Genomic DNA, 56721 nt, shown 5'->3' on the forward strand with positions numbered 1-56721 from the left:
ATAAGGATCTGGCAGCCTGAGTTCCCGGACTTAACTCTCTCCCACAAAACCGGTACGGTTCAGAGCAGAGCTAAGCAGGGATACCATACAAATGGAATTTGAGAAGCTGCATATTCACAAGGTGCGCCGGGGAGAGCGTTTTATTAAAGCGAAACTGTACCACTCTCCTGGCAAAGAAGGCACGTTTAAACCTGTAAGTGGATATCTTGTCAAGACTACACACCTTTTCAGAGGAGCGTCTTCCCCTGAAGACAGCGGGCTTCTGTCTTTCCTGTGAAGGAGGGGCAGTCCATGAGGGCCCTTAAGGGCAGCTTGATTTAGAAAAAGGAAATGCTGTATGTCTGACAAAAACCATTATACGACATGGGAAGAATTGCTTGAGGAGTACTTCTTCGCCCGAAACCTGCGCGCTGCAACAGAATGGAGCTACGCAAAGGTTGTAAAGGGGTTCCTGAAATTTACGGGGGCTGACATAACCCCATCAATGGTTACTCATCATGAAGTTCTAAGATGGCGGCGATATGTACTCAGAGAAAAACAACAATCGGCGCAGACCTGGAACAATAAAATTGCACATCTCAGGGCCCTCTATAACTATGCTATGGAAAGTGGTTTATTGCCTGCGGGCAAAAACCCTTTTAACAACTGCACTGTACAGCGGGACAGAAAGAAAAAACGGACTTTAAACCGCTCTCAGCTAACCCGGCTTTATCTGATAATGCAGCAGGCTGAAATTGAATCCAACCGGAAAATTTTCGCACGTGGCGGGCGGAGTGCGCTTTACCCGGCATGGTTCTGGATAACCGTCCTGGATACGCTCAGATATACGGGAATGAGGCAAAATCAACTGCTGCATATTCAGCTCAGGGACGTCAATCTGACAGAAGGCTATATAGATCTGCGCCTTGAGGGGAGTAAAACGCACAGGGAATGGCGCGTTCCCGTTGTTAAGCAGCTGCGTTTGCGGCTACAGCTTCTTCTTACACGGGCAGCGGAGGCTGGAGCCGGGCCAAAAGATAACCTCTTCGATGTCAGTTTTTACATTGCCGGGAAAAAAGCAAAATTTGACAGAAATGATGTGACCGTGATGCATCAAAAGATCCGCTCCTTTTTTCGCCGCCTATCAAAGGAATGTGGTTTTGCCGTTTCGCCGCACCGTTTCAGACATACCCTGGCTACAGAACTGATGAAAGCACCGGAAAGGAATCTTCAGCTGGTTAAAGATTTACTGGGTCATCGTAGCGTAAGCACAACAATGGAATATGTGGAACTCAATATGGACATTGTGGGAAAAACACTGGAAGAAGAATTGTCCCTGCACACAGATCTCTGTGTAGAAAGGGAATTACAACTATTGACACAAAACTGATTGACTGGGATTATTGCCAGTGATCGAGAGAAGGGAGCCTGCGCGAACAGGCTCCCTCACTTGAGGGACTGATTCAGAAATGTTAACCAGTGCAGATACGCCTACACCGGAGGACATTCCGTAATGACCGGCCCCTGTATTAACCGCCCGTTAAGGTTCTCATCTCTTAACCAGCGTGCTTTGATGCAAAATTAGTGGTGCCCGGACTCGGAATCGAACCAAGGACACGGGGATTTTCAATCCCCTGCTCTACCGACTGAGCTATCCGGGCAACGGGGCGCATTAAACCCTAATGGCTCACAGCCGTCAACGGGTTTCGTAAAAAAAGCGTAGCAATCGTGACTGATTGCCTGCTTTTCAGGCAGGGTGAACAAAAAGCCTACGCCAGCGCACCGTTTTGCCGGCACAGCGCGATGCTCAGCACATCTTCAGCCAGACGCCGCGCGGTAGCGACATCCTGCACGTTGCGCTTCACCAGCAGCTTACTCAGACAGCCTTCGAGGATCAGCTCCATCTGATCGGCCACCATGCTGGGGTTGTCCAGCGCCAGGTCGACGAGGATTTCATGGGTGAACTGCCAGGAACTGCGCTTCTGCTGTTCGGCGAGCTGGTGCACCGGCTGATCCGGCTGGGGATAGAAACTGCAGGCGGCAATAAACAGGCAGCCGGGAAAGCGGCCTTTACTGACGTGCTCTGCCAGCACGTCGTAACGCGCCAGCAGCTTTTGTGCCGCACTGAGGCGCTCATCCAGCTGCACCTGGCGGCGCCAGCTGTCGATCTGCTGGCCGTGAAAGCGCAGCGCGTCATACAGCAGGGCATCGCGATCGGGCCAGTAGCGCTCCAGCTGATCGCTGGCGAGGCCGCTTTCGCCAGCCAGCTGCTGCAGCGAGGTAGTCGCGGCCAGGCCGCTCTGTTCGAGCACATTCAGCGCATGCTCAAGGATCTGTTCGCGTTGCAAAAGACTCTCCTCCGGAATGCGGGCCCGAACGCGTGCGCCCGGGCAGTGTCGTGCAACCAGTTTCGTTTAACGCGGCAGATTGTGCAAATGGGCGCGGAAATCCGCGGCGTTAAGGAATCCGGTGACGCGTGAATCGGCAATCTCTTTGCCCTGCGCATCAAAGAACAGGATGGTCGGCAGGCCAAGCACCTGCAGATGCTGCAGCAGCGCGTTATCCTGCGCGTTGTTGGCTGTCACGTTAGCCTGCAGCAGCTGCACGTTGCTCAGGGCACTGCGTACGCCGTCATCGCTGAAGGTGTATTTTTCAAACTCTTTGCAGGCCACGCACCAGTCGGCATAGAGATCGACCATAGTGATACGGCCCTGCGCCTGCTGTAATGCGCTATCCAGCTGCTGGCTGCTGCTGATGCGCTGAAACGGCAGGTGGGCGACGCTTTGCGTACTGCTGCTGCCAAATGCCCAGTCCTGCAGCGGGCGCGCCACCACCAGCGCAGCCGCCAGCATCAGAATCGGCAGCACACGCGCTGTGCCGCGCGCGTTGAGACTCAGGCTGAACGCCCAGGCAAAAAACGCCACGCCGAGCAGACTCCACAGCCGCAGTCCCCAGATATCGCCCAGCACGCGCTCCAGCAGAAACACCGGCAGCGCCAGAATCACAAAGCCAAAACCCTCTTTCACGCTCTGCATCCACGGACCGCTTTTCGGCAGCAGCCGGTTGCCGAACATCGTTACAGCAATCAGCGGCAGTCCCATGCCGAAGGCGTACAGCCACAGCGTGCCGGCACCGGCCCACAGATTACCGCTCTGCGCGATATACAGCAGGATAGCGCTGAGCGGCGCGGTGGTGCAGGGTGAGCAGATCAGGCCTGCCAGTGCGCCCATCATAAACACGCCCGCCAGCGATCCGCCTTGCTGACGGTTGCTCCACAGCATCAGACGCGTCTGGAGGCTGGCAGGCAGCTGCAGCGTGAACAGGCCAAACATCGACAGCGCCAGCAGCACAAACAGCACGGAGAGGCCGATCAACACGTAAGGATGCTGCAGCGCAGCCTGGAAACGCAGCCCCGCCGCTGCCACCACCATACCGAGCAGGGTGTAAGTCAGCGCCATGCCCTGCACGTAAACCAGTGCGAGGGCGAACAGCCGGCCCAGCGAGTAGCGGCGCTGGCCACCAAGAATGATGCCGGAGATCAGCGGATACATCGGCAGCACGCACGGCGTAAAGGCCACGCCGATGCCAATCAGCAGCGCCCACAGCGGCGAAAACGGCAGCGGCGTGCGGTCAGCGGCCGGTGATGCCGCGATTGCCGGCGCGGCGCTATCGGCAGCCATCGCCGTCAGCGGCACCGAGCGGGTCTCCGGCGGATAGCAGAAGCCGGCCGCGGCGCAGCCCTGATAGGTCACGCTGAGCGTTGCACCGGCATCGGCCTGGCGCAGGGTGATCGGCAGCTGTACGTCCTGCGGATAGATTTCGCTCTTGCCGTAAAACTCATCTTCGTGCGGCTGGCCCGGCGGCAGCGTGACCGGCGCCAGCTGCGCGTGTTGCGCGCTGATGTGGAATTGCTGGCGATAGAGGTAATAGCCGTCCTTCACTTTCCAGCTCAGCGTCAGCTGATGACCCTGCTGGCTGAAATCAAAGCCAAAGGCCTGATCGACCGGCACAAAGCGGTTATTGGTAGTGGGCGAGAACAGGCTGGCCTGCGCCGACAGGCAAAACAGCAGTGCCAGGCACAGGCTTAGCAGGCGGGAAAATCGAGCAGCCATGACGAATTAATCAGCTCCGGTGGCGAATGAGCCGCGATAATAACACGGCTCATTCGCCACGAGGTTTTCAGGATGTAACCACGACGCTACAGAATCAGGCTGCCGAACAGGAAGCCAAACGCCACCGAGAAGGTGATTGCCAGTACGCCGGGAATGATAAACGAGTGGTTGAACACGTACTTACCAATGCGGGTCGAGCCGGTGTCGTCCATCTCCACCGCGGCCAGCAGCGTCGGGTAGGTGGGCAGCACGAACAGCGCGGACACCGCGGCGAAGGAGGCGACCGCCGCCAGCGGCGATACGCCGAGCATCAGTGCGGCCGGCATCAACGCCTTGGTGGTGGCCGCCTGCGAGTAGAGCAGCGTGGCAGCAAAGAACAGCACCAGCGCCAGCATCCACGGATAGCTCTGCAGCATGTCGCCGGCCAGCGTCTGGATGTCGCTCAGGTGCGCTTTGACAAAGGTATCGCCCAGCCAGGCGACGCCCATCACGCAGATACAGGCGCTCATGCCGGATTTAAACGTGCTGGCACTGAGGATTTCACCGGTTTCCACTTTGCAGGTCAGGCAAATCAGCGTAGCAACCGTCAGCATAAACACCACAATGGCTTCGTTACGCGGCAGTACCGGATTGCTGATCAGGCCCACGCTGTCGCTGATTGCCGTCGCGTACAGCACCACCGCCGCAATACCGATCAGGAACAGCAGCACCGCGCGTCTGGCTCCCGGCTTGATGTGATAAACCTGCTCACCGCGCAGCGTCACTTCACCTTTCGCCAGGCGCGCCTGATAGACGTCATCTTCTTTGAGTTCTTTGCCGAGGAAGTTGGTGATCACGGCGGCACAGAAAATGGCCAGCATGGTGGCAGGCAGCGCGACGCCGAGCAGCGCCAGATAACTGACGCCGCGCGGTTCAAGAATCGAGGCAAAAAATACCACCGCGGCTGAAAGCGGCGAGGCGGTGATGGCGATTTGCGACGCCACTACGGCTATCGACAGCGGGCGCGAAGGGCGTACGCCTTGCTCTTTGGCCACTTCCGCAATCACCGGCAGGGTAGAAAAAGCGGTGTGCCCGGTACCCGCCAGCAGCGTCATCACATAGGTCACCAGCGGCGCGAGGAATGTGACATAGCGCGGATGGCGGCGCAGCAGGCGTTCCGCCAGCCCGACCAGATAATCCATGCCGCCGGCCACCTGCATCGCAGCGATGGCCGCAATCACCGCCATAATGATCTCGATGACATCAAACGGGATCGCGCCGGGTTTCATGCCGCAAACCAGCGTCAGCACCAGCACGCCTAAACCGCCGGCAAAGCCAATGCCGATGCCGCCGAGGCGCGCACCCAGCCAGATCGCCAGCAGGACGATGAGCAATTCCACCACTACCATAGTTTCACTCCCTGAAGTGCCGCCACACGCAGCCACTTTAGTTATAGACGTCAAAATAAAAAAGCACGCCGTATTGTATACAGGCGTGCTTCAGACGACTTGATCCGGAACGGATTACTGTTCGTTTTCGTCGGTGTAGCGTTTGGCTTTGTATTCCGGGTGCATCAGGTTCTGGATGGAGAAAATATCGTCCAGCTCGGCTTCGGTCAGCAGACCGCGTTCCAGCACCACTTCGCGTACGCTCTTACCGGTTTCAGCACAGATTTTCCCGACGATATCGCCGTTGTGATGGCCGATGTACGGGTTGAGGTAAGTGACGATACCGATGGAGTTGAACACGTAGGCTTCACAGACCGCTTTGTTGGCGGTGATGCCGTTAACGCATTTTTCCAGCAGGTTGTAGCAGGCGTTGGTCAGGATGCTGATCGACTCAAACAGCGCCTGGCCAATCACCGGTTCCATCACGTTGAGCTGCAGCTGACCGGCTTCAGAAGCCATGGTCACCGTGGTGTCGTTGCCAATCACTTTGAAGCACACCTGATTGACCACTTCCGGTACCACCGGGTTAACTTTCGCAGGCATGATCGAAGAACCGGCCTGCAGTTCCGGCAGGTTGATTTCGTTCAGGCCGGCGCGCGGACCGGATGACAGCAGGCGCAGGTCGTTACAGATTTTCGACAGTTTCACGGCCAGGCGCTTCAGCGCTGAGTGCACCATGACGTAAGCGCCGCAGTCTGAGGTGGCTTCAATCAGATCTTCGGCGGGCACCACCGGCAGGTTGCTGACTTCCGCCAGGCGCTGTACCGCCAGCTGCTGGTAGCCGTCCGGCGTGTTGAGGCGGGTGCCGATCGCCGTGGCGCCGAGGTTAACCTCCAGCAGCAGTTCGGCGGTACGCAGAATGCTACGCGTCTCTTCGTTCAGCAGTACGTTGAACGCGTGGAACTCCTGACCGAGCGACATCGGCACCGCGTCCTGCAGCTGGGTGCGGCCCATCTTCAGGATGTTTTCAAACTCCACCGCTTTGCGCTGAAAACCTTCGCTCAGCTGGCCAATCGAGTCGAGCAGTTTGAGGATCGAGGCGTAAACCGCAATGCGGAAGCCGGTAGGATAAGCGTCGTTAGTGGACTGACACTTATTCACGTGATCGTTCGGGTTGAGGTACTGATATTCACCTTTCTGGTGACCCATCAGCTCCAGACCGATGTTAGCCAGCACCTCGTTGGTGTTCATGTTGACCGAGGTACCCGCGCCGCCCTGATAGACATCAACCGGGAACTGGTCCATGCACTTACCGTTGTTCAGCACTTCATCACAGGCCTGAATGATGGTGTTGGCGATGTGGCGGGGGATGGTTTGCAGCTCTTTGTTGGCGAGCGCGGCGGCTTTTTTCACCATCACCATGCCGCGAACAAACTCGGGGATGTCACTGATTTTACTGTTACTGATATAGAAGTTCTCAATCGCACGCAGAGTATGAACACCGTAATAGGCATCTGCCGGAACTTCACGCATGCCTAACAGGTCTTCTTCGATACGAATGTTGTTCGCCATGATTACCTTCTTATTATTGCTGCTGTGTTACTGCCGGGCATCCGGAATGGATGGGCGGCGAATAACGTGCAGGTGAAGCAATTATATTGTCGTGGAATACCAGTGCCGACATTTTATCCATCTTCGGGCTGGCGAGCACGATCATATTCTGTCACTGCAGAAATGCTTGTGCACAGATCACTTTACGGACATTTGCTGGCCCAGCGGTAATAACGATATGTGATGTACTTCGCAATTTTAAGTCAGTGGCATAAATTTAACAGCGGCGGTTGAATTTCTCCGGCCGCGTGCCCATCTCATACGTTATGGTCATGTTGACCCTTCAATTTTGCTGCCCCGCACGCTGCGTGGCGGCGCGACTCACAGGAGATATCGGTGCGCTGGTTACCGTTAGTGATTTTTTTTGTTCTGGCCTGGATTGAGATCTCGATTTTCATCCAGGTGGCGCACGCGCTCGGCGTGCTGCTGACCATGCTGCTGGTGATTTTTACTTCGTGCATTGGTGTGTCGCTGGTGAAAAATCAGGGCATGAAGAACTTTATGCTGATGCAGGAGAAGCTGGCGCGTAACGAGAGCCCGGCGGCGGAGATGATCAAAAGCGTGTCGCTGATCATCGCCGGTTTTCTGCTGCTGCTGCCTGGCTTCTTTACCGATTTCCTCGGCCTGCTGCTGTTGCTGCCGCCGGTACAGAAGCACCTGACGCTGAAGCTGATGCCGCACCTGCGCGTATGGCGCGGCCCGGGGCAGGGCCCGGACAGCGGCGTCACCATGGACGGCGAGTTTGAGCGCAAAGATCAGGATCGTATCGGTCACGATAAAGATCGCTGAATGTAAGCGGGGCGGCGTAAGCCGCCCTTTTTGCTGTCTTTTTCGTCATCTGTTACGCAAACGAAAATTTTTTATTTTTTTGCCCTTGAAAGCCCCTTTTCTGCCCCTATCTCTCTCTCCACGAGGCCGGAACCCTCAAGCCCGGCGTTCAACCCAAAAATGAATGATTGGACTTCTCAAAGGAGAGCTATCAAATGAAAATTCGTCCGTTGCACGATCGCGTTATCGTCAAGCGTAAAGAAGTTGAAGCCAAATCTGCTGGCGGTATCGTTCTGACCGGCTCTGCAGCAGGCAAATCAACCCGCGGTGAAGTACTGGCTGTTGGCAATGGCCGCATCCTGGAAAACGGCGACGTGAAGCCGCTGGACGTGAAAGTGGGTGATCTGGTGATTTTCAGCGAAGGCTACGGTGCCAAGACTGAGAAAATCGACAACGAAGAAGTTCTGATCATCTCTGAAAGCGACATTCTGGCGATTGTTGAAGCGTAATTTACGCGTAATTCACTGAACGAAACGAATTTAAGGGATATTTGAAATGGCAGCTAAAGACGTAAAATTCGGTAATGACGCACGCGTAAAAATGCTGCGTGGCGTGAACGTACTGGCAGATGCAGTAAAAGTTACCCTGGGCCCGAAAGGCCGTAACGTGGTTCTGGATAAATCTTTTGGTGCACCGACCATCACTAAAGATGGTGTTTCTGTGGCACGTGAAATCGAGCTGGAAGACAAGTTCGAGAACATGGGTGCGCAGATGGTGAAAGAAGTCGCTTCTAAAGCCAACGACGCAGCAGGCGACGGCACCACCACCGCTACCGTTCTGGCACAGGCTATCGTCAACGAAGGCCTGAAAGCCGTTGCGGCGGGCATGAACCCAATGGATCTGAAGCGCGGTATCGATAAAGCCGTTGCAGCAGCCGTTGAAGAGCTGAAAACCCTGTCTGTACCATGCCAGGATTCCCGCGCTATCGCGCAGGTAGGTACCATTTCTGCCAACTCCGATGAAAGCGTCGGTACCCTGATCGCTCAGGCGATGGACAAAGTGGGTAAAGAAGGCGTGATCACCGTTGAAGAAGGTACCGGCCTGCAGGACGAGCTGGACGTGGTTGAAGGTATGCAGTTCGACCGTGGCTACCTGTCTCCGTACTTCATCAACAAGCCAGAAACCGGCGCAGTGGAGCTGGAAAGCCCATTCATCCTGCTGGCTGACAAGAAAATCTCTAACATCCGCGAAATGCTGCCAGTGCTGGAAGCTGTGGCGAAAGCCGGCAAACCACTGCTGATCATCGCAGAAGACGTGGAAGGCGAAGCGCTGGCTACGCTGGTGGTGAACACCATGCGCGGTATCGTGAAAGTGGCTGCGGTGAAAGCACCGGGCTTCGGCGACCGTCGTAAAGCGATGCTGCAGGATATTGCTATCCTGACCGGCGGTACCGTGATCTCTGAAGAGATCGGTATGGAGCTGGAAAAAGCGACGCTGGAAGACCTGGGTCAGGCAAAACGCGTGGTGATCAACAAAGACACCACCACCATCATCGATGGTGTGGGCGATCAGGGCGCAATCTCTGGCCGCGTGACGCAGATCCGTCAGCAGATCGAAGAAGCGACGTCTGACTACGACAAAGAGAAACTGCAGGAGCGCGTTGCAAAACTGGCAGGCGGTGTAGCCGTACTGAAAGTAGGCGCAGCGACTGAAGTTGAAATGAAAGAGAAGAAAGCACGCGTTGAAGATGCCCTGCACGCTACCCGTGCTGCGGTTGAAGAAGGCGTGGTTGCCGGTGGTGGTGTTGCGCTGGTGCGTGTTGCGGCGAAAATCGCAGCATCTGGCCTGAAAGGTCAGAACGAAGACCAGAACGTCGGTATCAAGGTTGCTCTGCGTGCGATGGAAGCGCCACTGCGTCAGATCGTTTCTAACGCCGGTGAAGAACCATCTGTGGTTGCTAACAACGTGAAAGCGGGCGACGGTAACTACGGTTACAACGCGCAGACCGAAGAGTACGGCAACATGATCGACTTCGGTATCCTGGATCCAACCAAAGTGACCCGTTCTGCGCTGCAGTACGCATCTTCTGTGGCCGGTCTGATGATCACCACCGAAGCGATGGTCACCGACCTGCCGAAAGGCGACGCACCTGACTTAGGTGCTGGCGCTGGCGGCATGGGTGGCATGGGCGGTATGGGCGGCATGATGTAATTGCCCTGAACGTCTGAGCTGTTGAGAAACCCCCGATCGGAAACGGTCGGGGGTTTTTCTTTTGCCGGCGAACAAGGTATAAGTAAGGGCGCAATACTTCGGCTTTGCGGGTTTAGGGCAATGAATGTTCAGAAAAAATGTGCGCTTTTCTGCTACGCTGCCGCCCGACACTGATGATAATAAATGGGGATTATAATGCGGATTAACCTCTCGCTCGGACTGGCAGTCGGTACCTTACTGCTGGCGGGCTGTAGCACCTCCAACCAACTGAGTGCCGCCGGCGAACGTGTCACCTTTGTTGATCAACAGCCAGGCAGCCAATGTCAGCTGCTGGGCAATGTTACCGGCTCGCAGAGCAACTGGCTGACCGGCTCAGGCGGTGAAGGCAGTTCACTGCGCGGTGCGGCCAACGACCTGCGTAACCGCGCAGCGGAGATGGGCGGCAACGTAATTTATGGTGCCACCAGCCCGACGCAGAACCTGCTGTCTGCCTTTGCCCCGCTCGACAGCAAAATGTCGGGTCAGGTGTATAAGTGCCCGTAATGGCAGAGCAGCAATAAAAAAGCCGCGAGAGCGGCTTTTTTGTTTTTGAGTTCAGTCCCTGCGTGGTCGCCATCAATGGCTCCTGCGGTGATGGCGCCGACTGTAGGGTGCGCATTCATGCGCACCGGGCAGCTGGCAGGGAACGTCACTCCTGACGCAGCTGCAGATCCAGCGGCGTTTTGCTCGGCTCACCACCAATTTCCCGCGCCAGCTTCGGCACCATATAGCCCGATACCATGGTCAGCAGCTGCCGCACCAGCGCCCGTGCCTGCTCATCCGGCACAAAGAAGTGCGCCGCCCCCTGCACCTTATCCAGCACATGTAAATAGTAGGGCAGGATGCCGGCATCAAACAGCGCATTGCTGAGCTGTGCCAGAGTCTGCGCATCGTCATTAACGCCGCGCAGCAGCACGCTCTGGTTCAGCAGGGTGACGCCGGCGCGCTTCAGCCTCTGCATGCGTTCGCGCAGCGCCTCGTCAATCTCCTGCGCGTGGTTGATGTGGCTGACCAGCAGCACCTGCAGACGCGTATCCGCCAGCAGCTGGCATAGCCCTTCGGTAATGCGCGCCGGGATCACTACCGGCAGCCGGCTGTGAATGCGCAGGCGTTTCAGGTGCGGAATGTTTTCCAGCGCGCCAATCAGCCACGCCAGCTCCTGATCTTTCGCCATCAGCGGATCGCCGCCGGAGAAGATGATCTCGTCGAGCTCGGGATGGGCGGCAATGTAATCAATCGCCGCCTGCCAGTTGCGCTTGTTGCCCTGATTATCCTGATAGGGGAAATGCCGGCGGAAGCAGTAGCGACAGTTCACCGCGCAGCCGCCCTTGACCAGCAGCAGCGCGCGGTTTCTATACTTATGCAGTAAGCCCGGTACCACGCTGCTCTGCTCATCGAGCGGATCGGTACTGTAGCCCGGCGCATCGGTAAACTCCTGACGGCTGGTCAGCACCTGCAGCAGCAGCGGGTCCTGCGCATTGCCGCGCTGCATGCGCTGGATAAAGGCGCGCGGTACGCGCAGGGCGAACAGACGGCGCGCCTCGCTCCCGGCTGCCAGATCCGCGTGGTTTTCAAGGGCTAAAAGTTGCAGTAATTCAGCAGGATCGGTGACAACATCAGCAAGTTGCTGCAACCAATCTTCTCTGACGGGGGGATTTAGGGTTACAATGTGTGCCATTTTTTTGGCTATTACCAGTTAATATCTACAGAGGGCCTTTATGGCGACTTATCTTAGCAACGATTTTCGTGCCGGTCTTAAAATCATGTTTGAAGGCGAACCGTATGCCATCGAATCCAGTGAATTCGTTAAGCCGGGTAAAGGCCAGGCGTTTGCACGTGTTAAAATGCGTCGTCTGCTGACCGGTTCACGCGTTGAGAAAACCTTCAAGTCTACCGACTCCGCCGAAGGCGCAGACGTGCGTGACATGACGCTGCAGTACTCCTACAACGACGGTGACTTCTTCTACTTCATGCACCCGGAAACCTTCGAACAGTATCAGGTTGAAGCCAAGGTGCTGGACGACGTGACCAAATGGCTGCAGGACAACGCCGAGTGTATCGTAACCCTGTGGAACGATAAACCGATCGCCGTTCAGCCACCGAACTTCATCGAAGCTGAAATCACCGAAACTGACCCAGGTCTGAAAGGTGATACTGCCGGTACCGGCGGCAAGCCAGCGACGCTGTCTACCGGCGCCGTGATCAAAGTGCCACTGTTCGTACAGATTGGCGAAGTGGTAAAAGTAGACACCCGCTCTGGCGAATACGTTTCCCGCGTAAAATAATCGTCAAATCAGGCGCATCATCGATGCGCCTTTTTTTATTTCCGCGCTCATCCCCGCACCGCGTCTTTTTTCAGCAGCTTAACCGCCATCATGGCGTATCCGGTCTATGCTTTAAAAGCTGTACTTTTACTGCAACCAACAAGGATATGGCTATGTTAAAGAAAAGTATTGTCGCGATTTTCTCGGTACTGGTGCTTTCCTCGCTGCTTTCAGCCTGTAACACCACGCGTGGCGTAGGCGAAGATGTTGAAGCGGGCGGTCAGGCAATTCAGCGCAGCGCGCAGTAACTAAAACCGGTGCGAAACCTGCTTTCGTACCGGCTTTCTCTTCCTCCTGTTGTCCTGCCAGCACCTGTGATTTCTGAAACTGCCTGCCGCGACGGCGGTGCCGTTGTTTGCCGTCAGCAATACGGGTAGACTTCCTCCCCTTGTCTGTATAAGGAGTCATCACCATGAGCGAAACGGCAAGCTGGCAGCCGAGCGCACCCATTGCCAATTTGTTGAAACGCGCCGCCATCCTGGCGGAAATCCGGCGTTTCTTTGCCGATCGCGGCGTACTGGAAGTGGATACGCCTGCCATGAGCCAGGCGACGATCACCGACATCCACCTGGTGCCATTCCAGACGCGCTTTGTCGGACCTGGCGCGGCAGACGGGCGCGATCTGTGGCTGATGACCAGTCCGGAATATCACATGAAGCGCCTGCTGGCAGCGGGCAGCGGCCCGATTTATCAGATGGGGCGCTGCTTCCGTAATGAAGAGGCCGGGCGCCACCATAATCCGGAATTCACCATGCTGGAGTGGTATCGGCCGCACTACGACATGTATCGGCTGATGAACGAAGTCGACGACCTGCTGCAGCAGGTGCTGGAGTGCGACAGCGCCGAATCGCTATCGTATCAGCAGGCGTTTATCCGTCATCTGGAGATCGATCCGCTGTCGGCGGACAAGGCGCAGCTGCGCGAAGCGGCGGAAAAGCTGGGTGAGGGCGAGCTGGCGAATCGCGAAGACGATCGCGACACGCTGCTGCAGCTGCTGTTTATGCTGGGCGTGGAACCGAAAATTGGTCTCGATAAGCCGTGCTTCGTCTATCACTTCCCGGCCAGTCAGGCGGCGCTGGCGGAGATCAGTACCGAAGATCACCGCGTGGCAGAGCGTTTTGAGGTCTATTACAAAGGCGTGGAGCTGGCCAACGGTTTCCGCGAACTGACCGACAGTCGTGAACAGCGTCAGCGTTTTGAGCAGGATAATCGCCGTCGCGCTGCGCGCGGTTTGCCGCAGCATCCGATTGATACTTACCTGCTGGATGCGCTGGCGCACGGCATGCCGGCCTGTTCCGGCGTGGCGCTGGGCGTGGATCGCCTGATTATGCTGGCGCTGAAGGCCGATGCGCTCAGTGAGGTGATCGCTTTCCCGGTCGATCGCAGCTAGTTACGCCGCGGTTCTGCACACCCGGCCGCGGCTCAGCGATGGCGCTGTCCGCGGCCGGGTGCGTTTACGGCGAGGTATTATTGGCCGCTTCCGGAAACTCCTGGATGGTAACCGGCAGCGTCATCTTCTGCTCATTGCGCAGCACCTGCACATCAATCACCGATCCCGGGCGGATTTCCGCCACCTGGTCCATGGTCTCCTGCGCGGACAGCGCCGGCTTACCGTTTACCTGCAGCAGGACATCATTGGCCTGAATGCCGGCGCGATCCGCCGGACCGCCCGGCGTCACTTCGCTGACAATAATGCCCTGCACCCGATCGAGGTTGCTGCCCTGACCGTGCAGCGGCGGCAGTTCGCGCCCGGTAATACCGATATAACCGCGGATCACCCGGCCATCGCGAATCAGCTTATCCATAATTTTGGTCGCCAGCGCGGTCGGAATGGCAAAACCAATGCCTTCCGGAGTTTCGCCGTCGTTGCTTTTGTCGAAGGTCAGCGTGTTGATGCCCATCAGCTCGCCCAGCGAGTTAATCAGCGCGCCGCCGGAGTTCCCCTGGTTGATCGAGGCATCGGTTTGCAGGAAATTCTGCCGACCGGAGGAGCTCAGACCGATGCGGCCGGTGGCGCTGATGATGCCCTGGGTGACCGTCTGGCCGAGGTTGTACGGGTTGCCAATCGCCATCACCACATCACCAATATGCGCGACACGTTTGGCGTTAATCGGGATTACCGGCAGATTAGAGGCGCTGATTTTTAACACCGCCAGATCGGTCATGGCGTCGGAGCCCACCAGCGTCGCTTCAAAAAAGCGTCCGTCCTGCAGCGCAACGATAATCTGGTCAGCGTTATTGATGACATGTTTGTTGGTGAGGATGTAGCCTTTCGCGTTCATGATGACGCCGGAACCGAGCGTGGTAATGCCGCGATTATTGTTACCGTGCGCGCTGCGGTTATAGACGTTGACCACCGCCGGCACAGCACGGCGCACGCCCTGATTGAAACTGAAGGGCGCTTCATCGGCGCTGCTGTCGTGATCAAAGGTGACGTTGCTGCCCATTCGCAGCGCCGGGATCGCGACAAGCAGTAAACCTGCCACGATCAGGCCCATCACCACAGAACGTAAAAGTTTAAGAAACATGGTGTTATTTCAGGCAAGAGTTGATCGCAGGGCAGAATAGCACGAGAAGGGCGGACAAACACCTGCTTGTCCGCCCGTTGCGAGGATTATCGCAGAAGCAGGTAAATACTCTCGTCGCCGCGCACCACGTTCAGCGCCAGTACCGGCGGTTTGCCCTCCAGCACTTTGCGCATCTCGGCGAGGCTCTGCACCCGCGTACGGTTAACGCCGACAATCACATCGTCTTTCTGCAGGCCAACCTGTTCTGCCGGCGTGCCTTTTTCGATGGTATCGACTTTGACCCCTTTATCGCCGGCTTTGGTATTGCCGTCACTGAGCGTGGCGCCCTGCAGCGCTGGCGACATCAGCTGGGCGCTGGCGGTACTCTGCGCGCTCTGTTCCAGCGTTACGGTTACCGTCAGCGGTTTGCCATCGCGCAGCAGACCGATTTTCACCTGCTGGCCTGGCGGCGTGGTGCCGACTTTCACCCGCAGCTCGGCAAAGCTGGTAATTGGCTTATCGTTAATGGCGGTAATGATGTCGCCCGCTTTGATGCCCGCCTGTTCCGCCGCCGACTTCGGCAGCACTTCAGAGACAAATGCTCCGCGCTGCGCATCGACGTTAAACGCTTTCGCGATATCGGCGGTCATTTCTGTGCCTTTGATCCCGAGCTGACCGCGCTTCACTTCGCCGAACTGAATCAGCTGCTGCGCCAGGTTCATCGCCATGTTGCTGGGGATGGCAAAGCCAATACCAATGTTGCCGCCGCTCGACGCCAGAATGGCAGTGTTAATGCCGATCAGCTCGCCGTTGAGGTTCACCAGCGCGCCGCCAGAGTTACCACGGTTGATGGCGGCATCGGTCTGAATAAAGTTCTCCAGCCCTTCCAGATTCAGCCCGCTGCGGCCCAGCGCCGAGATAATGCCGGACGTCGCCGTCTGGCCGAGGCCGAATGGGTTGCCGATCGCCACGGCGAAATCACCCACTTTCAGCGCGTCAGAATCAGCAATTTTCACCTGCGTGAGGTTTTTTGCGCCTTCTACCTGAATCAGCGCGATGTCGGTTTGCTCGTCATGACCAATCAGCTTTGCGTCATATTCGTTGCCATCACTCAGCTGCACGCTGATTTTATCCGCACCGTTTACCACGTGATTGTTGGTCAGAATGTAGCCTTTAGCTGCGTCGATGATGACGCCGGAACCCAGTCCTTCAAACGGCTGTGGCTGAGACTGCCCGGGCGCCTGGCCAAAGAAGCGCTTCAGCGGCTCGGGAATATCCTGGCCCTGCTGACCGCTGTCGGTGCCCTCGACATGCACGCTGACCACCGCCGGCAGCACTTTTTCCAGCATCGGTGCCAGGCTTGGCAGTGCTTGTCCCTGAATCTGTGCCGGCAACGTGGCCATGGCACCCGGCGTCGCCGCCAGACTCATCCCAATGCTCAAGGCTAATGCGCTTAACAGTCGTGCTGGTTTTTTCATTGCTATGACGCTCTCGCTGCGAAAAGGGGGATAAAAGAAGTGTGACAGTTATTGGTAATAAGCGTTCGGAAAACAAAAAGGGCACAGCCATGCTGTGCCCCAAAAGGATTAACTGCGGGTGGTGCGTTCGCCGCTGCGCAGCAGGCCCGATGCGCCTTCAGAGTAGTCGCGCGGGATCTGCACCGGCGCCTGGTCGTTATCGGCCTCGGCTTCCGTCAGCTGGTAAGCAAACGGGTTTTTCTCGCCGGGCAGATTTGGCAGCAGGTCATTCGACCCTTTCGCCATATGCTGATACAGCTGGCGATAGTCGCGCGCCATGTTGTCCAGCAACTCTGCGCTGCGCGCAAAGTGGTTGGTGAGCTCTTCGCGGTAATCCGCCAGCTCCGCTTTGGATTTTTCCAGTTCGTACTGCATGCTGCGCTGCTCACGCAGCTTTTTGTTGCCAAAACGCATCGCTACCGCGCCGACAATAATGCCAATCACTAAACCAATCAGCCCGTATTCCCAGGTCATAATGACTCCCGTGTAATTTCCGTTGCTTCGTAGGGCATTGCTTCTGTTTCAACTTCAATAGTAGCCACTATACCCGTTAATCCATCGGAAGTGGAATCCTCGGGCTGTATCGCTTAGTGTAGAGCGGCCTAATTTTCGACAACCGACACGTGAATCGGACTTTTTCAGGGATTCTGAGAGAACCATGCAAACCTCATCTCCGCTTGCGCGCTATGAGCAGGCGCTGTCGCAGGGCGAGTTTCGTCCGGACGATGTACAACGTGACGCCATCACCCGTTTAGATCGCATTCAGCAAGGCCTGATTGCCCGCCAGCAGCAGCCGCAGCCGGCAGCGAAAGGGCTGTTTGGCCGCTTATCAAAGCTGATGAATAAAGCGCCGGAGAGCCATGAAGCGCCGGTGCGTGGCCTGTATATGTGGGGCGGCGTCGGACGCGGTAAAACCTGGGTAATGGATCTGTTTTTTCAGTCTATTCCTGGCGATCGCAAACTGCGTCTGCATTTCCATCGCTTCATGCTGCGCGTGCACGAAGAGTTAACGCAGCTGCAGGGCCACAGCGACCCGCTGCTGATTGTCGCTGACCGTTTCAAAGCGGAAACCGATATTCTCTGTTTCGACGAGTTTTTTGTCTCCGACATTACCGACGCAATGCTGCTTGGTACCCTGATGGAAGCGCTGTTTGCCCGCGGCATTACGCTGGTGGCGACCTCCAACATTCCGCCGGATGAGCTGTACCGCAACGGCCTGCAGCGGGCGCGTTTTCTGCCGGCTATCGAGCAGATTAAGCGCCACTGCGATGTGATGAATGTCGATGCCGGCATTGATTATCGCCTGCGCACCCTGACATCGGCCCATCTGTGGAATTTCCCGCTTAACGACGCAACGCACGCGGAGATGGAGCGCATGTTCAGCGCGCTGTCCGGTAAACCGCGCGACGACGCGCCGGTGCTGGAGATTAACCATCGCCAGTTGCCGACGCTCGGCGTTAACGAAGGCGTACTGGCCATCAACTTCCTCGCGTTGTGCGGTGAAGGGCGCAGCCAGCACGATTACATTGAGCTGTCGCGCCGCTTCCACAGCGTGCTGCTGTACGATGTGCCGGTGATGATTTACAAAACAGAAGACCAGGCGCGGCGGTTCCTCGCGCTGGTGGATGAGTTCTACGAGCGCCACGTCAAGCTGGTGGTGGCGGCAGAAACCTCGCTGTTTGAAATCTATCAGGGCACGCGGCTGAAATTCGAATATCAGCGCTGTCTGTCGCGCCTGCAGGAGATGCAGAGCGAGGAGTATCTTCGCCTGCCGCACCTGCCCTGAGGGGCAAACAGAAATCACCGCTTCGGGCGCAAAAAGAGTCGATCTTTAGATTCGACTTCTCTATAATCTTGCGACCCCACGTTACAGCACAGGCTTTCTTTTCCCGGAAAACTGTGTGATCCGGTAACTCTACCTGAGGGGGTGGGCTTGCTGGGCGAATTGGTCGTGTGAGCCTCAATCGTTAACTTAGCGTTTGGGATTTCACCAACGTGTAACTTTTATTTGGGTAAGCTTTTCAATGAAAACTTTTACAGCTAAACCAGAAACCGTACAGCGTGACTGGTATGTTGTTGACGCAACTGGCAAAACCCTGGGTCGCCTGGCGACTGAACTGGCGCGCCGTCTGCGTGGTAAGCACAAAGCGGAATACACTCCGCACGTTGATACCGGTGATTACATCATCGTTCTGAACGCTGACAAAGTTGCTGTAACCGGCAACAAGCGTAACGACAAGATTTACTATCACCACACTGGCCACATCGGTGGTATCAAGCAAGCGACCTTTGCAGAGATGATCGAACGCCGTCCTGAGCGTGTGATTGAAATCGCGGTTAAAGGCATGCTGCCAAAAGGCCCACTGGGTCGTGCTATGTACCGTAAACTGAAAGTTTACGCAGGTAACGAGCACAACCACGCGGCGCAGCAACCGCAAGTTCTTGACATTTAATCGGGATTATAGGCAATGGCTGAAACTCAAAACTACGGCACTGGTCGCCGCAAAAGCTCTGCCGCTCGCGTCTTTATCAAGCCGGGTAGCGGTAACATCGTAATTAACCAGCGCTCTCTGGAGCAGTACTTCGGTCGTGAGACTGCACGCATGGTCGTGCGTCAGCCGCTGGAGCTGGTTGATATGGTTGGTAAACTGGACCTGTACATCACCGTTAAAGGTGGTGGTATTTCTGGTCAGGCTGGTGCGATCCGTCACGGTATCACCCGCGCTCTGATGGAATACGACGAGTCTCTGCGTTCTGAACTGCGTAAAGCGGGCTTCGTTACCCGTGACGCGCGTCAGGTTGAACGTAAGAAAGTCGGTCTGCGTAAAGCACGCCGTCGTCCACAGTTCTCCAAGCGTTAATTGCTGGCTGCTTCGGCAGTTACAATTGGCTCAAAAAACCCGCTTCGGCGGGTTTTTTATTGCCTGAACTGCCGCTTTTTCAGCGTAAAAACGCGAGCTTTCCCCGCATTTTGCCCGCAAATGATTATCCCCGCCCCACAAGCTGCTTAAAATCTGGTAAACTGACTGACACTTTGCGCCCGCGAGTCGCGGCGTTGTGCATGCTGCGCCTGTCGGGACGACCGGACGATGCGCGTAACGCCCGGCTGTGTGCGAATCTGATGAGCAGGTGAGTCGCCGCGTGGCTGGCCATTCGCAGTATTTTTTTGTGAACAAACTTGGAGGTTTTCATGGCTGTCGCTGCCAACAAACGTTCGGTAATGACGCTGTTTTCTGGTCCGACTGACATTTTCAGCCATCAGGTACGTATCGTGCTGGCTGAGAAGGGCGTCAGCGTGGAGATCGAGCAGGTTGAAACGGATAATCTGCCGCAGGATCTGATTGACCTCAACCCGTATCGCACTGTGCCAACGCTGGTCGACCGTGAACTGACGCTGTATGAATCCCGCATCATCATGGAATACCTCGATGAGCGTTTCCCGCATCCGCCACTGATGCCGGTTTATCCGGTCGCGCGCGGTGAAAGCCGTCTGATGATGCACCGCATTGAGCAGGACTGGTACAGCCTGATGCGTACCATTGAAACCAGCAGCGGTGCCGAAGCCGATGCCGCGCGCAAGCAACTGCGCGAAGAGCTGCTGGCCATCGCGCCGCTGTTTTCACGTACGCCGTTCTTTATGAGCGAAGAGTTCAGCCTGGTTGACTGCTATCTGGCGCCGCTGTTGTGGCGTCTGCCGCAGCTGGGTGTGGATCTGGCTGGCGCAGGTTCGAAAGAGCTGAAAGGCTACATGACGCGCGTATTTGAACGTGACTCCTTCCTCGCTTCTTTGACGGAAGCCGAACGTGAAATGCGCCTGCAAGCCCGGGGCTAATCTATGGAAATGTCGCAACTTACTGCCCGCCGTCCCTATCTGCTGCGGGCCTTTTATGAATGGCTGCTCGACAACCAGCTGACGCCGCATCTGGTGGTGGATATCAATCTGCCTGGCGTACAGGTGCCGCTGGAGTACGCTCGTGACGGACAGATTGTCCTGAACATCGCACCGCGCGCGGTGGGTAACCTTGAGCTTGCCAACGATCAGGTACGCTTCAATGCGCGTTTCGGCGGCGTGCCGCGCCAGGTATCCGTGCCGATGGCTGCGGTGCTGGCGATTTACGCGCGCGAAAACGGCGCCGGCACCATGTTCGAACCGGAGCCCGCTTATGAGCTGTCCGGCGACGAGCAGGAAGGCGGCCAGGAAGAGACGTTAATGTCGGTGATTGATGGTGACCGTCCGGACGATGCGACGGATGACGACTCTTCACCGGATGATGAACCGCCGCCGCGCGGTGGACGTCCTTCACTGCGCGTAGTGAAGTAAATCGCGGAAAATAAAAAACGGGCTGATTAGCCCGTTTTTTTATGCCTGTGTCGCGGCGCGGCTTAGTGCGCAGCAGACCAAAGGGAGCGTAGCGCTCCCTTTGTACCGATCTTAATAAACGTCGCGCAGATAACGCTTATCTTTCTTCAGCTGATCGATATAGGCTGCGGCACGCTCGCTGGAAAGACCACCGAACTGACGCACCACTTCATACAGCGCGGCATCGACATCCTTCGCCATGCGTGAGGCATCGCCACAGACGTAGAAGTAGGCGCCTTCCTGCAGCCAGGCGTACAGCTCAGCGCCTTTCTCCAGCATGCGGTTCTGCACGTAAATCTTCTCTTCCTGATCGCGGGAGAAGGCCAGGTCGAGATGCGTCAGCAGACCGCTCTGCTGCCAGCCCGCCAGCTCATCCGCGTAAATGTAATCATGTTCCTGATGCTGGTCGCCGAAGAACAGCCAGTTTTTACCTTCAGCGCCGGTCGCCTGGCGCTCCTGCAGGAAGGCGCGGAACGGCGCGATGCCGGTACCCGGACCGACCATGATCAGCGGGGCGTTATTGTTCGCCGGCACGCGGAACGCTTTGTTCGGCGAAATAAAGATCGCCGGCTTCTCTCCGCGACGCACGCGTTCAGCCAGATAGGTCGAGCACACGCCTTTACGCTCGCGGCCACCGCTGTGATAGCGCACGGAAGCGATGGTCAGATGGACCTGGTTAGGGTGCGCCTTCGAGCTGGACGAAATGGAGTAAGCACGGTGCTGCAGCGGACGCAGCATCGCCACCAGCTCCGGCACCGACAGATTACGCTTCAGCTCGAGCTGCAGCAGATCCAGCGTATCTTTGCCCCACAGCCAGTTGGCCAGCGTATCTTTATCGTCGTGCTGCAGGACGTGCAGCAGCTCCTGGTTGGTGGTTTGCTGTCCGACCCACTCAATCAGCTTGCGCGACGGCTCAGAAATCTCGAACTGATAGGTCAGCAGATCGCCGAGGTTACGGTCAAAGCCCGGCACCGGGGTTTCGTAGTCGGCTTTCAGCTCGCTCAGCAGCAGGCTCACCAGCCCGGCATCGTTCACCGGGATCACGCCCAGCGCATCACCGGCTTCGTATTTCAGGCCGCTGTCGCTCAGGTCAAATTCGAAGTGACGGATATCTTTGGCGGACTGCTCGCCGGACAGACGCTTATTGGTCACCAGCGCCGCCGCGTACGGGTTTTGCTTGTTGCTGCCCGGGATCACCGGCGCTTCCGGCGCGCTCTCCAGCACCGTGCCGCTGCTGCCCGCGCTGGCGGCAAACTGTGGCATGGCGCTGCCAATCCACTCGCTGGAAGGCTCTTCGTAATCGATGTCGCAGTCGATGCGATCCACTACGCGTTTCGCCCCCAACTGCTCCAGGCGCATATCAATGAACTTACCGGCCTGGCAGAAACCGTCGTAGCCGGTATCGCCGATTGCCAGCACGGCAAAGTGCATCTGCTCCAGACGCGGCGCGGTGCTGGCTGAGATGGCCTGCCAGAACAGCTGTGCGTTGTCTGGCATTTCGCCTTCGCCGTAGGTGGAGGTGACGATCAGTACATGACGCATGGTGGCGAACACATCCAGATCCACTTCACCCAGCGCCTGCACTACCGGCACCAGGCCTTTAGCGCGCGCCGCTTTGGCTGCGGTCTGCGCCAGCGCTTCGGCGTTACCGGTCTGGGAGCCAAACAGAATATGCAGCTGGGTGGTGGCACTGGCGCCCGCTGCCGGTGCGGTCTGCTTGTCTTCTAATACCAGCAGGCGCGAGTGGAGACCGGCGAGAAACCCCGCCAGCCAGTATTTCTGTTCGCCGTTAAACGGCGCGTCTTCAGGAATGTAAGGAATCTTCATGGATATCAGTACTCAAACCGTTTTATCGTCATCAATCTTCTTTCGCAGCGCAATCAGGAGAGTTTCCCGACCGCGGCGGCAATCTCTGGCAGTGCGGCACGTGCAAACAGCTCTTCAAAATCAGGCAGATGGCCCAGCACCTCACGGTTGCAGGCGTCCTGATAAATGATCCAGCCATAGGTTGCCAGGCTGTCCATGGAGCGAATGTTGCGCTGCGTCAGCGCGGCTTTGTAATCCGACATACGCTTGGCGGCGATCAGGCTTGCCAGCTCATCATCGCTGTAGTTCTCAATGGCCGCACGGGCATGACGCTGCAGCTTGCTGACCAGCGCGAAATCTTCGGTCATCAGCAGGTTGCGAACCGCTTTCTCGACTGCCGCGTCTTCCACCGCTGTGCCTTTCGGCAGTTTGCCCAGCGCCAGCTGCTGCGCGAAGCTCAGAACGGTGTAGTTATTCAGCAGAACAAACATCTCCTGCGTATCGGTCGCGCCGTAGGCCGGTACCGCACCGTCGGCGATGGTTTTGCCCGCACGCCAGGCTGATTTGAACTTGGCAACCTGATGCGCGGCCAGCGACGTGGACAGCTCTTCCAGCAGATCCTTACGCGTTTTCGCTTTCAGAATTTCGCCGCCATCCTGATACAGCAGCAGCGAGCGCGGCATCACATAAACGAAGTGCTGACACTCGGTTTCCCAGTTCTCCAGCAGCCACGCCGCGCGCGGCGACTGGGTAGCTTCGAGGTGCCAGTGCAGCATGGTCAGCACTGCCTGCTTGTGCACCTGCGCCATTTCGTCTTCGTCAGCGATGGAGCCGAACAGCACCGAATCACCGGCGGCGTGCGCGGCCAGGGAACGATACGGATCGTACTGATAGGCGAAGCCGCCGCTCATGCCGTTACCGAAACCTTTACCAAAGGTGCCGAGGTTAAGAATCGCGCCGTTGGTCATGTATTCACAGCAGAAGTCGCCGACGCCTTCCACCACCGCGGTGGCGCCCGAGTTACGCACGGCGAAACGGTCACCGGCCTGGCCCTGAACAAACAGACGACCGCCGGTCGCGCCGAACAGCGCAAAGTTACCAATCAGCACATTGCCGTCGCTGTCCTGTGCGCCGCCGCCCGGTGACATCACCACCAGTTCGCCGCCACACTGACCTTTACCGACGCCATCGTTACAGGTGCCGTAATGCTTCATCTGCATGCCGTCGTTGCAGAACGCGCCAAATGACTGACCGGCTGACCCGCGGGTATCAATCTGCACTGTGCGCGGTGCCAGATATTTCCGGCCACGGTCATCCTGCAGTACCGCCGGCAGCGCGGCCAGCTGCTGCGCCGACAGCTCGTGGTTCAGCATGCGCTCAATATCGATCGCCAGCTGACCGCCAACGCTCTTGTTACGGTTGTTCAGCGTTACGCCGTTACCCAGCGTAATCTCGCGGCGGGCAGCATCAACCAGCTGCGCTTTCAGCTCTTCTACCCAGCCATCGTCCAGCTCGAAATCTTTTTCCAGATACACCGGCTGAGCGATCTTCTGCTCTGGCACCACGGTCAGCATGGCGCGCAGATCGAGTTTGCCCACTTCCAGCGGATGATCCATCAGGTGCAGCAGGTCAGAGCGGCCGCGCGCTTCACGCAGCGAACGCAGACCGAGGCGTGCGAGGAACTCACGCACTTCCTGCGCCACGTTGATAAAGTACTGCGCCAGCTGACGCGGATCGCCATCGAAGGCTTCAGCGTTAGTGGTGAGGCCAGCCGGGCATTTGACGTTACAGTTTTTCGCCATCACGCATTTCAGCATCATCAGCGCGGTGGTGCCAAACTCGAAGCTGTCGCCGCCGAGCAGGGCCGATTTGATCACGTCGCTGCCGGTCTGCTGTGCGCCGGAGCAGCGCAGCTGCACTTTGTCACGCAGCCCGTTCGCGCACAGCGCTTGGTGTACTTCGGCAATACCGATTTCCGCCACGCGCCCGGTGTATTTCAGGCTGGTGACCGACGCCGCGCCGGTGCCGCCGGTGTTACCGGCGACGTTGATGACGTCTGCGCCGGCTTTTGCCACGCCGACTGCGATAGTACCGATGCCTTCAGACGACACCAGTTTGACGATAACGCGCACGCGTGCCGCTTTACAGTCGTGGATCAGCTGCGCCAAATCCTCGATAGAATAAGTATCGTGATGCGGCGGCGGTGATACCAGCTCAACGCCCGGCGTACCGCCACGCGCGGCCGCAATCTCCACCGTCACTTTCGGTGCTGGCAGCTGACCGCCTTCGCCCGGTTTAGCGCCCTGGCCGATTTTGATCTCCAGCTCTTCCAGCATCGGGTCGGCCAGATAAGCCGCCCACACGCCGAAACGACCAGATGCCAGCTGTTTGATGCGCGATGCGCGAATGGTGCCGTGGCGTGAATAGTGTTCGCCACCTTCACCACAGTTACTCATTCCGCCCACCATATTGGTGCCGTGCGCCACCGCTTCGTGCGCCGGCGCGACCAGCGCGCCGTGGCTCATGGCGCCTGAGGCGAAGGTACGGGTGATTTCGTGCGCCGGCTGGACCTCTTCCAGCGGCAGCGAGGGCAGCGCGGTAAAGATTTTTGCCAGATAGTCTGCTGCCTGACCGTAAGCGGTAATGTGCAACACGCCTTCAGTGATGCTGATGCTTTCGATCTCATCGTTAAAGCGGGTTTTCAGCGCGCGTGACAGCGCGGCCAGACGCTCGCTCTCCGGCTTCAGGCCGGCAATAGCATCAATCAGACGCAGCTCAAACTGGTTGAGGCTGCCGTTCACCGCTTCGCAGCGCAGGCCGCGAATGGCGAAGCCGTTGTTGACCAGCGAGTAGCGGCCCAGCTTGCGGCCAAATTCGGCTTCGCTGTCCACGTGGGTCAGATCGCACGGCAGCGCGAGGATGTCGCGCAGCGCCGCCGGACGACGCTTACGCTCAGCGTGCATCAGGCTGGAGAACTGACGGTAATCCGGCGTGATAGCAAAGCTGTCGATCACCGCATTCGGGATGCGCTCGAAGCTGCTGTCTTTAAACGACTCGGCTTTGATGCTGAACGCGTTGTCCAGCCTGGCCAGCGTCATCAGACGGATAAAGTTGTCCTCTTCGCGCGCTTTGTCGGCGAAACGAATCGGCTGCTCTGTCATATCAATAAAGGTACGTACTGCGATGGTGCCATACGAGTGGCCCGCACCCTCAGAACGTTCTTTGAACAGACCCAGCAGTGGCACTTCGGCTTCGCCCTGAATTTTCAGTGCGCTCTGGTGCCAGTCCACCGCCATTTGCGCGATGGCCGGGAAGCCCGCGCCGCCCACCGGAGTTTTGATATTCGGGAAATATTTCTTCAGCACCGGATCTTCGGTATCGAGGAAGTTCGGCTCGAAGAACTCACCGCAGCTGTAGCTCTCAACGGTACACAGGCCCACTTTGCCCATGGTTTTCATCAGCGCTTTTTCTGCCGCTTTGGCATAGCGTTTGAACGCTTTGTTGCCTTCTTCACCTTCGCCAAACTTCTCTTCCGCGCGCATCTGTACGCCCAGCGGATACACGGCAGAGGCGCCGAAGCCGAGCGTGGCGGCGATATGGTGCGAGGAGATGCTCTGGCCGCTCTCGACCACCAGTGACACATCCAGACGCAGGCCTTCCTGCACCAGACGCTGGTTGATGGCCGACACCATCAGCAGCATCGGAATGGCAGCATGAGTTGAAGAGATATGGCGATCGGTGATCACCGCGATGCCGCCCTGCTGACGGGCAAAATCCACCACCTGCTGCGCCAGGTTATCGATAGCGTTTTCCAGCGCTTTGGCGTTGGCGGCGCGGCTGACGATGTCTTTACCGATGACCGGCTCATACAGCATCTCGAAGCGCGCATACGGCGCCACTTTCTGCTCGCGCAGACGCAGCATGTCCAGGTGGGTCAGGATCGGGCTTGGCACGATGATCTGCTGGCCTTTACTGCGGCCGAGGTGCGGTTTAGCGCCGAGCGCCACGCGCAGCGTCATGCCGTCCGCTTCACGGATGGAGTCGAGCGGCGGGTTAGTGACCTGTGCAAAGCGCTGCGAGAAGTAGTGCGCCATGCCGCCTTCATGATCGGACAGGCCATTGATGGCGTTGCCGTAACCCATCGCGGAGATCTTCTCAGCGCCGGTTTGCAGCATCGGGTCCATCATGAATTTGAAGCTTTCCTGGTTGTAGTAGTAAGCCACAAAGCGCTGATAGGTTTTCAGGTCGCCGCGATAGCGCAGCGGTGAGCCGAGTTTCTCTGCCGGCACTTCCGGCAGCTGCTGCAGTTCAACGCGTGCCGCCTGCACCAGGGAGAGATAATCTTTTTCCGCCGCCAGCTTTTCCAGCGCCTGCACGGTGGTGTAAGAGCGTTTCTCTTTGTGATCGTAATAGAGCATGCCGCCAGCTTCGATACGGCCACGGCGCAGCACGCTCTCCGGTGGGAAGGCGATCTGGCCGGCTTCTGACATCGCACCGATGTACTCAGCGGTTTCGACGGAGCGCAGCGGACGCAGGCCAAGACGGTCCAGCCGTGCGCCAATCACTTCGCCGTTACCGAAGATCAGCGCGGCGGGGCCGTCGTTCTTCTCTTCATACAGCGAGAAGTATTCGAGCATGGCGCGCACTTCAGCTGACAGCGAGGTGTCGTTTTCCCACGCCGGCGGCATCATTGAAACCACGGCGTTGATCAGATCGAGGTTATCTTCCATCAGACGGCTGTGGATGCTCTGATCGAGACGCGAACTGTCAGACTGGCCTTTTGGCCGCACGATCTTTTTGCCGCGCGCCAGCATCAGTGCCGCTTCCGCGATGCGGTTTTTACGGTCCGTGTTCAGCTCACCGTTGTGCGCCATCAGGCGGAACGGCTGCGCCATCGTGGTATGCGGATCGGTATTGGTGGAGAAGCGGGTATGGAAAAACAGTCCGCGCACCTGATGATCGGGATCGGTCAGATCTTTGAAGTAGGGAATCACTTCATTGGAGTTCAGGCGGGCTTTGAACACCTGAGTGCGCGACGACAGCGACAGCGGATAAAGGCCGCCGAATTCGCTTTCGGTAAAGGCGCGTGCTTCGATGTCCAGCAGCGCACGGTAAATGTGGCGCTCGAAGTCGCTCTGCTCAGTAACGTCCTGCGGTGCGGCAAACACCCACTGCACGATCGGCAGCTGGAACTGCTGTGCGGCCGGGCGCGTGACACTGTTGTCCAGCGGCATATCACGCTTCAGCAGCACCGGGAAGTTGTAAGCGGCCAGCGTCTCTTCAACCAGACGCTCTGCGTTCGCGCGCAGCGCCGCATCTTTTGGCACAAAGAAGTTGCCCACGCCAAAGCGGCCCGCTTCCAGCGCCTGACCGGTCAGCTTACGGAAGAAGTTCAGGGAGAGGTCAACGTTAACGCCTGCACCATCGCCCACACCCTCTGCAGACATCCCGCCACGGTGCGGTACCGTGCACAGGGCGCTATGCGCCATCTGCAGGATTTCATGGGTCTGCTCGCCGTCCTTGCGGGTAATGAAACCTACACCACAGCTGTCGCTTCCTGCTGATGGATCATACAAACCCCAGGGGTTAGGTTGTTGAGTGGACATTGAGGGTCTCCTTAAACTGCTTTAGACATTACCTGCATTATTTCAGGCACAGAGCGCTGCTGCGTGCTGTATCAATTTGTTTTCGCGCGCTTTTACGCGGACGTCGCAACACCGGACAACGACAATCAAGGCACTGATTCACGTCCTTGATTGGCTGTCCATAAAATCCGGTCTCTAAGGGAGATAACTTGCATCCAGAGGGAGTCTTCTTGCTGCATAGATATGCCGAGACACAGTCCCGACTGGAAAGCATCCAGCGGAATTCCAACTTATCGGGAAAGCGAACTCAGGTCAAATAGCCAGCTTTATTACGGTTAATCAGCCTTTTTGCGATTTAACTGTATGATTATTATGTTTTTATTACGTAAATATATGTCAATCTGACCTTTCTGATTCCCTTATGAAGTGTGAGCCGTCTCACTGTGTGATCGGCCTCATATTTCCAGACCATGCTGTTGAATGTGGGGATGCCAGCACAAAATTCTGTTTGGACCGTTTCGTGCACAGCATGTATCTGTTTTTCTTATGGCGGAACATTTGAATCAAAACGCGGTTGCCATTAGTAAAATTAATTAACCAGGGTGTGATTAAAACAGCACTTAAGCTGAATGGATATGCAATAACGGAAGGCAACCATCAGGAGGGATGGCTGCAGAAAGCGGATGCGCCGGGCACGCGGCACCGGGACCCGCAAAAGCGCGGCCCTCCAGATTATTCAGTTAGCAGAATTAGTCAAGCGCTTTAGGCATAAAGGCGGGAACGTCGGCGAAACGTCGCGCTGCTGCACCATAACAGGGCGTAAAGTCAGTCCGCACGGCGCGTGCGGCGGCGCAGCGCGCAGATAATTACGCTATGATGAGCCAGATTCGTTCAGGGAGCGCGTAATGAAACAGATTCGTCTTTTAGCACAGTACTACGTGGATTTAATGGTCAAGCTCGGGCTGGTGCGGTTTTCGCTGCTGCTGGCTTCGGCGCTGGTGGTGCTGGCAATGGTGGTGCAGATGGCGGTCACCATGGTGCTGCGTGGCCACGTTGAAAGTATCGACGTCGTGCGTTCGGTGTTTTTTGGCCTGCTGATTACCCCGTGGGCGGTCTACTTTCTCTCCGTGGTGGTCGATCAGCTGGAGGAGTCGCGCCAGCGGCTGTCGAAGCTGGTGGACAAGCTGGAGGAGATGCGCACGCGCGACCTTGAACTGAATCAGCAGATGAAAGAGACCATCAGCCAGCTGAACCAGGAAATCAGCGACCGTATTAAAGCAGAGCAGGCGCGCGAGCAGGTGATGGATAAGCTGCGCGAAGAGATGGCGCGGCGCGAGCAGGCGCAGATTGAGCTGGAGCAGCAATCTTCCTTCCTGCGCTCGTTCCTTGATGCCTCGCCCGATCTGGTGTTCTATCGCAACATCGACAAACAGTTCTCCGGCTGTAACCGCGCCATGGAACTGCTCACCGGCCTGAGCGAGAAGCAGCTGATTGGCCTGACGCCGCGCGACATTTATGACGAAGATGCCGCCACCAAAGTGCTGGAGACCGATGAGAAGGTGTTTCGCCACAATGTGTCGCTCACCTATGAGCAGTGGCTGCAGTATCCGGACGGGCGCAAAGCCTGCTTTGAAATCCGCAAAGTGCCGTATTACGACCGCGTCGGTAAGCGCAGCGGTCTGATGGGCTTCGGACGCGATATTACCGAGCGTAAGCGCTATCAGGACGCGCTGGAGAACGCCAGCCGTGAAAAGACCACCTTTATCTCTACCATCAGCCACGAGCTGCGTACGCCGCTTAACGGCATCGTCGGACTGAGCCGCATTCTGCTGGACACCGATCTCAACCAGGAACAGCTGAAGTACCTTAAAACCATTCACGTCTCGGCCATCACGCTCGGCAACATCTTTAATGACGTGATTGAAGTGGACAAAATTGAGCGGCGCAAAGTGCAGCTGGATAACCAGCCGCTGGATTTCACCGGCTTCCTCGCCGATCTGGAAAACCTCTCCGGCCTGCTGGCGCAACCGAAGGGGCTGAAGTTCGTCATGGCTCCGGAACTGCCGCTGCCGCACAAAATCTCCGCCGACGGCACGCGCCTGCGGCAGATTCTGTGGAACCTGATCGGCAATGCGGTGAAGTTTACCCGGCAGGGCGAAATCGTGGTGCGCGTCGCCTATCGCCAGGACGAAACGCTGCACTTTGAGGTGCAGGACTCCGGGATGGGCATTCCGCAGGAAGAACAGGACAAAATCTTCGCCATGTATTACCAGGTGAAAGATCAGCACGGCGGCAAACCGGCCACCGGCACCGGGATCGGCCTGGCGGTGTCACGCCGGCTGGCACAGGCGATGGGCGGCGATATCACCGTCAGCAGCGCACCGGGCAAGGGATCCTGCTTTACCGTTGAGATCCACGCGCCGCGCGTGGCGGATGAAGTGGAAGATGAGGATCAGGACGACAGCATGCCATTGCCGGCGCTGCATGTGCTGCTGGTGGAAGACATCGAGCTCAACGTGATTGTGGCGCGCTCGGTACTGGAGAAGCTGGGTTGCAGCGTGGAGGTGGCGATGACCGGCGGTGAGGCGCTGGCGATGTTCGATCCGCAGGAGTTCGACCTGGTGCTGCTGGATATCCAGCTGCCGGACATGACTGGCCTCGATGTGTCGCGCGCCATTCATCAGCAGCATGCCGGCGTGACGCTGCCGCCGCTGGTCGCGCTGACTGCCAACGTGCTGAAGGATAAAAAAGAGTATCTCGATGCCGGCATGGACGATGTGCTGAGCAAACCGCTGGCGGTGCCGGCGCTGACCGCGATGATCAAGAAATTCTGGGATTACCAGGCCGAAGCCGAAGCGGTGGTGAGTGACGCCGACGCGGAACAGTCACGCACGCTGCTGGATGTCGACATGCTGGAGCAGTATATCGAGCTGGTTGGTCCGGGACTGATCACCCAAAGCCTGACGATGTTCGAGCAGATGATGCCGGGTTATCTTGAGGTGCTGGACTCCAACATGATGGCGCGTGACCAGAAGGGCATCGCCGAAGAGGGGCACAAGATCAAAGGCGCGGCGGGCTCCGTCGGCCTGCTGCATCTGCAGAAGCTGGCGAAACAGATTCAGTCACCGGAATTGCCGGCCTGGTGGGATAACGTGCAGGAGTGGGTCGACGAGCTGAAGCACGAGTGGCGGCACGACGTTGAAGTATTGCGGAATTGGGTTGCGGAGCGGGAAAAATAGCGCGGGCCAGAAAAAAAATGACCCCAGTCGAAACCGGGGTGCGCGAATACTGCGCCAACACCAGGGAAATGGGCGCTGCTGCTATTATTAGAAATCGAATACAAAAGCAACAGCGTGGTATTGGTTAACGCTTCAAAATCACCTTAGCAAATTCGCCACAGCTTGTGACAAGATTCATTAAATTGTGTGATGTTGAGCAGCGTTTAAATACAGAAAACATTAATTTGCTGACACAGTCAAGCAAGGAATCAATTTCTTTGGCGTATTGCACTATTTTTGAGCAAATGTTCGGTTTTTTGCCTGGTTTTCCCACAGTCGCGGTCCGGAAAGCGCTGCGCAGCGAAGGCAAACGGCATAAAGCGCAGCGCAACGGCCGTTTTTATGCTCATGTTATTGATTCTAATAATGAATAACCAGATTTTGCCGCGGTTATCCAAAACGTTTTGGAAACCCCCGGCTGAAAGTTCCAGTTCGGGCATTGAACGGTTAGCGTAAACCGGATGGGCGGTAAAACGTTTTACAGGTTGCGCCCTGGTCTGAAGCGTAATTGTCGCTATTTGCGCCGTGTTTTTCAGAATGGTCTCGGTTGTCAATGAACATCTTCACTGACTACTAAAGATGATAGTTAAACATCGTGAAAGGTTTGACGTGAGCGGTATCACAATCGGTTAAGTATTTATGCCCGTGCGCGCTGCGCGTTTTTTCTGCATGGAACCGATTCCTTTTTTCCGGAAGTGCTTGATGCGACTGGCTCTAATAGAGGAACGATGGTTGCCCGCGCAATGAGTTTGGCTGGTGGTCGCGATGCCGCAGAGATAAAATTCCGGCTTGCATCACCGCTATTTGAAATCATGACCTGAGTAATTGATTAATCCAGGGAACCGGTAAGAGACGATTGCATGAGTAAGAGTAAAGGGAAGATGGTCCAGCGCCTGAAGCGGCTGGCTGGCAGGGTGCTTCTGGCATGGCTGGGTCTGTGGCTGGCCGGCATCGTGCTGTTCGCATTTTTGCCGGTGCCGTTTTCGGCGGTAATGGTGGAGCGGCAGCTTGGCGCGTGGTTCAGCGGACGCTTCGATTATGTCGCCCATTCAGACTGGGTGGGAATGGATGAGATTTCACCGTGGATGGCGCTGGCGGTGATCGCCTCGGAAGATCAGAAATTCCCCGAGCACTGGGGCTTTGACGTGCATGCCATTCAGCAGGTGCTGGACAATGACGGCAGTGAACGGATGCGCGGCGCATCAACGCTGTCTCAGCAGACGGCGAAGAACCTGTTCTTGTGGGATGGCCGCAGTTGGGTGCGCAAAGGGCTGGAGGCCGGGCTGACGGTGGGGCTGGAAACGGTATGGACCAAACGCCGCATTCTGACGGTCTACCTGAATATTGCGGAGTTCGGTAATGGAGTGTTTGGTGTGGAAGAGGCATCGCAGCGCTATTTCCACAAGCCTGCCAGTCGGCTGAGCATGGCGGAAGCCGCTTTGCTGGCTGCGGTGCTGCCGAATCCGATTCGCTTCCGCGCGGATGCGCCGTCCGGCTACATTCGTCAGCGCCAGCAGTGGATTATGCGCCAGATGCGCCAGCTGGGCGGCGAGGGTTTCCTCAACCGTTACCAGCTGCACTGACGCGGTTAGTCTTCGTCAAAACCGGCTTCAAACAGCTCAATGACCGCGGCCAGCGCCTGGGTTTCCTGCGGGCCGCTGGCCTCGATTTCGATATGACCGCCTTTAGCGGAGTCGAGCATCAGTAGCGCAATCACGCTGCTGGCTTCGGCTTCGGTGCCGGCCTCGTTACGCAGCAGCACTTCCGCATCAAAACTCTGCACCAGCTCAAACAGCTTCATCGCCGGGCGCGCATGCATACCCAGCTTATTTCGAATCTCAACGGTTTGCTTCACGGTCATGATTTGCGTTTTTCCAGGGTGCGATGACGGGACTGCACATTCTTACCGCGCGAACGGAAATAGTCTGCCAGCTGTTCGGCAATGTAGACCGAACGGTGCTTACCGCCGGTGCAGCCAATCGCCACCGTCAGATAGCTGCGGTTATTGGTTTCCAGCATCGGCAGCCACAGCTCGAGATAGCTGCGCGTCTGGTAGATAAAGTTGTGCACTTCGGTGTGACGATCGAGGAAGGCCGCCACCGGACGATCGAGCCCGGTCATCGGACGCAGCTTCGGATCCCAGTGTGGGTTGGGCAGGAAACGCACGTCAAACACGTAATCGGCATCGATCGGGATGCCATGCTTGAAGCCGAAGGATTCAAACACCATGGTGAGTTCGCGCTCACGCTTGCCCAGCAGGCGCGTGCGCAGCATTTCTGCCAGCTCATGCACCGACATCTCTGAGGTATCGATGATCAGATCGGCACGCGAGCGCAGCGGCTCCAGCAGATCGTTCTCCTCATCAATGGCGCTTTCCAGCGACAGATTTTTGCTGGAGAGCGGATGCAGGCGGCGCGTGTCGCTGTAGCGGCGGATCAGCGTGTTGCGATCGGCGTCCAGAAACAGCAGCTGCGGCGAGAACGCTTCCGGCAGATTGTTCAGTGCCTGCTCAAACACCTCCGGTGATTCCGGCATGTTGCGCACGTCAATGCTAACCGCCGCTGAGATATTGCGCTCGGTTAAGGTGTTCGCCAGCTCCGGCAGCAGCACCACCGGCAGGTTATCGACACAGTAGAAGCCCATATCCTCAAGGGCGCGCAGCGCGACTGATTTTCCTGAGCCTGACCGACCGCTAACGATCATCAGCACCATCACATTTCTCCCGTGTTAAACCGGCACGCAGGCCGGTAAAAGTGTCTGTCGCTTAAGCGTGATCTTCCTGAGCTTCTGTAATGATGGCGTAGAGCTCTTCATCGCTCTGTGCCGCGCGCAAACGGCGGCAGACGGTTTTATCCGCCAGGCGTTTCGCCACCAGCGACAGGGTGTGCAGATGGGTTTTGCACTGGTCTGCGGGCACCAGCAGGGCAAACAGCAGGTCAACCGGCTGGTTGTCGACGGCGTCAAAGGCGATAGGCTGGTCGAGGCTGATAAACACGCCAACGGCGCGCAGCGTATCCTCCTCCAGCTTGCCGTGCGGGATGGCGATGCCGTTGCCAATGCCGGTACTGCCCATGCGTTCACGGGTCAGGATGGCTTCAAAAAGCGTCTGGTGCGGCAGATTGAGCTGCTTAGCGGCCAGCTCGCTGATAATTTCCAGCGCGCGCTTTTTACTCTGGCAGTGTACGCCGCTGCGGGTGCAGTCCAGCGAAAGGACCGCGCTCAATTCCAGTGTCAGATCGTTGTTCATCATCGTTTCACTTGCGTGTTCACATAGCCGTAAGGCACGTACCGGGACACCGCGAACGGGCAGGGCAGGTGACTGCAGGCGCTTGCGCAGATGACAAAACGGGGCGGTGACCCGCCCCATTTCTCCTCTGAGTGCTGAACCCGTCAGCACTCTGCAAGCGTGAAGGTTAGTGTTTTTTCAGTTTGTCTTTGTGTTTGGTCAGCTGACGGGCCAGCTTGTCAATCAGCCCGTCGATGGCCGCGTACATGTCTTCCGCTTCCGATGTGGCGTGCAGCTCCCCGCCGTTGACGTGCAGGGTTGCTTCCGCAATCTGCGTCACCTTCTCCACTTTCAGAACAATATAAACCTGATTGATACGATCAAAATAGTGTTCCAGTTTGGCAAATTTGTTATTTACAAATTCGCGCAGTGGGTCGGTTATCTCAACATTCAGTCCGGTAAGGTTTAGCTGCATAGGTCTTCCTTCTTGTTTCGGTCAAACCAGCTGCTTGCGCTGGTTTGATGGCGGTATAGATAAAGACTCGCGATACTTAGCAACCGTACGTCGCGCCACCATGATGCCCTGTTCAGATAACATGGAGGTCAGTTTGCTGTCGCTCAAGGGTTTTGCGGGATTTTCCGCGGAGATTAATTTCTTCACCAGTGCACGGATCGCCGTCGACGAGGCTTCGCCACCGCCTTCGGTGCTGACGTGACTGGAGAAAAAATACTTCAGTTCAAAAATGCCACGCGGGCTGTGCAAATACTTTTGCGTGGTGACGCGGGAAATGGTGGATTCATGCATATCCACGGCCTGGGCGATATCCGCCAGCACCATCGGACGCATATACTCTTCACCCTGTTCAAAAAACGCCTGCTGCTGTTCGACAATACAGCGCGTCACTTTCAGCAGCGTGTCGTTGCGGCTCTCCAGGCTCTTAATCAGCCAGCGGGCTTCCTGTAAGTTGCTGCGAATAAACTGACTGTCACTGTCATTACGCGCAGAACCGCCCATCGCGGCGTAATGCTGATTAATCTTCAGGCGCGGCAGGCTGTCAGCGTTCAGCTCCACCGTCCAGCGCGTGCCAGTCTTGCGCACCAGCACATCGGGAATTACATACTCGGGCTCGCTGGTATTGATGGACTGCCCGGGGCGCGGATCGAGCGACTGGATCAGCAGCATCGCTTCCTTCAGCACCTCTTCCTTCAGCCGCGTCACGCGCATCAGGCTGCGGAAATCGTGGTTAGCCAGCAGGTCGAGGTGCTCGCTGACAATCAGCCGTGCTTCGTTCAGCATCGGCATATCAGCCGCATACTGCGACAGCTGCACCAGCAGGCAGTCACGCAGATCGCGTGCGCCGACGCCCACCGGATCGAAACGCTGTACGCGCTTCAGCACCGCTTCCACCTCTTCCAGCGTCAGCTCTTCGTCACCAATACTGTCACAAATGTCCTGTAAGCTGACGGTGAGATAACCGGTATCGTCGATGGCATCGACGATGGAGGTAGCGATGGCGCGGTCGGTGTCGGTGAACGGCGTCAGTTCTACCTGCCACATCAGATAGTCCTGCAGCGACTGCGTGGTTTCACCCTGATACACCGGCAGCTCGTCGTCCTGGTAATCGGTGCCGGTGCCGGAGGGCGTGCCGGCCGTGTAGATCTCGTCCCAGGTAGCATCGAGCGGCAGCTCTTCCGGCATCTCTTTCTGTTCGAGTGCCTCACGGGTATCTAACGCCTCGTTCTCCTGAAATTCGCGGGCGTCGACTTCATCGTGCAGATCGGTTTGTTCAAGCAGCGGATTGCTTTCCAGCGCCAGTTGCAGTTCCTGCTGGAGTTCAAGCGTAGAGAGTTGCAGCAAGCGGATTGCCTGCTGCAACTGGGGGGTCATCGCCAGCTGTTGGCTGAGCCTGAGTTGCAAACCTTGCTTCATAATCCGGCTAGAATTTCCTAAGCAAATGTCGGGTATGCCGACACCTTATCAGAGTCTGAACTCTTCGCCCAAATAAACCCGCTTAACCTGCTCATCTGCAAGAATTTCATCTGGCGTGCCGTGGGCAATCAGATGGCCCTGGCTGACGATATATGCGCGCTCACACACCGCGAGCGTTTCACGCACGTTGTGGTCGGTGATCAGCACGCCGAGGCCGCTGTCACGCAGGTGTTCGATGATCTTTTTGATATCGATAACGGAGATGGGGTCAACGCCGGCAAAAGGTTCATCCAGCAGGATAAACTTTGGATTGGCGGCCAGCGCACGGGCAATCTCGACGCGGCGACGTTCACCGCCCGACAGCGCCTGGCCCATGCTGTCGCGCAGATGGCCGATGTGGAACTCGTCCATCAGCTCATTGGCGCGATCCTGACGCTGCTCTTCCGTCAGGTCGTCACGCACCTGCAGTACCGCCATCAGGTTGTCGTAGACGCTCAGACGGCGAAAGATCGACGCTTCCTGCGGCAGATAACCGATGCCGCGCCGCGCGCGCGCATGCAGCGGCAGAATACTGATATCTTCTTCATCAATAATAATGCGGCCGGCATCGCGCGGCACGATGCCTACCACCATGTAGAAGGTGGTGGTTTTACCGGCCCCGTTGGGACCCAGCAGGCCGACAATCTCGCCGGATTTCACCTGCAGGCTGACATCTTCTACTACGCGACGGCCTTTGTAGGCTTTCGCCAGGTTTTCAGCGACTAATGTGGCCATAGCGATCAGTTACTCTTTTTGGGGCTCGCAGACGAACCGTTTTTATCCTGCAGCTGCGACGGTACCAGCACGGTGGTGACGCGCTTGCTCTGGCCCTGACTGTAGGCCTGCATTTTCTGCTCTTTCACCAGATAGGTGATGCGATCGCCTTTGATGTTGCTGTCCTGCTGCTCAATAAAGGCGTTGCCGGTCAGCTCGACGAAATCGTTGGCCAGCTCATAGTGCAGTTTGGCGGCGTGACCCTGCACCGGTTTGCCGTTGTCCTGCATCTGATAAAAGGTGGCCGGATTGCCGTAGGCATCGACGATGGTTTTGTTGCTGTCGCCGCCGGGACGCGTTACCACCACTTTATCGGCGGTAATTTTGATGGTGCCCTGGGTCACGATCACGTTGCCGGTAAAGGTGGCGACGTTACCCTGCAAATCGAGCGCCTGGTTCACCGAGTCGATGTTAACCGGCTTGTCCGAATCGCCCGTTAACGCCAGCGCCGGCAGGCTGGTTGCCAGCAGCGCACTCACCAGCAGCAACTTAAGGCTATTTTTGTTCATTTTGAATTTCATAGGAGGTTTTGACCTTTTCAAGCAGCTCGGCATTCTTTGTCCGTAGGTTGCCGCGCATCTTCATGCCAGTGGAGTTAAAACTGCGGCCAAATAGGGTGACCTGATCGTCAGACGTCACATCCTGGCTGACCAGATTAACCTGAGCATTATCCGTGATGATGCGCTCAAGCTGGGAATCCTGCGTCAATGTGTGTACTTCAACGTGGCCATAAAGATACAGCATACGATCTTTCGTCAGCTTTGCCTTGTCAGCACGAACCGACCACGTGGGCACTTTGTTTTCGTCGTAAGTGGTCATCACCGGATTATCGAACCAGCTCACTTCTTCGGCCGAAAAGTAGGTCACTTTATCCGAGACCAGCTTATAGGCCAGCGCACCCGTCGGGTTATACACCACGGTGCTGGAGTTGGCGCTGGTGTAGGTCGGCGCCTGATCGTTGGTCGCCACCGGCGTGGCGCTGTCGTCCTGGTTGGTAAGATTCCAGCCGATCAGCACCAGGGCGATCAGCGCCAGAATCAGCGTTATCCAACGCCTGCTTTTACTCATACTGATTGCCCTTTGGCATCCTCAAATTTGTTCTGCGCCAGCAAAATCAGGTCGCATAGCTCACGTACTGCACCGCGACCGCCAGCAATGCGCGTCACGTAATGCGCGCGCGGCAGTAACACCGGATGCGCATCGGCGACGGCCACGCTCAGACCCGCCTGTGCCATTACCGGCCAGTCGATCAGGTCGTCACCAATATACGCGACCTGGTCTGCCGATAGTGACAGTTTATCCAGGAGTTCGCGCCAGGCCAAAAGCTTATCCGACTGTCCCTGGTAAAGATGCGTAATGCCGAGCGTTTTACAGCGATCTTCCAGCAGTTTAGCGCGGCGGCCGGTAATAATAGCCACTTCAATGTCCGAGGTCAGCAGGCAGCGCACGCCGTAACCGTCGCGCACGTTAAAGGCCTTTAGCTCTTCACCGCTGTTGCCCATGTAAATCAGGCCGTCGGACATCACGCCGTCGACATCGCAAATCAGCAGGCGGATGTTGGCCGCCCGCGCCATCACGTCGGCGCTCACCGGGCCGTAGCAGGTGTTGACCATCGTGGTTTCAGCACTCATTGTTGTTTCCCGTTCAGACCACGCCAGCGCGCAGCATGTCATGCATATGTACCACACCGAGCAGGCGATCGTCATCGGCCACCAGCAGCGCAGTGATGTTTTTGTTTTGCATCAGATTAAGCGCGTCCACCGCCAGCAGGTTGGGGCGCACGCGAATCCCGCCGCGCGTCATTACATCCTGGATGCGGGCCGACTGGAAATCGATGCCCATATCGAAGATGCGGCGCAGGTCACCGTCCGTGAAAATCCCTTCGATTTTCATCAGGTCGTCGACAATCACCGTCAGGCCGAGGTTTTTGCGCGTGATCTCCAGCAGCGCGTCGCGCAGCGAGGCGTCGCAGGTGACGTGGGGAATTTCATCGCCGCTGTGCATAATGTCGCTGACGTGCAGCAGCAGTTTGCGCCCCAGTGCGCCGCCCGGGTGCGACAGCGCGAAATCTTCCTGCGTGAAGCCGCGCGCTTCCAGCAGCGCCACCGCCAGCGCATCGCCCATTACCAGCGTGGCGGTGGTGCTGGAGGTCGGTGCCAGCCCGAGCGGACAGGCTTCCTGCGGCACTTTCACGCATAAATGCACATCGGCAGCCCGGCCCATGGCGCTCTCCGGACGGCTGGTCAGGCAAATCAGCTGCACTTTCTGCCGTTTGAGCACCGGGATCAGCGCGAGGATTTCGCCCGACTCGCCGCTGTTCGAGATAGCGATCACCACATCGTTGGTGCTGACCATGCCGAGATCGCCGTGGCTGGCTTCACCCGGGTGGACGAAGAACGCCGGCGTGCCGGTGCTGGCGAAGGTGGCGGCCATCTTCTTGCCGATATGGCCGGATTTGCCCATGCCCATCACCACCACTTTGCCACGGCAGGCAAAGATCATTTCGCAGGCGCGGCTGAAGTCGGCGTTAATATACTGATCGAGCTGTTCCAGCCCTTCGCGTTCAATGCGCAGTACCGCTTTACCTGCCTGCTGGAAGTCGAAATCCGGTTGCTGATGTGACATGGTCAGTCATCCTTAATAGCTTGCGATAAGCGTGGGGCTGAGCCACAGCCACAGCACCCACACGATAAATCCACCTAACAGCAGCGTGCCCGCTATGCGGCCGATGCGGCGCTTGCGCAGCAGGCACAGCAGGGCGAACAGAACGCTGACGCCCAGCATAATCCAGTAATCCCGTGCAAAGGCGTGCGCATCGATCGCGCCGGGATGCACCAGCGCCGGCAGGCCCAGCACAATCGCCAGATTGAAGATGTTGGCGCCAATCAGGTTGCCGATGGCGATATCGTCTTCGCCTTTCAGCGCGCCGGCCAGCACCGTGGCCAGTTCCGGCAGGCTGGTCCCGACGGCAATCAGCGTCAGTCCCATCACCAGTTCGCTAACGCCGAAGTAATCCGCAAACACCGTGGCGTTGTCGATCACCATGCGCGTCGACATCGGCAGAATAATCAGCGCCACCGCCAGCCAGAGAAACGCCACTGTGTTGCCGCTTTCGTCGCGCGGCAGCTCCGCCAGTTGTTCACGCGTCAGGGTGTCATTATTATCGCGCTCGGCCCGCCGGGCGATGCGGATCGCCACCAGCAGATAACCCAGCGCCAGCAGCAGCAGTGCCACGCCATCCAGCCGGCTGAGCTGGTTATCAAACAGCATGATGCCGCTGAGCAGTGAGACCAGCAGCAGCAGAGGGAGTTCGCGGCGAATCAGATTGGAGTGTACGGTTAAAGGGTGCAGCAGCGCAGCGCCACCCAGAATCAGCAGAATATTGGTGATGTTCGAGCCCAGCGCGGTACCCACGGCTAAATCCATCTGACCATGCTGCGCGGCAGAGAACGAGACGATCAGTTCCGGCAGTGAAGTGCCAATGCTCACCACCGTCATGCCAATGATCAACGGGGGAATGCCAAGGGATCGGCACAGGATCGCGGCGCTGAACACCAGGCGGTCAGCTCCGTAAGCCAGTAAAATCAATCCGATAAACAGCAGGGCAGTGGCTACGAACATGAAAAATCCTTGATGGATAACGGTGCCGGCAAACCTTGTCCGACAGGTAAAAGCAGTGCGCGTGCGGAATCAGGCGCTGATTTTGACTGTCTGAGAGGCAAAAGTAAATTTTAAGGCCGTTTTCGCCACACCGGACGGGTAAGTTTCTGTAAAACTATCGTGCATTGTGGTTTACCAGGCTACCATCCACCACGTTAATTACGCCCGATCCGTTTAAAGAGGTAATGATGATCCAGCAGCAAACGAATCTGGTTGAGGTTCGTGGCGTCAGTTTTACGCGCGGCAATCGCACCATCTTCGACGACATTTCGCTGACCGTTCCGGCGGGCAAAGTCACGGCGATTATGGGCCCTTCCGGCATCGGTAAAACCACCCTGCTGCGCCTGATTGGCGGGCAGCTGCAGCCGGACAAAGGTGAGATCTGGTTTCGTGACCAGAACATTCCGACGCTGTCGCGCCGTAAGCTGTATGACGTGCGTAAAAAAATGAGCATGCTGTTCCAGTCCGGTGCGCTGTTCACTGACCTTAACGTCTATGAAAACGTTGCCTGGCCGCTGCGCGAACACACCCGGCTGCCAGCGGAATTGCTGCACAGTACGGTGATGATGAAGCTGGAAGCCGTCGGACTGCGCGGCGCAGCCCAGCTGATGCCGGCCGAACTCTCCGGCGGCATGGCGCGCCGGGCGGCGCTGGCGCGTGCAATTGCGCTGGAGCCGGAGCTGATCATGTTCGACGAACCCTTTGTCGGCCAGGATCCCATTACCATGGGCGTGCTGGTCAAGCTGATCGATGAGCTCAACCATTCGCTGGGCGTCACCTGCATTGTGGTTTCACACGATGTGCCGGAGGTCTTGAGCATTGCCGACCATGCCTATATTGTTGCCGGGCAAAAGATTATTGCTCAGGGTAGTGCGCCGCAGCTGAGGGAGAATCCCGATCCGCGCGTGCGCCAGTTTATTGAGGGTCATGCGGATGGTCCGGTGCCGTTCCGCTTCGCTGCCGGGGATTACCTCAGCGATCTGACCCGCACAGGGAGAAGCTAAACTGATGTGGCTACAGGCACTGGCGTCATTTGGGCGTCAGGGAATTAACACCTGTGCGGCCTTTGGCCGGGCGGGCTTAATGCTCTTCCATTCGCTGGTGGGTAAACCGGCGTTTCGTAAGCATGCGCCGCTGCTGGTGAAGCAGCTGTATAGCGTGGGCGTGCTGTCATTGCTGATCATTGTGGTCTCCGGCCTGTTCATTGGCATGGTGCTGGGGCTGCAGGGCTATCTGGTACTCACCACTTACAGCGCGGAAACCAGCCTGGGCATGCTGGTGGCGCTGTCGCTGCTGCGCGAACTGGGGCCGGTAGTCACCGCGCTGCTGTTTGCCGGGCGCGCCGGTTCGGCGCTCACTGCGGAAATTGGCCTGATGAAAGCCACTGAGCAGCTCTCCAGCATGGAGATGATGGCGGTTGATCCGCTGCGCCGCGTGGTCTCGCCGCGCTTCTGGGCCGGCTTTATCAGTATGCCGCTGCTGGCGCTGATCTTTACCGCGGTGGGCATTGCCGGTGGCGCGCTGGTCGGGGTGGCCTGGAAAGGCATCGACCCGGGCTTTTTCTGGTCGGCGATGCAGAACGCGGTGGATTTTCGTACCGATGTGATCAACTGCCTGATCAAGAGCGCGGTGTTTGCCATCACGGTGACCTGGATCGCGCTGTTCAATGGGTATGACGCCATCCCGACTTCGGAAGGGATCAGTCGCGCGACGACGCGTACCGTAGTCCATGCTTCGCTAGCGGTGCTTGGACTGGATTTTGTGCTGACGGCACTGATGTTTGGGAATTAATGCAATGCAAAGCAAAAAAAACGAAATCTGGGTTGGCGTGTTTATGCTGGCTGCGCTGCTGGCGCTACTGTTCCTCAGCCTGCGCGTCGCCGATCTTAAATCGCTGGGCACCGAGCCAACGTGGAAGCTATACGCCACCTTCGATAATATCGGCGGCCTGAAAGTCAGCTCGCCGGTGAAAATTGGCGGCGTGGTGATTGGCCGCGTCACCGACATTTCACTGGATGACAAAACGCTGTCGCCGCGCGTCACCATGGACATCAGCGAACAGTATGCCAATAAAATTCCTGACACCAGCTCGCTGGCGATTCGCACCCAGGGTCTGCTGGGTGAGCAGTTCCTCGCGCTCAACTTAGGTTTTGACGATCCGGAGCTTGGCTCGGCGATGCTGAAAGATGGCGGCACGCTGCGGGATACCAAATCGGCGCTGGTGCTGGAAGACCTGATCGGCCAGTTCCTCTACAAGAGCGGCGACAACAAGGACAATGAGAAATCGTCGGGCGCCGCCAGCGCGAGCGCCCCGGCAGCACCTGCTACAACGGAATAACCCAGAGAGGTACAACACGATGTTAAAACGTTTCCTGATGGTGGCCCTGCTGGCCATCGCGCCGCTGGCGGCAAACGCAGCGGACGCCAACCAGAGCAATCCGTACAAGATGATGAACGAAGCGGCGGAGAAAACCTTTACCCGCCTGAAGAACGAACAGCCGAAGATTAAGCAGGATCCGAATTACCTGCGCGAAATTGTGCGCCAGGAGCTGCTGCCGTACGTGCAGATTAAATACGCGGGGGCGCTGGTACTGGGCCGTTACTACCGCGAAGCCACGCCGGCGCAGCGCGACGCCTACTTTGCCGCGTTCGGGGATTATCTGGCGCAGGCTTATGGTCAGGCGCTGGCGTTGTATCACGGCCAGACTTACCAGATTCAGCCTGAGCAGTCGATTGGCGATGCCAATATCGTGGCGATTCGCGTCACCATCATCGATCCCAACGGTCGTCCGCCGGTGCGCCTTGATTTCCAGTGGCGCAAGAACAGCCAGACCGGCAACTGGCAGGCTTATGACATGATTGCTGAAGGCATCAGCATGATCACCACCAAACAGAATGAGTGGAGCGATCTGCTGCGCACCAAAGGCATCGACGGCCTGACTGCGCAGCTGAAAACCTATGCCGCGCAGCCTATCACCCTGGACAAGCAGCAATAATGAGCGAACCGTTACGCTGGCAGCGCACTGCCAGCACGCTGGCCCTAAGCGGCAAACTGGACCGCGATACGCTGCTGGCGCTGTGGCAGGCGCGTGACAGCGCCATGGCCGGTATCACCACGATTGACGTGGCGGCGCTGGATCGGGTTGATTCTGCCGGGCTGGCGCTGCTGGTGCATCTGCGCGAAATCGCGCGGGCGCAGGGCACGACGCCGCTTTTCAGTGGTATCACCGATAAGCTCGACTCGTTAATCAAGCTGTATAACCTGCAGCAGATTATTGTTTCTGCGGAACAAATCGCCTGATTAACGGCGCTGCTGACAAAGCCCCTGATTTTTTCAGGGGCTTTTGCGTATTTAAGAGTCAGGCGCTTTCCTCTAAGATATCCGCCTTATTATTATCAAGTGAAGCAATGAGCGATGGAAAATAGTGAAGTTCAGGCCGTGCTAATGCAGGCGCTGCCGTTAGAAGAAGTACATGTTCTCAGCAACGATGGCAGCCATTTCCAGGTCATTGCCGTGGGCGAAATGTTTGGCGAGCTGAGCCGCGTAAAGAAACAGCAGGCTGTGTACGCGCCGCTGATGGAATACATTGCGGATAACCGTATTCATGCGGTGTCCATCAAGACTTATACCCCAGCCGAGTGGGCGCGCGACCGTAAACTCAACGGTTTCTAAGCGCCACTCTGGCTGTTTTGTTGATAGATAATTGAGAGCCGTGTTAATGGACAAATTTCGTGTGCAAGGCCCCACCCGTTTAAGCGGTGAAGTGACCATTTCCGGGGCGAAGAATGCTGCGCTGCCGATTCTGTTTGCTGCGCTGCTGGCTGAAGAGCCGGTAGAGATTCAGAACGTGCCGAAGCTGCGTGACATCGATACCACCATGAAGCTGCTGAGCCTGCTCGGTGCGCGCGTGGAACGCAATGGTTCGGTCCACGTTGATGCGCGCGAAGTTAATGTCTTCAGTGCGCCGTACGATCTGGTGAAAACCATGCGCGCCTCCATCTGGGCGCTGGGGCCGCTGGTGGCGCGTTTTGGCCAGGGCCAGGTTTCTCTGCCGGGCGGCTGTGCGATTGGTGCGCGTCCGGTCGATCTGCACATTACCGGCCTGGAGCAGCTGGGTGCCGAGATCAAACTGGAAGAGGGCTATGTTAAAGCCTCTGTGGATGGCCGCCTGAAGGGCGCGCACATTGTGATGGATAAGGTCAGCGTGGGCGCGACCGTGACCATCATGAGCGCCGCAACGCTGGCGACAGGCACCACTATCATTGAAAACGCGGCGCGTGAACCGGAGATTGTCGACACGGCAAACTTCCTTAACACGCTGGGCGCGAAAATCAGCGGCGCCGGCACCGACAAAATCACCATCGAGGGCGTTGAGCGCCTCGGCGGCGGCGTCTATCGCGTGCTGCCGGACCGTATCGAAACCGGCACCTTCCTCGTGGCCGGCGCTATCTCGCGCGGCAAAGTGGTGTGCCGCAATGCGCAGCCAGACACGCTGGACGCCGTGCTGGCGAAACTGCGTGACGCGGGTGCGGAGATTGAAGTCGGCGAAGATTGGGTGAGCCTGGATATGCACGGCAAGCGTCCGAAAGCGGTTAACATCCGTACCGCACCGCACCCGGGTTTCCCGACCGACATGCAGGCGCAGTTTACGCTGCTCAACCTGGTGGCTGAAGGCACCGGCGTGATTACCGAGACCATCTTCGAAAACCGCTTCATGCACATCCCGGAGCTGATTCGTATGGGTGCGCACGCCGAAATCGAAAGCAACACCGCTATCTGTCACGGTGTTGAAACCTTGTCCGGCGCGCAGGTGATGGCGACCGATCTGCGTGCGTCAGCCAGTCTGGTACTGGCAGGCTGCATTGCAGAAGGTGCGACGCTGGTGGATCGTATCTACCACATCGATCGTGGCTACGAGCACATTGAAGACAAGCTGAAAGCGTTAGGCGCCAACATCGAGCGCGTCAGCGGCGAGTAATCCTTTGTCCTGATTGCCAGGCATGAAAACCAGTCACGACAGCGTGGCTGGTTTTTTTTTGCTTTACCCGCGTGAGACGATCTTTTTCAGATCCTGGGGCGATCGAATGCGCTTTTTACGATCCAGCAGACGCTGTGTGACCGGATCAAAATAGCGGCTGGGCCAGATCTCGGAAGGATGGACCTTCAGCGCCGTGGCGATCAGCCATTCACCTTTAGGCCAGGGGCGTGACAGCGCGTTGGCCAGCGTCGATGAACTGAGGCCAGATTGACGTGACAGGGCGGCCAGTGACGTACCGCGCTTGCGCAGGGCCGCAATGATATCTGCCGGATGCCAGTCTTCTCTCCTTGCATGCATAACTCTCTTCTCCGTGTCCGTGTTAGTGCTCCATCTCTGCAGCGCTGTGGCTCTCCTGCGCAGAGATAACTGGAAAAATCCGGATTTTTATAGCAAATAATTTCCATATGTTTCCAGTAATTGTTTTGCCTGTGCACGAAACTGCGCAGTTTTTCGCAAAAATGCTGCAAGGGAATGTAATCAGACGGGCAGAGCAGGGGGGAGAAATAAAAACGGGGCCGAACGGCCCCGTAGCAGGTCAGAAATCGCGCTGCACCGACATGTGCGCCAGCGCTTCCAGCGCGCTGCGCCACGGCGTTTCTGGCAGTGCCTGTAGCGCCGCGATGGCTTTATCCGCCTCTTCTTCAGCGCGTTTGCGCGTCCATTCCAGCGAACCGGTTTGCTGCATTGCCGCCAGCACAGGCTCCAGCAGATGACGGCCATTACCTTCTTCGATCGCCTTGCGGATCATCTGCGCTTGCTCGGGCGTGCCGTTGTGCATGGCGTGCAGCAGCGGCAGCGTCGGCTTACCTTCGCTCAGATCGTCACCGGTATTTTTGCCCAGCGTCTCGCCGTCGGCGCTGTAATCCAGCAGATCGTCGATCAGCTGAAACGCCGTACCGAGATAGCGGCCATAATCCTGCAGCGCTTTCTCCTGCGCCGGCGTGGCCTCCGCGAGGATCGCCGAAGCCTGCGAAGCGGCTTCAAACAGGCGGGCGGTTTTGCTGTAGATCACCCGCATGTAGCTCTCTTCGGTGATATCCGGATCGTTGCAGTTCATCAGCTGCAGCACTTCCCCTTCGGCGATCACGTTCACCGCTTCGGACATCAGTGCAAGGATCTTCAGCGATCCCATGCTGGTCATCATCTGGAAGGCGCGGGTATAGATAAAATCCCCGACCAGCACGCTCGCCGCATTGCCGAACGCGGCGTTAGCGGTGGCTTTGCCACGGCGCATATCGGATTCATCCACCACATCATCGTGCAGCAGCGTCGCCGTGTGGATAAATTCGATCAGCGCCGCATTGGTCACATGCAGCGATCCCTGATAATTCAGCGCGCGTGCTGACAGCACCGCGATCATCGGACGGATGCGTTTGCCTCCCCCGCTGATGATGTAATAGCCCAACTGGTTAATCAGTGAGACATCTGAATTCAGCTGGTCGAGGATGGTCTGGTTGACGGCCGCCATGTCCTGCGCGGTTAATTCGTTAATCTGTTCTAAGTTCATTCGTCTGTTCAGCTTTGACTCGTTTTCTGCATGGTAAGCGCTTTTACCCAGCGTGAGTTCAGGTAATCTGTTACTGATTGTACTTGAAAAATCGGGTTGAGAAACGTTTGCATTCGTCCTGCGCTTTTTTTCTGCAAGAGAGTGCAAAGTGCACTTGTCTTCTGCTGGAGTTTTGCGTAGAATTCGCGCCCTATTGTGAATATTTATCGCGCCGCCTGATGAACAGAAAGGCATGCGCAGAAGCGGAGTTTTATATGTACGCGGTTTTCCAAAGTGGTGGTAAACAACACCGAGTAAGCGAAGGTCAGACCGTTCGCCTGGAAAAGCTGGACATCGCAACCGGTGAAACCATCGAGTTCGACCAGGTTCTGATGATTGCAAATGGCGAAGACGTGAAAATCGGCGCGCCACTGGTTTCAGGCGGTGTGATCAAGGCAGAAGTTGTTGCTCACGGTCGTGGCGAGAAAATTAAAATCGTTAAGTTTCGTCGTCGTAAACACTACCGTAAGCAAGCTGGTCACCGTCAGTGGTTCACTGATGTGAAAATCACTGTGATCAGCGCGTAAGAGGAGATCTGACAAATGGCACATAAAAAGGCTGGTGGCTCGACTCGTAACGGTCGCGACTCCAATGCAAAACGTCTGGGTGTTAAGCGTTTCGGTGGTGAATCTGTTCTGGCAGGTAGCATCATCGTTCGTCAGCGTGGTACCAAATTCCACGCCGGTAACAACGTAGGTTGTGGTCGTGACCACACTCTGTTTGCTACCGCAGACGGCAAAGTTAAATTCGAAGTTAAAGGTCCTAACAACCGTAAATACATCAGCATCGTTGCTGAGTAAGGTTGTTGTGCCGCAGACGATTAACGTCTGAACACACGAATGGAAGGCCCCGCAGCTTTGCGGGGCTTTTTACATTCTGCCGCAGGTTACGGCAATCACGCTGACCTTGCGCCTCAGTTTGCTGTACACTTTATGTACACATGGCTTTGCCAATCCTGTATTATCCGCCGCCGGTCAGCGCAGAAGACCCTGGCGGACCCGTTTGTCGCCCGCAGCGTGGCGCAAACGACAGTGTGACGGAGATAAAAAATGAAGTTTGTTGATGAAGCGACGATCCTGGTGGTCGCGGGTGATGGTGGCAACGGTTGCGTCAGCTTCCGCCGCGAGAAGTACATTCCCAAAGGGGGACCGGACGGCGGTGACGGCGGTGACGGCGGTGATGTTTACCTGCTGGCGGATGAAAACCTCAACACCCTGATCGATTATCGTTTCGAAAAATCTTTCCGCGCCGAACGCGGCCAGAATGGCCAGAGCCGTGACTGTACCGGTAAACGCGGTAAAGACATCATTGTTAAAGTGCCGGTGGGTACGCGCGTGATCGATCAGGGCACGGGCGAAACGCTGGGCGACATGACGCGCCATGAGCAGAAGCTGATGGTGGCGAAGGGTGGCTGGCACGGTCTGGGCAACACCCGCTTCAAATCGTCCGTGAACCGTACGCCGCGTCAGAAAACCATGGGCACGCCGGGCGAGAAGCGCGACCTGCAGCTGGAACTGATGCTGCTGGCAGACGTGGGGATGCTGGGTCTGCCTAACGCCGGTAAATCGACCTTTATCCGCGCGGTATCAGCGGCGAAGCCAAAAGTGGCGGATTATCCGTTCACCACCTTAGTGCCAAGCCTCGGCGTGGTACGTATGGACAGCGAAAAGAGCTTCGTGGTCGCCGACATTCCCGGCCTGATTGAAGGCGCAGCGGAAGGCGCGGGCCTCGGAATTCGCTTCCTCAAGCATCTGGAGCGCTGCCGTGTGCTACTGCACCTTATCGACATCGCGCCAATCGACGAATCCGATCCGGTAGAAAACGCCCGCATCATTCTCGGCGAGCTGGAGAAATACAGCGACAAGCTGTACCAGAAGCCGCGCTGGCTGGTGTTCAATAAAACCGACCTGCTGAGCCGTGAAGAGGCGGAAAGCCGCGCCAAAGCCATTGCCGAAGCGCTGGGCTGGGATGAGAAATACTATCTGATCTCCGCCGCCAGCCGTGACGGTGTCAATGAGCTGTGCTGGGATGTGATGAGCTTTATCATCGCAAATCCAAAAGAAGCGGAAGAAGAAGCGAAGCAGCCAGAGAAAGTGGCCTTCATGTGGGATGATTACCACCGTGAAGCGCTGGAAAATGCTCAGGAAGTGGAAGAAGACGAAGACTGGGATGACGACTGGGATGAAGACGACGACGAAGGCGTCGAGATCATTTATCAGCGTTGATGTCAGCGAAAAAAGCGGCCAGATGGCCGCTTTTTTTATTACTGTTTAGCGCAGAGCACCAGCCCGTACAATCATTCCTTCTCCCCGTGGGAGAGAGCATCAGCCCGCACAAACATTCCCTCTCCCTGTGGGATAGAGCACCAGCCCGCACAAACATTCCCTCTCCCCGCAGGAGAAAGCACCAGGCCGCACAATCATTCCCTTTCCCCGTGGGAGAAAGCACCAGGCCGCACCATCATTCCCTCTCCCCGTGGGAGAGGGCAGGGTGAGGGCATCAGGCCGCAGCGGAACCAAACCTACCCCAGCACCGCCACCGTCAGCCGCGAACTGCAGCACAGCTGATCGCGACCATTGCGTATCTCAATCTGCCAGCTCTGATTGCGCGCCCCCAGATGCAGCGGACGACAAACACCGCGCACCTCGCCGCTGCTCACCGCCCGATGATGGCTGGCGCTCACCTCAATGCCCACCACGCTTTTACCTTCTTCCACGCTCAGGTAACCGGCAATGGAGCCCATCGACTCCGCCAGCACCACCGACGCGCCGCCGTGCAGCAGGCCAAACGGCTGCTGCGTGCGGCTGTCTACCGGCATGGTGGCCTCCAGATAATCGTCACCGATCGCGGTAAACACGATGCCCAGATGCGCCACCAGCGAGTTATCGCCCAGCTGATTCAGCGTGGCGAGATCCACCGTACGTTTCCAGATTGCCATGCCTCAGGCTCCCAGCGTTGCGCCACCGTCTACCACAATATCCTGCAGCACCACGTGGCTGGCAAGATCCGAGGCCAGGAACAGGATATTGTTCACGATCTCCTGCGGCTGGGCGATCTTACGCAGCGGGATCCCCAGTTTGTACTGATCCGGGAAACCGTTGATCATCTCCTGCTCGGCTTCTGGCGTATGCCACAGGCTGCGCTGCATATCGGTATCGGTTGATCCCGGTGAGACAATATTACAGCGCACGCCATACGGTGCCATCTCCAGCCCAACCGTCTGGCACAGGCTGCGCAGTGCTGCTTTGGACGCGCCATAGGCTGACATGCCGAGGCGCGGGGCGTGCGCGGCGTTAGAGGCGATGGTGACAATCGCGCCAGCGCGCTGCTGGCGGAAGACCGGCAGCGTCTGCTGGAACAGGTTAAACGCGCCGCCGGCGTTGACGGCGAGACACGCCTGCCAGTCAGCAAACGACAGCGCATCGGTGCTGCCGATGCGCAGAATGCCCGCGCCGTTCACCAGGATATCCAGCCGCGGCTGGCTGGCCAGCAGTGACTGACAGCAATCGCGCACCGCAGCACTGTCGGCGACGTCCAGCTGGCAGGTGGCAAACGGATAGTCATCCTGGCCAAAGTGCAAATCAAAACCGGTCACCTGCGCACCGGCCTGATGGAACGCCAGCGCGGTGTGGTAGCCGATGCCTTTACCGGCACCGGTCACCCAGACAATTTTTCCGCTGAAATCAAAACAGGCGCTCATTGGGCTGGCACCCGTGACAGCAGCGCCCACCAGCCATCTATGCTGGGGTTTTTCGCCAGACTGATGAAGTCGATATCGCTGTGCACCTGACGCCAGCGCGCCGCCAGCGCCATCACGCGCACCGAATCCAGCCCATAATCGATCAGGTTTTCATCATCTTCCGGCACGTCATCATCTTCCAGCAGCGGCAGAATCAGCGCGCGCAGCGCGTCCTTGCTCTGTGGCAGCGGCATCAGGTCGGCGGTCATCACCACTTTGCCACTGCGGCCTGCGGTGTAGGTCAGCGCCATCATATGCTCGTCGCGCGAGAAGTCGGCCAGCGCATCGGCCACCATAAACGGCTGGATGTTACGCATGAAGGCGTCGGTGGCGGTGGTCAGGCAGCCGATGTGGGCATACACGCCAGTAATGATCAGCTGATCGCGGCCCATTTCCTGCAGGATAGATTCCAGCGGCGAGCGCACGAACGCGCTGTAGCGCCATTTAGTCAGCACCTGATCGTCCTGATCCGGCGCCAGCGCGTCGACGATCTTCTGCTGATCCGGATGTTTGTTCAGCCCTGGTCCCCACATATCATTCAGCAGCGCGCGATCCTCATCGCTTTGCTGGTTGGGCTGGGCGGTATAGAACACCGGAATGCCCTGCGCTTTGCAGTAAGCGCGCAGGCGGGCAATGTTCTCCACCACCTGATTCACCAGCGGGCTGTCTTCGCCCCAGAAGTTGAGGAAATAGGCCTGCATATCGTGAATCAGCAGCGCCGCGCGCTGCGGCTCCAGCGCCCATTGTACTTTGTTAGCCGGCAGCTCAGTGGCGGCGGGCAGCGCATAAGACGTCAGTTTTGGAATAGCCATTACAATCTCCGGAAAAAATCAGGCTTGCGTCTGCTCAGCAAGCTGTTGGCGTAAACGTTTTTTATCCACTTTGCCTACCGGGGTAAGCGGCAGGTCGTCGACGCAGGTAATGCGGTCGGGAAGTTTGAATTCGGCAATGCCCAGCTCGCGCAGATGGCGGCGCAGCGCGACCGGTTTTACCGGCTGGCGCGCCACAATGAAGGCACAGCTCTTTTCACCCATCAGCTCGTCATGCATGGACACCAGCGCGGCGTGGATCACATCCGGATGGCGCAGCAGCAGGTTTTCGATCTCTTCTGCGGCGATCTTCTCGCCGCCGCGGTTGATCTGCTCCTTTTCGCGTCCCTGTACGGTGATGTAACCCTGAGCGTTGATCTCAATCAGATCGCCTGAGCAGTAAAAACCGTTGGCGTCGAAGCTGGCGGCATTGTGCTCCGGGCTGTTGTAGTAGCCCCGGAAGGTGTAAGGGCCGCGCGTCATCAGGCGACCCACCTGGCCCGGCGGCAGCGGATTACCGTTCTCGTCGGCCACCCACACTTCGTCATCGTCCGAAATCGGCCGCCCCTGAGTAGTCAGAATGGTTTGCTCGTCATCGCCGAAGCGCGTGTAGTTAACCAGCCCTTCCGCCATGCCAAACACCTGCTGCAGCTGGCAGCCGATTTCACGCTGAATGCGTGCGGCCAGCGTTTCGCCCAGTTTGGCCCCGCCCACCTGAATGCGCTGCAGCGAGGCCAGCGCTGAATTGCTGCCCCACTCCTGAATCGCCTGCAACCACAGGCTGACCGCCGGTGGCACCAGTCCGGTATCGGTCACCTGGTGCTGCTCAATCAGCGGGAAGCAGAGCGTGGCGCTGGGATCCGCGGCGAGAATCACCTGGCCACCGGCATAGAACACCCCGAGCGAACCCGGGGAACTCATGGCGAAGTTATGCGGCGCGGGCAGGGCGATCAGATAGCGCGTGTCGGCGTTGATGTGGCAAATCTCGTCACTGGCGCGAATGCTGTAGTAGTAGTCGTTGTGGGTGCGCGGAATCAGCTTCGGCGTGCCGGTGCTGCCGCCGGAGAGCTGGAAAAACGCCACTTCATCGGCGGCCGTCGGTGTCGCGACAAAATCGCCAGCCGCTTCATCCTGCAGCGACGCCAGCGTATTTTCCGCCTGCGCGTCGTTACGCAGGATCACCTGCTGCAGCGTGGGCTGCGCCTCGCACAGCGTGGCGATGAAGTCGTCGCTGGCAAACAGCGCGTGCTGGCGATCGGCAATCAGCAGTTTCGGTGCAATCTGCTGCGCATAGGCCAGCAGTTCAGTGCGCTGATGGCTGAACAGCGCGTACACCGGGACCACGCCCAGCTTAAACAGGGCAAACAGCGTAACGTAAAAATCGGCCACGTTGCCGAGCTGCACCAGCGCCGTGTCACCGCGCTGTAAACCGCGCCGCTGCAGCGCCGCCGCCAGATTATCACTGCGCTGCGCCAGTTGGCGGTAGCTGAGCTGTAAAGGGCCATCGATCACGGCGATAGCGTCGTTTTCGCGATGGCGGTCGATGATGTCGGTCAGCGGCACGTCGATCCAGTAGCCTTTTTCGCGGTAGCGCGCGGCCAGATGTGCCGGCCAGCGGCTGAAGGGAATGCTCATGCTTGTTCCTTTATTGCAGTCCAAAAGCGCGCAACATGGTGTCCAGCTTCACACCCGTTTCACGCCATTCTGATTCCGGTTGTGAGTCGGCGACGATGCCAGCGCCGGCAAACAGCCGCACGCGCGTGCCGTTTACCGTTCCGCAGCGAATGGTCACCACCCATTCGCCGTTGCCTTCGCTGTCGCACCAGCCGACGATGCCGCCAAACAGCTGGCGATCAAAGGGTTCGAGCTGCTGAATCAGCTGCTGCGCGCGGGCGTGCGGGAAGCCGCTCAGGGCCGGGGTTGGGTGCAGCAGCGCAGCCAGCGACAGCGCATTTTCGCGCTCATCCTGCACTTCGCCATCGATTTGCGTCGCCAGATGCCACAGCGTGGCGGTGGTGATCAGCGACGGCACGGTAGGCACTGACAGCAGGCGGCTACGCGGCTGCAGCGTGCTGCGCATCGCGTCGGTCACCAGCTGATGTTCGTGGCGATCTTTGGCTGACGCCATCAGGGTATTACCTGCCGCGCGATCGGCGCTGACATCGTCATGATGGCGGCGCGCCGAGCCGGCCAGCGGGCAGGAGGAGAAATCGCGCCCCTGTTTGCGCAGCATCAGCTCCGGGCTGGCACCCACCAGCGCGCCTCCTTCCGCCAGTGGCAGATGGAAATGGTAGCTATTGGGATTTTGCGCGATCACGCGCTGCATCAGCGCGGCGGTATCCACCGGCTGCTCCGTGACGATATCCATCAGGCGCGACAGCACCACTTTGTCCGGATCGCCGCGCTGGATGGTGGCAACGGCGTCGGCCACCATGCGGGTAAACACCGCGTGGTCTGGCACTGCCGTCCGCCGCCGCACTGCCGGCAGATCGCTCTGCTGCGCCGGTAACGCCTGTTGCAGGTCGGCGCGATTAAAGCTCTGCCAGGATTCGGGTATGAACAGCGACGCTGGCTGGCTGACGTCAAACGGAATCGCGCCCACCAGCAGCGGATTGGCGATCCCCTGCTTTTTCGCCGCGGCAAAGTGCTGGCGCAACTGCTGTTGAAAGTCGCCCTGCAGCAGCGCGGCATCGCCCACCGGCGTGTTGATCGTGGTATAGCAGCCCTGGGTGGCCAGGCTGCGCCATGGCGAGGTGAAAAGGAAACCGCGGCACAGCGCGGAAAAATCCTTCAGCCAGGCATTTTCAAACGTGGAGCTTTCCACCATAATTTTCACCTATAAATGATAAGATTATTAAGAATGATTATCATTTTTATTATGGCTCTGTAACCTACGTCGAAAGGGGCAAAGAGTCAATCCATTCGCGGGATTTACCGTGCTGTCAGACGTAAGCGGCGGCTGACGCCGGGCTAGGCATTAAGCTAAAAGGTGGATCAAAACTTATGAATAAATGCGGTTTATGGGGCATGGCTGTCCTGTTGTTCATTTTCCAGTCGCTGTCAGGGACAGCGCGGGCCGACCAGGGCTGGCCGCGCAGCGTACAGGGCGCGACCGGAACGGTAACGCTTCACCAGGCACCGCAGCGCATTGTCTCCACCAGCGTCACGCTGACCGGCTCGCTGCTGGCGATTGACGCGCCGGTCATCGCCTCAGGCGCGACCGCACCGAAAAGCCGCCTGGCCGACGATCAGGGCTTCTTCCGTCAGTGGGGCGAGGTGGCAAAGCAGCGCCACGTTAAGCGGCTGTACATTGGTGAGCCGAGCGCCGAGGCGATTGCGGCGCAAGCCCCGGATCTGATTATCGTCAGCGCCACCGGTAATGACTCCGCCCTGAAGCTGGTCAGTCAGCTGTCCGCCATTGCCCCCACGCTGGTGGTCAACTACGACGATAAGAGCTGGCAGGATGTGGTTACGCTGCTGGGGCAGGCCACCGGCCATGAAGCACAGGCAGCGCAGCGCGTAAAAGAGTTCGACGATCGCGAAGCGGCGCTGAAGCAGGCCATTACGCTGCCGCCGCAGCCGGTCTCCGCGATGGTATGGAACGGTGATGGCCGGGCAGTGAATCTGTGGACCGCCGCATCGGCGCAGGGCAAACTGCTGCAGCAGCTCGGTTTTACACTGGCGCAGCCGCCGGCCGACACGCAACAGGGGCACAGTATGGGCCAGCGCAAAGACATTATTCAGCTCTCGGGCGAGAATCTCGCCGCCAGCCTGACCGGCCACAGCTTCCTGCTGTTTGCCGGCGATGACAAAACTGCGCAGTCAGTGCTGAGTAACCCGTTCCTGGCACAAAACGCGGCGGTGCGCGATAAGCAGGTCTATGCGCTGGGCATCGACACCTTCCGCCTGGATTACTACAGCGCCAGCAATCTGCTGACGCGTCTGCATCAGCTGTTCGTCAAATCATGATGTTTGCTGCGCCAGCACCGGCGCGGGCGCCTGATAGCGCCGTAATCCTTTCATCATCAACCACATCATGACGCCAAGCAGTGTCGCGGCACAGCCAAACGCCGCGGCAGCCTGCGCCGGTAACAGCCACGAACCGAGGGCACCAATCAGCGCGGCGCCGAGGGCATCGCCGCACACGTTCTGCGCCGTCCACAGGCTGTTGATGCGGCCCAGCAGATGATCTGGCGTCAGCAGCTGAATCATTGCGTATTGCACCAGGCTGTTGATGGCACTGAAATAGCCGAAGCCCGCCAGACACAGCAGCGCCAGCCACAGCGTCGGCATCAGGCTGAACAGGCCCAGGGCGACGAAACCGGCCACGGCGCTGCCCAGCACCAGCCGCCCCGGGCGCGCCGCCTGTTTCAGCCTGCCGCTGGTAAATGCACCCACGGCGGCACCGAGCGGCACGGCGGCGTACAGCATACCGAGCTGGTCGGCGCTGACTGACCAGTGCGGTGCCAGCGCCGGGTACAGCACGCGGATGGCG

Annotated in this window: 56 protein-coding genes and 1 tRNA gene (1 of these 57 only partly in view); 26 read left to right on the plus strand and 31 right to left on the minus strand. The window is 57.7% G+C overall.

From position 1 onward, the window contains the following. Positions 1-337: 337 nt before the first annotated feature. Positions 338-1369 (plus strand): tyrosine-type recombinase/integrase, encoded by a 1032-nt coding sequence (locus H7K56_RS13290; protein ID WP_126521981.1) that lies wholly within the window; start codon positions 338-340, stop codon positions 1367-1369. Positions 1370-1564: 195 nt separating this feature from the next. Here H7K56_RS13290 and H7K56_RS13295 read toward each other — a convergent pair. From H7K56_RS13295 to aspA, 5 genes are all read right to left on the minus strand, one after another. Then, positions 1565-1640: transfer RNA gene (locus H7K56_RS13295), tRNA-Phe, on the minus strand. Positions 1641-1748: 108 nt separating this feature from the next. Continuing rightward, on the minus strand, positions 1749-2327 hold the full coding sequence (gene dicD, locus H7K56_RS13300) for a division control transcriptional repressor DicD (protein ID WP_021507771.1): 579 nt from the start codon (positions 2325-2327) through the stop codon (positions 1749-1751). Positions 2328-2393: 66 nt separating this feature from the next. Then, positions 2394-4091 carry a protein-disulfide reductase DsbD gene (locus H7K56_RS13305; RefSeq protein WP_150361674.1) on the minus strand — a complete coding sequence of 566 codons (1698 nt, stop codon included), beginning with the start codon at positions 4089-4091 and terminating at the stop codon, positions 2394-2396. Between the two features lie 86 nt (positions 4092-4177). Beyond that, the gene (locus tag H7K56_RS13310; RefSeq protein WP_104187997.1) at positions 4178-5479 is read right to left on the minus strand and encodes an anaerobic C4-dicarboxylate transporter; all 1302 of its coding nucleotides are present in this window, start codon (positions 5477-5479) and stop codon (positions 4178-4180) included. Positions 5480-5593: 114 nt separating this feature from the next. Beyond that, complete coding sequence (gene aspA, locus H7K56_RS13315) at positions 5594-7030, minus strand: aspartate ammonia-lyase (protein ID WP_150361675.1); 1437 nt, start codon at positions 7028-7030, stop codon at positions 5594-5596. A 375-nt stretch (positions 7031-7405) separates the two neighbouring features. Between aspA and H7K56_RS13320 the strand changes: the two genes are divergently transcribed. From H7K56_RS13320 to H7K56_RS13335, 4 genes are all read left to right on the plus strand, one after another. Then, positions 7406-7858: an FxsA family protein gene (locus H7K56_RS13320; protein ID WP_021507767.1), complete on the plus strand. Its 453-nt coding sequence runs from the start codon at positions 7406-7408 to the stop codon at positions 7856-7858. A 194-nt stretch (positions 7859-8052) separates the two neighbouring features. Then, a complete protein-coding gene (locus tag H7K56_RS13325) occupies positions 8053-8346 on the plus strand; it encodes a co-chaperone GroES (protein ID WP_021507766.1) in 294 nt (97 codons plus the stop codon). Between the two features lie 46 nt (positions 8347-8392). Then, on the plus strand, positions 8393-10048 hold the full coding sequence (gene groL / locus H7K56_RS13330; protein ID WP_021507765.1) for a chaperonin GroEL: 1656 nt from the start codon (positions 8393-8395) through the stop codon (positions 10046-10048). Positions 10049-10243: 195 nt separating this feature from the next. Then, complete coding sequence (locus H7K56_RS13335; RefSeq protein WP_021507764.1) at positions 10244-10591, plus strand: DUF4156 domain-containing protein; 348 nt, start codon at positions 10244-10246, stop codon at positions 10589-10591. 145 nt (positions 10592-10736) lie between these two features. Here H7K56_RS13335 and epmB read toward each other — a convergent pair whose 3' ends face one another. After that, positions 10737-11765 carry an EF-P beta-lysylation protein EpmB gene (gene epmB / locus H7K56_RS13340; protein ID WP_058759602.1) on the minus strand — a complete coding sequence of 343 codons (1029 nt, stop codon included), beginning with the start codon at positions 11763-11765 and terminating at the stop codon, positions 10737-10739. A gap of 40 nt (positions 11766-11805) precedes the next feature. Between epmB and efp the strand changes: the two genes are divergently transcribed. The 3 genes from efp (at position 11806) to epmA (ending at position 13801) form a co-directional block, all read left to right on the plus strand. Next, on the plus strand, positions 11806-12372 hold the full coding sequence (gene efp / locus H7K56_RS13345) for an elongation factor P (RefSeq protein ID WP_021507762.1): 567 nt from the start codon (positions 11806-11808) through the stop codon (positions 12370-12372). A 152-nt stretch (positions 12373-12524) separates the two neighbouring features. Continuing rightward, complete coding sequence (locus H7K56_RS13350; RefSeq protein WP_031279745.1) at positions 12525-12659, plus strand: entericidin A/B family lipoprotein; 135 nt, start codon at positions 12525-12527, stop codon at positions 12657-12659. 164 nt (positions 12660-12823) lie between these two features. Then, positions 12824-13801 carry an elongation factor P--(R)-beta-lysine ligase gene (gene epmA / locus H7K56_RS13355; RefSeq protein WP_021507760.1) on the plus strand — a complete coding sequence of 326 codons (978 nt, stop codon included), beginning with the start codon at positions 12824-12826 and terminating at the stop codon, positions 13799-13801. A 64-nt stretch (positions 13802-13865) separates the two neighbouring features. Here epmA and degS read toward each other — a convergent pair whose 3' ends face one another. The 3 genes from degS to zapG all read right to left on the minus strand — a co-directional run bounded on the left by degS (position 13866) and on the right by zapG (position 16909). Continuing rightward, positions 13866-14939 carry an outer membrane-stress sensor serine endopeptidase DegS gene (gene degS / locus H7K56_RS13360; RefSeq protein WP_021507759.1) on the minus strand — a complete coding sequence of 358 codons (1074 nt, stop codon included), beginning with the start codon at positions 14937-14939 and terminating at the stop codon, positions 13866-13868. A gap of 86 nt (positions 14940-15025) precedes the next feature. Continuing rightward, positions 15026-16396, minus strand: coding sequence for a serine endoprotease DegQ (gene degQ, locus H7K56_RS13365; protein WP_031279744.1), 1371 nt, complete (start codon positions 16394-16396; stop codon positions 15026-15028). A gap of 108 nt (positions 16397-16504) precedes the next feature. After that, positions 16505-16909 carry a Z-ring associated protein ZapG gene (gene zapG / locus H7K56_RS13370; RefSeq protein WP_021507757.1) on the minus strand — a complete coding sequence of 135 codons (405 nt, stop codon included), beginning with the start codon at positions 16907-16909 and terminating at the stop codon, positions 16505-16507. A 184-nt stretch (positions 16910-17093) separates the two neighbouring features. On the opposite strand from zapG, the gene zapE reads away from it, so the two are divergent. The 5 genes from zapE to sspB all read left to right on the plus strand — a co-directional run bounded on the left by zapE (position 17094) and on the right by sspB (position 20756). Then, positions 17094-18221, plus strand: coding sequence for a cell division protein ZapE (zapE, locus tag H7K56_RS13375; protein WP_150361676.1), 1128 nt, complete (start codon positions 17094-17096; stop codon positions 18219-18221). A gap of 238 nt (positions 18222-18459) precedes the next feature. Then, complete coding sequence (rplM, locus tag H7K56_RS13380) at positions 18460-18888, plus strand: 50S ribosomal protein L13 (protein ID WP_021507755.1); 429 nt, start codon at positions 18460-18462, stop codon at positions 18886-18888. A gap of 15 nt (positions 18889-18903) precedes the next feature. Further along, on the plus strand, positions 18904-19296 hold the full coding sequence (gene rpsI, locus H7K56_RS13385; RefSeq protein WP_021507754.1) for a 30S ribosomal protein S9: 393 nt from the start codon (positions 18904-18906) through the stop codon (positions 19294-19296). A 329-nt stretch (positions 19297-19625) separates the two neighbouring features. Beyond that, complete coding sequence (gene sspA / locus H7K56_RS13390) at positions 19626-20267, plus strand: stringent starvation protein SspA (RefSeq protein WP_021507753.1); 642 nt, start codon at positions 19626-19628, stop codon at positions 20265-20267. Positions 20268-20270: 3 nt separating this feature from the next. Further along, positions 20271-20756: a ClpXP protease specificity-enhancing factor gene (sspB, locus tag H7K56_RS13395; RefSeq protein ID WP_021507752.1), complete on the plus strand. Its 486-nt coding sequence runs from the start codon at positions 20271-20273 to the stop codon at positions 20754-20756. 111 nt (positions 20757-20867) lie between these two features. Here sspB and H7K56_RS13400 read toward each other — a convergent pair whose 3' ends face one another. Both H7K56_RS13400 and H7K56_RS13405 read right to left on the minus strand, forming a co-directional pair. Further along, on the minus strand, positions 20868-22622 hold the full coding sequence (locus tag H7K56_RS13400; RefSeq protein ID WP_150361677.1) for a sulfite reductase subunit alpha: 1755 nt from the start codon (positions 22620-22622) through the stop codon (positions 20868-20870). 53 nt (positions 22623-22675) lie between these two features. Next, positions 22676-28207, minus strand: coding sequence for a glutamate synthase-related protein (locus H7K56_RS13405; protein WP_150361678.1), 5532 nt, complete (start codon positions 28205-28207; stop codon positions 22676-22678). An 884-nt stretch (positions 28208-29091) separates the two neighbouring features. On the opposite strand from H7K56_RS13405, the gene arcB reads away from it, so the two are divergent. Beyond that, positions 29092-31425 carry an aerobic respiration two-component sensor histidine kinase ArcB gene (arcB, locus tag H7K56_RS13410; protein ID WP_150361679.1) on the plus strand — a complete coding sequence of 778 codons (2334 nt, stop codon included), beginning with the start codon at positions 29092-29094 and terminating at the stop codon, positions 31423-31425. Between the two features lie 248 nt (positions 31426-31673). Here arcB and H7K56_RS13415 read toward each other — a convergent pair whose 3' ends face one another. Next, a complete protein-coding gene (locus H7K56_RS13415) occupies positions 31674-32018 on the minus strand; it encodes a hypothetical protein (protein ID WP_150361680.1) in 345 nt (114 codons plus the stop codon). A gap of 306 nt (positions 32019-32324) precedes the next feature. Here H7K56_RS13415 and mtgA point away from each other — a divergent pair, with 306 nt between their 5' ends. Next, entirely contained in the window at positions 32325-33047 is a 723-nt protein-coding gene (gene mtgA / locus H7K56_RS13420) for a monofunctional biosynthetic peptidoglycan transglycosylase (RefSeq protein WP_031279742.1), read from the plus strand. 5 nt (positions 33048-33052) lie between these two features. Here mtgA and npr read toward each other — a convergent pair whose 3' ends face one another. The 11 genes from npr to H7K56_RS13475 all read right to left on the minus strand — a co-directional run bounded on the left by npr (position 33053) and on the right by H7K56_RS13475 (position 41054). Then, positions 33053-33325, minus strand: coding sequence for a PTS phosphocarrier protein NPr (npr, locus tag H7K56_RS13425; protein ID WP_058759594.1), 273 nt, complete (start codon positions 33323-33325; stop codon positions 33053-33055). Further along, positions 33322-34176 (minus strand): RNase adapter RapZ, encoded by an 855-nt coding sequence (gene rapZ / locus H7K56_RS13430; RefSeq protein ID WP_021507744.1) that lies wholly within the window; start codon positions 34174-34176, stop codon positions 33322-33324. The genes npr and rapZ overlap by 4 nt, the downstream gene beginning before the upstream one ends. A gap of 52 nt (positions 34177-34228) precedes the next feature. Further along, positions 34229-34711, minus strand: coding sequence for a PTS IIA-like nitrogen regulatory protein PtsN (gene ptsN / locus H7K56_RS13435; protein WP_031279741.1), 483 nt, complete (start codon positions 34709-34711; stop codon positions 34229-34231). 166 nt (positions 34712-34877) lie between these two features. Continuing rightward, the gene (hpf, locus tag H7K56_RS13440; protein ID WP_010618250.1) at positions 34878-35165 is read right to left on the minus strand and encodes a ribosome hibernation promoting factor; all 288 of its coding nucleotides are present in this window, start codon (positions 35163-35165) and stop codon (positions 34878-34880) included. Between the two features lie 21 nt (positions 35166-35186). Then, positions 35187-36620 carry an RNA polymerase factor sigma-54 gene (gene rpoN, locus H7K56_RS13445; RefSeq protein WP_031279740.1) on the minus strand — a complete coding sequence of 478 codons (1434 nt, stop codon included), beginning with the start codon at positions 36618-36620 and terminating at the stop codon, positions 35187-35189. A 48-nt stretch (positions 36621-36668) separates the two neighbouring features. After that, positions 36669-37394 carry an LPS export ABC transporter ATP-binding protein gene (gene lptB, locus H7K56_RS13450; protein WP_010618248.1) on the minus strand — a complete coding sequence of 242 codons (726 nt, stop codon included), beginning with the start codon at positions 37392-37394 and terminating at the stop codon, positions 36669-36671. 5 nt (positions 37395-37399) lie between these two features. Next, positions 37400-37954 (minus strand): lipopolysaccharide ABC transporter substrate-binding protein LptA, encoded by a 555-nt coding sequence (lptA, locus tag H7K56_RS13455; protein WP_031279739.1) that lies wholly within the window; start codon positions 37952-37954, stop codon positions 37400-37402. Further along, the gene (lptC, locus tag H7K56_RS13460; RefSeq protein ID WP_021507740.1) at positions 37929-38501 is read right to left on the minus strand and encodes an LPS export ABC transporter periplasmic protein LptC; all 573 of its coding nucleotides are present in this window, start codon (positions 38499-38501) and stop codon (positions 37929-37931) included. The genes lptA and lptC overlap by 26 nt, the downstream gene beginning before the upstream one ends. Then, a complete protein-coding gene (kdsC, locus tag H7K56_RS13465) occupies positions 38498-39064 on the minus strand; it encodes a 3-deoxy-manno-octulosonate-8-phosphatase KdsC (RefSeq protein WP_058774894.1) in 567 nt (188 codons plus the stop codon). Before kdsC ends, lptC begins: the two co-directional genes overlap by 4 nt. A gap of 13 nt (positions 39065-39077) precedes the next feature. Further along, positions 39078-40058, minus strand: coding sequence for an arabinose-5-phosphate isomerase KdsD (gene kdsD / locus H7K56_RS13470; protein WP_150361681.1), 981 nt, complete (start codon positions 40056-40058; stop codon positions 39078-39080). A gap of 12 nt (positions 40059-40070) precedes the next feature. Next, on the minus strand, positions 40071-41054 hold the full coding sequence (locus tag H7K56_RS13475; RefSeq protein WP_021507737.1) for a calcium/sodium antiporter: 984 nt from the start codon (positions 41052-41054) through the stop codon (positions 40071-40073). Between the two features lie 227 nt (positions 41055-41281). Here H7K56_RS13475 and mlaF point away from each other — a divergent pair, with 227 nt between their 5' ends. The 7 genes from mlaF to murA all read left to right on the plus strand — a co-directional run bounded on the left by mlaF (position 41282) and on the right by murA (position 46072). Continuing rightward, positions 41282-42097 carry a phospholipid ABC transporter ATP-binding protein MlaF gene (gene mlaF / locus H7K56_RS13480; RefSeq protein WP_021507736.1) on the plus strand — a complete coding sequence of 272 codons (816 nt, stop codon included), beginning with the start codon at positions 41282-41284 and terminating at the stop codon, positions 42095-42097. Between the two features lie 4 nt (positions 42098-42101). After that, positions 42102-42884: a lipid asymmetry maintenance ABC transporter permease subunit MlaE gene (gene mlaE / locus H7K56_RS13485; RefSeq protein WP_150361682.1), complete on the plus strand. Its 783-nt coding sequence runs from the start codon at positions 42102-42104 to the stop codon at positions 42882-42884. Positions 42885-42888: 4 nt separating this feature from the next. Beyond that, entirely contained in the window at positions 42889-43431 is a 543-nt protein-coding gene (gene mlaD, locus H7K56_RS13490; RefSeq protein WP_021507734.1) for an outer membrane lipid asymmetry maintenance protein MlaD, read from the plus strand. Positions 43432-43450: 19 nt separating this feature from the next. Next, the gene (gene mlaC / locus H7K56_RS13495) at positions 43451-44089 is read left to right on the plus strand and encodes a phospholipid-binding protein MlaC (protein ID WP_058780375.1); all 639 of its coding nucleotides are present in this window, start codon (positions 43451-43453) and stop codon (positions 44087-44089) included. After that, positions 44089-44394, plus strand: coding sequence for a lipid asymmetry maintenance protein MlaB (gene mlaB, locus H7K56_RS13500; protein WP_021507732.1), 306 nt, complete (start codon positions 44089-44091; stop codon positions 44392-44394). Before mlaC ends, mlaB begins: the two co-directional genes overlap by 1 nt. Positions 44395-44508: 114 nt before the next feature. Continuing rightward, positions 44509-44766, plus strand: coding sequence for a BolA family iron metabolism protein IbaG (gene ibaG, locus H7K56_RS13505; RefSeq protein ID WP_007886637.1), 258 nt, complete (start codon positions 44509-44511; stop codon positions 44764-44766). A 46-nt stretch (positions 44767-44812) separates the two neighbouring features. After that, entirely contained in the window at positions 44813-46072 is a 1260-nt protein-coding gene (gene murA / locus H7K56_RS13510; RefSeq protein WP_021507731.1) for a UDP-N-acetylglucosamine 1-carboxyvinyltransferase, read from the plus strand. 63 nt (positions 46073-46135) lie between these two features. Here the strand turns inward: murA and H7K56_RS13515 are convergent, their stop codons facing one another. After that, positions 46136-46429 carry a helix-turn-helix domain-containing protein gene (locus tag H7K56_RS13515; RefSeq protein ID WP_021507730.1) on the minus strand — a complete coding sequence of 98 codons (294 nt, stop codon included), beginning with the start codon at positions 46427-46429 and terminating at the stop codon, positions 46136-46138. Between the two features lie 238 nt (positions 46430-46667). Then, positions 46668-47639, minus strand: a complete 972-nt coding sequence (ispB, locus tag H7K56_RS13520) for an octaprenyl diphosphate synthase (RefSeq protein WP_021507729.1) — start codon at positions 47637-47639, stop codon at positions 46668-46670. 254 nt (positions 47640-47893) lie between these two features. On the opposite strand from ispB, the gene rplU reads away from it, so the two are divergent. The 3 genes from rplU (at position 47894) to cgtA (ending at position 49903) form a co-directional block, all read left to right on the plus strand. Further along, positions 47894-48205 carry a 50S ribosomal protein L21 gene (gene rplU / locus H7K56_RS13525; RefSeq protein ID WP_021507728.1) on the plus strand — a complete coding sequence of 104 codons (312 nt, stop codon included), beginning with the start codon at positions 47894-47896 and terminating at the stop codon, positions 48203-48205. Between the two features lie 15 nt (positions 48206-48220). Then, a complete protein-coding gene (rpmA, locus tag H7K56_RS13530) occupies positions 48221-48478 on the plus strand; it encodes a 50S ribosomal protein L27 (protein WP_006121751.1) in 258 nt (85 codons plus the stop codon). A gap of 249 nt (positions 48479-48727) precedes the next feature. Next, positions 48728-49903 carry an Obg family GTPase CgtA gene (gene cgtA / locus H7K56_RS13535; RefSeq protein ID WP_058759590.1) on the plus strand — a complete coding sequence of 392 codons (1176 nt, stop codon included), beginning with the start codon at positions 48728-48730 and terminating at the stop codon, positions 49901-49903. 296 nt (positions 49904-50199) lie between these two features. Here the strand turns inward: cgtA and H7K56_RS13540 are convergent, their stop codons facing one another. From H7K56_RS13540 to H7K56_RS13560, 5 genes are read right to left on the minus strand one after another with little or no spacing between them, the layout of a single operon-like run. Next, entirely contained in the window at positions 50200-50616 is a 417-nt protein-coding gene (locus H7K56_RS13540; RefSeq protein WP_021507726.1) for a hotdog fold thioesterase, read from the minus strand. Positions 50617-50619: 3 nt separating this feature from the next. Next, a complete protein-coding gene (gene dhbA, locus H7K56_RS13545; protein WP_058759589.1) occupies positions 50620-51378 on the minus strand; it encodes a 2,3-dihydro-2,3-dihydroxybenzoate dehydrogenase in 759 nt (252 codons plus the stop codon). Next, the gene (locus tag H7K56_RS13550) at positions 51375-52229 is read right to left on the minus strand and encodes an isochorismatase family protein (protein ID WP_021507724.1); all 855 of its coding nucleotides are present in this window, start codon (positions 52227-52229) and stop codon (positions 51375-51377) included. Before H7K56_RS13550 ends, dhbA begins: the two co-directional genes overlap by 4 nt. An 18-nt stretch (positions 52230-52247) precedes the next feature. Next, the gene (locus H7K56_RS13555) at positions 52248-53861 is read right to left on the minus strand and encodes a (2,3-dihydroxybenzoyl)adenylate synthase (protein WP_150361683.1); all 1614 of its coding nucleotides are present in this window, start codon (positions 53859-53861) and stop codon (positions 52248-52250) included. A 10-nt stretch (positions 53862-53871) separates the two neighbouring features. Beyond that, positions 53872-55050, minus strand: coding sequence for an isochorismate synthase (locus H7K56_RS13560; RefSeq protein WP_370515556.1), 1179 nt, complete (start codon positions 55048-55050; stop codon positions 53872-53874). A 179-nt stretch (positions 55051-55229) separates the two neighbouring features. Between H7K56_RS13560 and fepB the strand changes: the two genes are divergently transcribed. Next, complete coding sequence (fepB, locus tag H7K56_RS13565; protein WP_058780377.1) at positions 55230-56195, plus strand: Fe2+-enterobactin ABC transporter substrate-binding protein; 966 nt, start codon at positions 55230-55232, stop codon at positions 56193-56195. Here fepB and entS read toward each other — a convergent pair. Further along, positions 56190-56721, minus strand: partial view of an enterobactin transporter EntS gene (entS, locus tag H7K56_RS13570; protein WP_182689025.1) — the final stretch only. 719 nt of this gene lie beyond the right edge of the window; the window shows 532 of its 1251 coding nt (coding positions 720-1251); the start codon falls outside the window, past its right edge — the gene reads right to left on this strand; it ends in the stop codon at positions 56190-56192. The two genes, fepB and entS, sit on opposite strands and share 6 nt — an antisense overlap.

The sequence above is a fragment of the Pantoea dispersa genome (genome assembly GCF_014155765.1).
Taxonomy (GTDB): domain Bacteria; phylum Pseudomonadota; class Gammaproteobacteria; order Enterobacterales; family Enterobacteriaceae; genus Pantoea; species Pantoea dispersa.

Coding starts and splice junctions, on each gene's coding strand:
- rpoN (WP_031279740.1), bottom strand. CDS start 36,620: ATGAAGCAAGGTTTGCAACTCAGGCTCAGCCAACAGCTGGCGATGACC.
- H7K56_RS13305 (WP_150361674.1), bottom strand. CDS start 4,091: ATGGCTGCTCGATTTTCCCGCCTGCTAAGCCTGTGCCTGGCACTGCTG.
- hpf (WP_010618250.1), bottom strand. CDS start 35,165: ATGCAGCTAAACCTTACCGGACTGAATGTTGAGATAACCGACCCACTG.
- efp (WP_021507762.1), top strand. CDS start 11,806: ATGGCGACTTATCTTAGCAACGATTTTCGTGCCGGTCTTAAAATCATG.
- dhbA (WP_058759589.1), bottom strand. CDS start 51,378: ATGAGCGCCTGTTTTGATTTCAGCGGAAAAATTGTCTGGGTGACCGGT.
- epmB (WP_058759602.1), bottom strand. CDS start 11,765: ATGGCACACATTGTAACCCTAAATCCCCCCGTCAGAGAAGATTGGTTG.
- ispB (WP_021507729.1), bottom strand. CDS start 47,639: ATGAACTTAGAACAGATTAACGAATTAACCGCGCAGGACATGGCGGCC.
- cgtA (WP_058759590.1), top strand. CDS start 48,728: ATGAAGTTTGTTGATGAAGCGACGATCCTGGTGGTCGCGGGTGATGGT.
- degQ (WP_031279744.1), bottom strand. CDS start 16,396: ATGAAAAAACCAGCACGACTGTTAAGCGCATTAGCCTTGAGCATTGGG.
- mlaB (WP_021507732.1), top strand. CDS start 44,089: ATGAGCGAACCGTTACGCTGGCAGCGCACTGCCAGCACGCTGGCCCTA.
- rplM (WP_021507755.1), top strand. CDS start 18,460: ATGAAAACTTTTACAGCTAAACCAGAAACCGTACAGCGTGACTGGTAT.
- H7K56_RS13475 (WP_021507737.1), bottom strand. CDS start 41,054: ATGTTCGTAGCCACTGCCCTGCTGTTTATCGGATTGATTTTACTGGCT.
- murA (WP_021507731.1), top strand. CDS start 44,813: ATGGACAAATTTCGTGTGCAAGGCCCCACCCGTTTAAGCGGTGAAGTG.
- aspA (WP_150361675.1), bottom strand. CDS start 7,030: ATGGCGAACAACATTCGTATCGAAGAAGACCTGTTAGGCATGCGTGAA.
- rplU (WP_021507728.1), top strand. CDS start 47,894: ATGTACGCGGTTTTCCAAAGTGGTGGTAAACAACACCGAGTAAGCGAA.
- rpsI (WP_021507754.1), top strand. CDS start 18,904: ATGGCTGAAACTCAAAACTACGGCACTGGTCGCCGCAAAAGCTCTGCC.
- kdsC (WP_058774894.1), bottom strand. CDS start 39,064: ATGAGTGCTGAAACCACGATGGTCAACACCTGCTACGGCCCGGTGAGC.
- H7K56_RS13400 (WP_150361677.1), bottom strand. CDS start 22,622: ATGAAGATTCCTTACATTCCTGAAGACGCGCCGTTTAACGGCGAACAG.
- zapE (WP_150361676.1), top strand. CDS start 17,094: ATGCAAACCTCATCTCCGCTTGCGCGCTATGAGCAGGCGCTGTCGCAG.
- H7K56_RS13555 (WP_150361683.1), bottom strand. CDS start 53,861: ATGAGCATTCCCTTCAGCCGCTGGCCGGCACATCTGGCCGCGCGCTAC.
- degS (WP_021507759.1), bottom strand. CDS start 14,939: ATGTTTCTTAAACTTTTACGTTCTGTGGTGATGGGCCTGATCGTGGCA.
- H7K56_RS13325 (WP_021507766.1), top strand. CDS start 8,053: ATGAAAATTCGTCCGTTGCACGATCGCGTTATCGTCAAGCGTAAAGAA.
- mlaC (WP_058780375.1), top strand. CDS start 43,451: ATGTTAAAACGTTTCCTGATGGTGGCCCTGCTGGCCATCGCGCCGCTG.
- ptsN (WP_031279741.1), bottom strand. CDS start 34,711: ATGAACAACGATCTGACACTGGAATTGAGCGCGGTCCTTTCGCTGGAC.
- ibaG (WP_007886637.1), top strand. CDS start 44,509: ATGGAAAATAGTGAAGTTCAGGCCGTGCTAATGCAGGCGCTGCCGTTA.
- H7K56_RS13540 (WP_021507726.1), bottom strand. CDS start 50,616: ATGGCAATCTGGAAACGTACGGTGGATCTCGCCACGCTGAATCAGCTG.
- epmA (WP_021507760.1), top strand. CDS start 12,824: ATGAGCGAAACGGCAAGCTGGCAGCCGAGCGCACCCATTGCCAATTTG.
- lptA (WP_031279739.1), bottom strand. CDS start 37,954: ATGAAATTCAAAATGAACAAAAATAGCCTTAAGTTGCTGCTGGTGAGT.
- arcB (WP_150361679.1), top strand. CDS start 29,092: ATGAAACAGATTCGTCTTTTAGCACAGTACTACGTGGATTTAATGGTC.
- lptC (WP_021507740.1), bottom strand. CDS start 38,501: ATGAGTAAAAGCAGGCGTTGGATAACGCTGATTCTGGCGCTGATCGCC.
- npr (WP_058759594.1), bottom strand. CDS start 33,325: ATGACCGTGAAGCAAACCGTTGAGATTCGAAATAAGCTGGGTATGCAT.
- H7K56_RS13405 (WP_150361678.1), bottom strand. CDS start 28,207: ATGTCCACTCAACAACCTAACCCCTGGGGTTTGTATGATCCATCAGCA.
- lptB (WP_010618248.1), bottom strand. CDS start 37,394: ATGGCCACATTAGTCGCTGAAAACCTGGCGAAAGCCTACAAAGGCCGT.
- H7K56_RS13310 (WP_104187997.1), bottom strand. CDS start 5,479: ATGGTAGTGGTGGAATTGCTCATCGTCCTGCTGGCGATCTGGCTGGGT.
- groL (WP_021507765.1), top strand. CDS start 8,393: ATGGCAGCTAAAGACGTAAAATTCGGTAATGACGCACGCGTAAAAATG.
- rpmA (WP_006121751.1), top strand. CDS start 48,221: ATGGCACATAAAAAGGCTGGTGGCTCGACTCGTAACGGTCGCGACTCC.
- sspB (WP_021507752.1), top strand. CDS start 20,271: ATGGAAATGTCGCAACTTACTGCCCGCCGTCCCTATCTGCTGCGGGCC.
- zapG (WP_021507757.1), bottom strand. CDS start 16,909: ATGACCTGGGAATACGGGCTGATTGGTTTAGTGATTGGCATTATTGTC.
- H7K56_RS13290 (WP_126521981.1), top strand. CDS start 338: ATGTCTGACAAAAACCATTATACGACATGGGAAGAATTGCTTGAGGAG.
- fepB (WP_058780377.1), top strand. CDS start 55,230: ATGAATAAATGCGGTTTATGGGGCATGGCTGTCCTGTTGTTCATTTTC.
- H7K56_RS13515 (WP_021507730.1), bottom strand. CDS start 46,429: ATGCATGCAAGGAGAGAAGACTGGCATCCGGCAGATATCATTGCGGCC.
- H7K56_RS13335 (WP_021507764.1), top strand. CDS start 10,244: ATGCGGATTAACCTCTCGCTCGGACTGGCAGTCGGTACCTTACTGCTG.
- mtgA (WP_031279742.1), top strand. CDS start 32,325: ATGAGTAAGAGTAAAGGGAAGATGGTCCAGCGCCTGAAGCGGCTGGCT.
- mlaE (WP_150361682.1), top strand. CDS start 42,102: ATGTGGCTACAGGCACTGGCGTCATTTGGGCGTCAGGGAATTAACACC.
- mlaD (WP_021507734.1), top strand. CDS start 42,889: ATGCAAAGCAAAAAAAACGAAATCTGGGTTGGCGTGTTTATGCTGGCT.
- H7K56_RS13550 (WP_021507724.1), bottom strand. CDS start 52,229: ATGGCTATTCCAAAACTGACGTCTTATGCGCTGCCCGCCGCCACTGAG.
- kdsD (WP_150361681.1), bottom strand. CDS start 40,058: ATGTCACATCAGCAACCGGATTTCGACTTCCAGCAGGCAGGTAAAGCG.
- mlaF (WP_021507736.1), top strand. CDS start 41,282: ATGATCCAGCAGCAAACGAATCTGGTTGAGGTTCGTGGCGTCAGTTTT.
- sspA (WP_021507753.1), top strand. CDS start 19,626: ATGGCTGTCGCTGCCAACAAACGTTCGGTAATGACGCTGTTTTCTGGT.
- rapZ (WP_021507744.1), bottom strand. CDS start 34,176: ATGGTGCTGATGATCGTTAGCGGTCGGTCAGGCTCAGGAAAATCAGTC.
- H7K56_RS13350 (WP_031279745.1), top strand. CDS start 12,525: ATGTTAAAGAAAAGTATTGTCGCGATTTTCTCGGTACTGGTGCTTTCC.